Annotated in this window: 52 protein-coding genes and 1 riboswitch (1 of these 53 running past the window's edge); of the genes, 30 read left to right on the top strand and 22 right to left on the bottom strand. The window is 73.4% G+C overall.

All coding sequences use genetic code 11. The annotated features are described in order from the left end of the window. On the top strand, positions 1 to 260 hold the 3' portion of the coding sequence (locus ACIQFX_RS01510) for a threonine/serine exporter ThrE family protein (protein ID WP_402457617.1). It extends 997 nt beyond the left edge of the window; 260 of the gene's 1257 nt are visible here — the last part of the coding sequence; the start codon falls outside the window, past its left edge; it ends in the stop codon at positions 258 to 260. Positions 261 to 416: 156 nt separating this feature from the next. On the opposite strand, the gene ACIQFX_RS01515 is transcribed toward ACIQFX_RS01510, so the two are convergent. Beyond that, on the bottom strand, positions 417 to 1772 hold the full coding sequence (locus ACIQFX_RS01515) for a hypothetical protein (RefSeq protein WP_402457620.1): 1356 nt from the start codon (positions 1770 to 1772) through the stop codon (positions 417 to 419). Positions 1773 to 1881: 109 nt separating this feature from the next. Between ACIQFX_RS01515 and ACIQFX_RS01520 the strand changes: the two genes are divergently transcribed. After that, positions 1882 to 2841, top strand: a complete 960-nt coding sequence (locus ACIQFX_RS01520; RefSeq protein ID WP_402457623.1) for a D-2-hydroxyacid dehydrogenase family protein — start codon at positions 1882 to 1884, stop codon at positions 2839 to 2841. Between the two features lie 45 nt (positions 2842 to 2886). Here the strand turns inward: ACIQFX_RS01520 and ACIQFX_RS01525 are convergent, their stop codons facing one another. The 3 genes from ACIQFX_RS01525 to ACIQFX_RS01535 all read right to left on the bottom strand — a co-directional run bounded on the left by ACIQFX_RS01525 (position 2887) and on the right by ACIQFX_RS01535 (position 4751). Further along, a complete protein-coding gene (locus ACIQFX_RS01525; RefSeq protein WP_367823509.1) occupies positions 2887 to 3243 on the bottom strand; it encodes a GntR family transcriptional regulator in 357 nt (118 codons plus the stop codon). 2 nt (positions 3244 to 3245) lie between these two features. After that, positions 3246 to 4199: a DUF1648 domain-containing protein gene (locus tag ACIQFX_RS01530; RefSeq protein WP_402457627.1), complete on the bottom strand. Its 954-nt coding sequence runs from the start codon at positions 4197 to 4199 to the stop codon at positions 3246 to 3248. A 279-nt stretch (positions 4200 to 4478) separates the two neighbouring features. Further along, entirely contained in the window at positions 4479 to 4751 is a 273-nt protein-coding gene (locus ACIQFX_RS01535) for a hypothetical protein (protein ID WP_402457630.1), read from the bottom strand. 33 nt (positions 4752 to 4784) lie between these two features. On the opposite strand from ACIQFX_RS01535, the gene ACIQFX_RS01540 reads away from it, so the two are divergent. Together ACIQFX_RS01540 and abc-f are read left to right on the top strand one after the other, a co-directional pair. Next, positions 4785 to 5132, top strand: a complete 348-nt coding sequence (locus ACIQFX_RS01540) for a DoxX family protein (protein WP_402457633.1) — start codon at positions 4785 to 4787, stop codon at positions 5130 to 5132. Positions 5133 to 5240: 108 nt separating this feature from the next. Then, entirely contained in the window at positions 5241 to 6854 is a 1614-nt protein-coding gene (gene abc-f / locus ACIQFX_RS01545) for a ribosomal protection-like ABC-F family protein (protein WP_402457636.1), read from the top strand. An 84-nt stretch (positions 6855 to 6938) separates the two neighbouring features. Here the strand turns inward: abc-f and cobN are convergent, their stop codons facing one another. Next, a complete protein-coding gene (gene cobN / locus ACIQFX_RS01550; protein ID WP_402457638.1) occupies positions 6939 to 10562 on the bottom strand; it encodes a cobaltochelatase subunit CobN in 3624 nt (1207 codons plus the stop codon). A 38-nt stretch (positions 10563 to 10600) separates the two neighbouring features. Then, a riboswitch (cobalamin riboswitch) is annotated at positions 10601 to 10736 on the bottom strand. A 79-nt stretch (positions 10737 to 10815) separates the two neighbouring features. On the opposite strand from cobN, the gene ACIQFX_RS01555 reads away from it, so the two are divergent. From ACIQFX_RS01555 to cobJ, 3 genes are read left to right on the top strand one after another with little or no spacing between them, the layout of a single operon-like run. After that, positions 10816 to 12132: a cobalamin biosynthesis protein CobG gene (locus tag ACIQFX_RS01555; RefSeq protein WP_402457642.1), complete on the top strand. Its 1317-nt coding sequence runs from the start codon at positions 10816 to 10818 to the stop codon at positions 12130 to 12132. 14 nt (positions 12133 to 12146) lie between these two features. Then, positions 12147 to 12782: a precorrin-8X methylmutase gene (locus ACIQFX_RS01560; protein WP_402458538.1), complete on the top strand. Its 636-nt coding sequence runs from the start codon at positions 12147 to 12149 to the stop codon at positions 12780 to 12782. Beyond that, positions 12779 to 14278 (top strand): precorrin-3B C(17)-methyltransferase, encoded by a 1500-nt coding sequence (gene cobJ / locus ACIQFX_RS01565; RefSeq protein WP_402457645.1) that lies wholly within the window; start codon positions 12779 to 12781, stop codon positions 14276 to 14278. Before ACIQFX_RS01560 ends, cobJ begins: the two co-directional genes overlap by 4 nt. A gap of 11 nt (positions 14279 to 14289) precedes the next feature. Here cobJ and ACIQFX_RS01570 read toward each other — a convergent pair whose 3' ends face one another. Continuing rightward, positions 14290 to 15804, bottom strand: a complete 1515-nt coding sequence (locus ACIQFX_RS01570; protein ID WP_402458540.1) for a serine hydrolase — start codon at positions 15802 to 15804, stop codon at positions 14290 to 14292. 208 nt (positions 15805 to 16012) lie between these two features. On the opposite strand from ACIQFX_RS01570, the gene ACIQFX_RS01575 reads away from it, so the two are divergent. Then, positions 16013 to 17704: a fibronectin type III domain-containing protein gene (locus ACIQFX_RS01575; RefSeq protein ID WP_402458543.1), complete on the top strand. Its 1692-nt coding sequence runs from the start codon at positions 16013 to 16015 to the stop codon at positions 17702 to 17704. Here the strand turns inward: ACIQFX_RS01575 and ACIQFX_RS01580 are convergent. After that, complete coding sequence (locus ACIQFX_RS01580; RefSeq protein WP_402457648.1) at positions 17694 to 18425, bottom strand: cobalt-precorrin-6A reductase; 732 nt, start codon at positions 18423 to 18425, stop codon at positions 17694 to 17696. The two genes, ACIQFX_RS01575 and ACIQFX_RS01580, sit on opposite strands and share 11 nt — an antisense overlap. A gap of 12 nt (positions 18426 to 18437) precedes the next feature. Between ACIQFX_RS01580 and ACIQFX_RS01585 the strand changes: the two genes are divergently transcribed. Together ACIQFX_RS01585 and ACIQFX_RS01590 are read left to right on the top strand one after the other, a co-directional pair. Beyond that, on the top strand, positions 18438 to 19556 hold the full coding sequence (locus tag ACIQFX_RS01585) for a cobalt-precorrin-5B (C(1))-methyltransferase (protein ID WP_402457651.1): 1119 nt from the start codon (positions 18438 to 18440) through the stop codon (positions 19554 to 19556). Positions 19557 to 19597: 41 nt separating this feature from the next. Continuing rightward, the gene (locus ACIQFX_RS01590) at positions 19598 to 20152 is read left to right on the top strand and encodes a GNAT family N-acetyltransferase (RefSeq protein WP_402457655.1); all 555 of its coding nucleotides are present in this window, start codon (positions 19598 to 19600) and stop codon (positions 20150 to 20152) included. Between the two features lie 15 nt (positions 20153 to 20167). Here the strand turns inward: ACIQFX_RS01590 and ACIQFX_RS01595 are convergent, their stop codons facing one another. Next, positions 20168 to 20845, bottom strand: coding sequence for a hypothetical protein (locus ACIQFX_RS01595; protein WP_402457657.1), 678 nt, complete (start codon positions 20843 to 20845; stop codon positions 20168 to 20170). Between the two features lie 95 nt (positions 20846 to 20940). Here ACIQFX_RS01595 and ACIQFX_RS01600 point away from each other — a divergent pair, with 95 nt between their 5' ends. Next, positions 20941 to 21015, top strand: coding sequence for a 50S ribosomal protein bL37 (locus ACIQFX_RS01600; protein ID WP_099895366.1), 75 nt, complete (start codon positions 20941 to 20943; stop codon positions 21013 to 21015). A gap of 142 nt (positions 21016 to 21157) precedes the next feature. Here the strand turns inward: ACIQFX_RS01600 and cobM are convergent, their stop codons facing one another. Genes cobM through ACIQFX_RS01615 form a run of 3 tightly spaced genes read right to left on the bottom strand, consistent with a single transcriptional unit; the run spans position 21158 to position 23376 of the window. Further along, complete coding sequence (gene cobM, locus ACIQFX_RS01605; protein WP_402457660.1) at positions 21158 to 21907, bottom strand: precorrin-4 C(11)-methyltransferase; 750 nt, start codon at positions 21905 to 21907, stop codon at positions 21158 to 21160. Continuing rightward, a complete protein-coding gene (cbiE, locus tag ACIQFX_RS01610) occupies positions 21904 to 23181 on the bottom strand; it encodes a precorrin-6y C5,15-methyltransferase (decarboxylating) subunit CbiE (RefSeq protein WP_402457663.1) in 1278 nt (425 codons plus the stop codon). The genes cobM and cbiE overlap by 4 nt, the downstream gene beginning before the upstream one ends. 54 nt (positions 23182 to 23235) lie before the next feature. Then, complete coding sequence (locus tag ACIQFX_RS01615; RefSeq protein ID WP_367823530.1) at positions 23236 to 23376, bottom strand: DUF6126 family protein; 141 nt, start codon at positions 23374 to 23376, stop codon at positions 23236 to 23238. A 110-nt stretch (positions 23377 to 23486) separates the two neighbouring features. Here ACIQFX_RS01615 and ACIQFX_RS01620 point away from each other — a divergent pair, with 110 nt between their 5' ends. The 4 genes from ACIQFX_RS01620 (at position 23487) to ACIQFX_RS01635 (ending at position 26351) form a co-directional block, all read left to right on the top strand. Continuing rightward, positions 23487 to 24569 carry an LLM class flavin-dependent oxidoreductase gene (locus ACIQFX_RS01620; protein ID WP_402457667.1) on the top strand — a complete coding sequence of 361 codons (1083 nt, stop codon included), beginning with the start codon at positions 23487 to 23489 and terminating at the stop codon, positions 24567 to 24569. 4 nt (positions 24570 to 24573) lie between these two features. After that, positions 24574 to 25197, top strand: a complete 624-nt coding sequence (locus tag ACIQFX_RS01625; RefSeq protein ID WP_402457670.1) for an FMN reductase — start codon at positions 24574 to 24576, stop codon at positions 25195 to 25197. A 113-nt stretch (positions 25198 to 25310) separates the two neighbouring features. Continuing rightward, on the top strand, positions 25311 to 25865 hold the full coding sequence (locus ACIQFX_RS01630) for a hypothetical protein (protein ID WP_402457673.1): 555 nt from the start codon (positions 25311 to 25313) through the stop codon (positions 25863 to 25865). A gap of 114 nt (positions 25866 to 25979) precedes the next feature. Then, positions 25980 to 26351, top strand: a complete 372-nt coding sequence (locus tag ACIQFX_RS01635) for a VOC family protein (protein ID WP_402457675.1) — start codon at positions 25980 to 25982, stop codon at positions 26349 to 26351. Between the two features lie 43 nt (positions 26352 to 26394). On the opposite strand, the gene ACIQFX_RS01640 is transcribed toward ACIQFX_RS01635, so the two are convergent. From ACIQFX_RS01640 to ACIQFX_RS01660, 5 genes are all read right to left on the bottom strand, one after another. Continuing rightward, positions 26395 to 27261 carry an ABC transporter permease gene (locus tag ACIQFX_RS01640; RefSeq protein ID WP_402457680.1) on the bottom strand — a complete coding sequence of 289 codons (867 nt, stop codon included), beginning with the start codon at positions 27259 to 27261 and terminating at the stop codon, positions 26395 to 26397. Beyond that, positions 27258 to 28226: an ATP-binding cassette domain-containing protein gene (locus ACIQFX_RS01645; RefSeq protein ID WP_402457683.1), complete on the bottom strand. Its 969-nt coding sequence runs from the start codon at positions 28224 to 28226 to the stop codon at positions 27258 to 27260. Before ACIQFX_RS01645 ends, ACIQFX_RS01640 begins: the two co-directional genes overlap by 4 nt. 165 nt (positions 28227 to 28391) lie before the next feature. Further along, positions 28392 to 28796 carry a hypothetical protein gene (locus ACIQFX_RS01650; RefSeq protein WP_402457686.1) on the bottom strand — a complete coding sequence of 135 codons (405 nt, stop codon included), beginning with the start codon at positions 28794 to 28796 and terminating at the stop codon, positions 28392 to 28394. 80 nt (positions 28797 to 28876) lie between these two features. Continuing rightward, the gene (locus ACIQFX_RS01655; RefSeq protein ID WP_402457689.1) at positions 28877 to 29320 is read right to left on the bottom strand and encodes a RidA family protein; all 444 of its coding nucleotides are present in this window, start codon (positions 29318 to 29320) and stop codon (positions 28877 to 28879) included. A 101-nt stretch (positions 29321 to 29421) separates the two neighbouring features. Next, positions 29422 to 29895: an RrF2 family transcriptional regulator gene (locus ACIQFX_RS01660; RefSeq protein ID WP_402458545.1), complete on the bottom strand. Its 474-nt coding sequence runs from the start codon at positions 29893 to 29895 to the stop codon at positions 29422 to 29424. Positions 29896 to 30103: 208 nt separating this feature from the next. Between ACIQFX_RS01660 and ACIQFX_RS01665 the strand changes: the two genes are divergently transcribed. Continuing rightward, positions 30104 to 31240, top strand: coding sequence for a hypothetical protein (locus ACIQFX_RS01665; RefSeq protein WP_402457691.1), 1137 nt, complete (start codon positions 30104 to 30106; stop codon positions 31238 to 31240). A 63-nt stretch (positions 31241 to 31303) separates the two neighbouring features. Here ACIQFX_RS01665 and ACIQFX_RS01670 read toward each other — a convergent pair whose 3' ends face one another. Further along, the gene (locus ACIQFX_RS01670) at positions 31304 to 32635 is read right to left on the bottom strand and encodes a PLP-dependent aminotransferase family protein (protein WP_402457694.1); all 1332 of its coding nucleotides are present in this window, start codon (positions 32633 to 32635) and stop codon (positions 31304 to 31306) included. A 103-nt stretch (positions 32636 to 32738) separates the two neighbouring features. Between ACIQFX_RS01670 and ACIQFX_RS01675 the strand changes: the two genes are divergently transcribed. The 8 genes from ACIQFX_RS01675 (at position 32739) to ACIQFX_RS01710 (ending at position 40477) form a co-directional block, all read left to right on the top strand. Further along, positions 32739 to 33536 carry an alpha/beta fold hydrolase gene (locus ACIQFX_RS01675; protein ID WP_402457697.1) on the top strand — a complete coding sequence of 266 codons (798 nt, stop codon included), beginning with the start codon at positions 32739 to 32741 and terminating at the stop codon, positions 33534 to 33536. A gap of 37 nt (positions 33537 to 33573) precedes the next feature. Next, on the top strand, positions 33574 to 33999 hold the full coding sequence (locus tag ACIQFX_RS01680; protein ID WP_402457700.1) for a hypothetical protein: 426 nt from the start codon (positions 33574 to 33576) through the stop codon (positions 33997 to 33999). 11 nt (positions 34000 to 34010) lie between these two features. After that, complete coding sequence (locus ACIQFX_RS01685; protein WP_402457703.1) at positions 34011 to 34451, top strand: hypothetical protein; 441 nt, start codon at positions 34011 to 34013, stop codon at positions 34449 to 34451. A 65-nt stretch (positions 34452 to 34516) separates the two neighbouring features. Continuing rightward, positions 34517 to 35434 (top strand): endonuclease/exonuclease/phosphatase family protein, encoded by a 918-nt coding sequence (locus ACIQFX_RS01690; RefSeq protein ID WP_402457706.1) that lies wholly within the window; start codon positions 34517 to 34519, stop codon positions 35432 to 35434. An 18-nt stretch (positions 35435 to 35452) separates the two neighbouring features. Continuing rightward, positions 35453 to 35689 (top strand): DUF2630 family protein, encoded by a 237-nt coding sequence (locus ACIQFX_RS01695; RefSeq protein ID WP_402457709.1) that lies wholly within the window; start codon positions 35453 to 35455, stop codon positions 35687 to 35689. A 119-nt stretch (positions 35690 to 35808) separates the two neighbouring features. Then, the gene (locus tag ACIQFX_RS01700) at positions 35809 to 37770 is read left to right on the top strand and encodes an FUSC family protein (RefSeq protein ID WP_402457712.1); all 1962 of its coding nucleotides are present in this window, start codon (positions 35809 to 35811) and stop codon (positions 37768 to 37770) included. Positions 37771 to 37961: 191 nt separating this feature from the next. Next, the gene (locus ACIQFX_RS01705; protein WP_402457714.1) at positions 37962 to 39440 is read left to right on the top strand and encodes an APC family permease; all 1479 of its coding nucleotides are present in this window, start codon (positions 37962 to 37964) and stop codon (positions 39438 to 39440) included. A 47-nt stretch (positions 39441 to 39487) separates the two neighbouring features. Continuing rightward, positions 39488 to 40477 (top strand): hypothetical protein, encoded by a 990-nt coding sequence (locus ACIQFX_RS01710; RefSeq protein ID WP_402457717.1) that lies wholly within the window; start codon positions 39488 to 39490, stop codon positions 40475 to 40477. 101 nt (positions 40478 to 40578) lie between these two features. Here the strand turns inward: ACIQFX_RS01710 and ACIQFX_RS01715 are convergent, their stop codons facing one another. Beyond that, complete coding sequence (locus ACIQFX_RS01715; RefSeq protein ID WP_402457720.1) at positions 40579 to 42630, bottom strand: PhoX family protein; 2052 nt, start codon at positions 42628 to 42630, stop codon at positions 40579 to 40581. A gap of 258 nt (positions 42631 to 42888) precedes the next feature. On the opposite strand from ACIQFX_RS01715, the gene ACIQFX_RS01720 reads away from it, so the two are divergent. Then, positions 42889 to 44730: a VWA domain-containing protein gene (locus tag ACIQFX_RS01720; protein ID WP_402457724.1), complete on the top strand. Its 1842-nt coding sequence runs from the start codon at positions 42889 to 42891 to the stop codon at positions 44728 to 44730. A gap of 162 nt (positions 44731 to 44892) precedes the next feature. Then, positions 44893 to 46497 (top strand): methionine--tRNA ligase, encoded by a 1605-nt coding sequence (gene metG / locus ACIQFX_RS01725; RefSeq protein ID WP_402457726.1) that lies wholly within the window; start codon positions 44893 to 44895, stop codon positions 46495 to 46497. 64 nt (positions 46498 to 46561) lie between these two features. Here the strand turns inward: metG and ACIQFX_RS01730 are convergent, their stop codons facing one another. Continuing rightward, positions 46562 to 46915 carry a DoxX family protein gene (locus tag ACIQFX_RS01730; RefSeq protein WP_402457728.1) on the bottom strand — a complete coding sequence of 118 codons (354 nt, stop codon included), beginning with the start codon at positions 46913 to 46915 and terminating at the stop codon, positions 46562 to 46564. A 100-nt stretch (positions 46916 to 47015) separates the two neighbouring features. Continuing rightward, positions 47016 to 47582, bottom strand: coding sequence for a Uma2 family endonuclease (locus ACIQFX_RS01735; RefSeq protein WP_402457731.1), 567 nt, complete (start codon positions 47580 to 47582; stop codon positions 47016 to 47018). Positions 47583 to 47881: 299 nt separating this feature from the next. Between ACIQFX_RS01735 and ACIQFX_RS01740 the strand changes: the two genes are divergently transcribed. Then, on the top strand, positions 47882 to 49681 hold the full coding sequence (locus ACIQFX_RS01740; RefSeq protein ID WP_402457736.1) for an NlpC/P60 family protein: 1800 nt from the start codon (positions 47882 to 47884) through the stop codon (positions 49679 to 49681). Between the two features lie 64 nt (positions 49682 to 49745). Here ACIQFX_RS01740 and ACIQFX_RS01745 read toward each other — a convergent pair whose 3' ends face one another. Next, positions 49746 to 49955, bottom strand: a complete 210-nt coding sequence (locus ACIQFX_RS01745; protein WP_402457739.1) for a DUF397 domain-containing protein — start codon at positions 49953 to 49955, stop codon at positions 49746 to 49748. After that, entirely contained in the window at positions 49952 to 50827 is an 876-nt protein-coding gene (locus ACIQFX_RS01750) for a helix-turn-helix domain-containing protein (protein ID WP_402457742.1), read from the bottom strand. Before ACIQFX_RS01750 ends, ACIQFX_RS01745 begins: the two co-directional genes overlap by 4 nt. A 154-nt stretch (positions 50828 to 50981) precedes the next feature. On the opposite strand from ACIQFX_RS01750, the gene ACIQFX_RS01755 reads away from it, so the two are divergent. The 3 genes from ACIQFX_RS01755 to ACIQFX_RS01765 form a co-directional block, all read left to right on the top strand. After that, positions 50982 to 51416, top strand: a complete 435-nt coding sequence (locus tag ACIQFX_RS01755) for an ATP-binding protein (RefSeq protein WP_402457744.1) — start codon at positions 50982 to 50984, stop codon at positions 51414 to 51416. Positions 51417 to 51710: 294 nt separating this feature from the next. Next, the gene (locus tag ACIQFX_RS01760) at positions 51711 to 52586 is read left to right on the top strand and encodes a helix-turn-helix domain-containing protein (RefSeq protein WP_402457747.1); all 876 of its coding nucleotides are present in this window, start codon (positions 51711 to 51713) and stop codon (positions 52584 to 52586) included. A 448-nt stretch (positions 52587 to 53034) separates the two neighbouring features. Then, a partial coding sequence (locus ACIQFX_RS01765; RefSeq protein ID WP_402457750.1) for a hypothetical protein occupies positions 53035 to 53552 on the top strand: 518 nt, incomplete at its 3' end.

Below are 53552 nucleotides of genomic sequence, written 5' to 3' on the forward strand. Positions count from 1 at the left end.
TGGCCCTCGCGGTCGCCGCCGACCTGCTCGCCCGGCCGGCCGGCCGCCCGCCCCGGCTCGTCCTCCTCCTCGGCGGCTTCTTCACCCTCACCGTCGGCTCCCTCGGCCTGCGGGCGCTGACCTCCCTGGCGGGCGGGCACGTCCTCCACGGCTTCCACGACCTGATGGACTTCGTCACGATCGTCACGACCATCGCGGTCGGCCTCCTCGCGGGCGCGGCGCTCGTACCGTCCCGCGGCGAGAAGGAGTTCCCGGCCTGATCGACGGCCCCCGGAACGGCGGCCCGGTCCACGGGCCCCCGGACGTCGGCCCGGTCCACGGGCCCCCGGGCGTCGGCCTGATCGACGGGACACACCTGGAACGCCGAAGGGGGCGGCCGGCCCGCTGCGGGCCGGCCGCCCCCTCTCCCTCGCGCGCTAGACCTGCGGGGTGGGGGTGCTTCCCCCGGCGGGCGGCGGCTCCTTCGGGGGCCGGCCGCCGGGGGGCGTCGGTGCGGCGGGGGACCGCTCGGCGGGCTCCTCGGCGAGGAAGGCGACGACGGCCAGGGCGAAGAGCAGGGCGAGGGCGATGCCCACGACGACGGCACCGGTGGGGTAGGACCAGAAGACGAGGGCGGCGGCCGCGCCGGCGACGAGGATCCAGGTGATCCAGGTGCGGTGGCGGCGGACGAACGGGCCCACCGGGCCGAGCTTCATGCCCGCGTGGTCGGCGGTGGACCGGGTCGCGGTGATGCCGGAGTGCCAGAGGCCGCGGACGAGGACGGCGGGGCGGCTCGGTCCGGACAGCCAGGCGGCGAGGGCGATCAGGATGCCGAGGGTCGCGAACACCCGGACCGAGGTGCGCAGGAAGCGGACCAGCGTGTCGTAGACGGAGCCCGCGGCGGCCGGGGAGACGGTGGCCGGCAGGGCGTTCAGGTAGACCGTGCGGAAGACGGTGAGGGCGACGCCGAGGACGATCGCCGCGAAGGCGACGCCCAGGGCGGCGGCGACCAGCGTGCGGCGGCGCTTCACGGCGAGCAGCACACCGCCGGCGACGAGCAGGACGGCGATCACCGGCAGCCACACGCCCATGGCCTGGAGCAGCGAGAACGCCGTCTTCACCTTGCCGATGTCGTCGGACCTGACCACGGTGAAGTCGGTGTGGATCTCGGGGATCTTGGCCGCGACCTCCAGGCCGGACGCGACGAGCCGCTCCTTGACCCGCTCGATCACCGGCGCCAGGTCGATGGTGACCGTGTCCGTCTCGATCTTCACCGCGCCTTCGTCGCTGCCGGTCAGGGCCCGGTCGAGGGAGGTGTGGATGGCCCGGTTGGCGTCGGTCCAGATGGTCTCGAAGGCGGGCGAGGCGACGATGTCCTGCGCCCGGTCGTGGACGAAGCTGCTCAGCGCGCTCTCCAGGGAGCCGCCCAGCTTGCCGAGGGCCTTCTCCGCCAGGGGCCGGTCCGCGGGCGCGATGTCCTCCAGGAGCGCGGGGAGGTCGATGTGCTCCATGACGGCGTTCGTCACGCGGTTCGCGACGGCGGCCTGGACGTCGGGGTCGGAGGCGAGCGGCTTGACCGTCTGCACGTAGCGGTCGGTGTCGCCGACGATGCTGGCGGTCCAGGAGGCGACGATGCCCAGCGGGATCAGGATGCAGCCGAGGACGATCAGCACTGCGGAGAAGAAGGAGCGGACGCGGTGGTGGGGCGGACGGGCGGTGGCCTTCTCGGCTTCGAGCGCGGCCAGCCTGGCCCGGAGTTCGGCAAGTTCGTCGGCACTGTCGCCCGCAGCCATGGCACCCGCTCCTCACATCGTGACAATTCAGGGCAATTCTGCGAGCCGGGGCGAGGCCTGTCGCCCCGGGCGGGCCACAAGGGTGTACGCGATCACGGAGCATGGGGGCATGAAGCCGCGCTGCGCCGTACTCGACGACTACCAGGGCGTCGCCCTCGCCTCCGCCGACTGGAGCCCGCTCGCCGACCGCGTCGACGTCCGGGTGCTCCGCGAGCACCTCGCCGACCGGGACGCGGTCGTCGCCGCCGTCGAGGACTGCGAGATCGTCGTGATCATGCGGGAGCGGACACCGTTCGACGCGGAGCTCCTCGCCCGCCTCCCCCGGCTCCGGCTCCTCGTCACGTCCGGGCCGCGCAACGCCTCCATCGACCTCGCCGCCGCCCGCGCCCGCAGGGTCGTCGTCTGCGGCACCGCCAGCAGCCCCGCGCCGCCGACCGAACTGACCTGGGCGCTCCTGCTCGGCCTCGCGCGCCACGTGCGGACCGAGGCGCAGGCGCTGCGCGAGGGCGGCCCCTGGCAGTCCACCGTCGGCAGCGACCTGGCGGGCCGCACCCTGGGACTCGTCGGCCTCGGCAAGATCGGCGCCCGGGTCGCCGCGGTCGGCCGCGCCTTCGGCATGGACGTCGTCGCCTGGAGCCAGAACCTGACGGAGGAGCGGGCCGCCGCGCACGGCGCGCGGCTGGCCGAGAGCAGGCTGGACCTGTTCGCGAACAGCGACTTCGTCTCGCTCCACCTGGTCCTGTCCGACCGCACCCGGGGCCTGGTCGGGGAGGAGGAGCTGCGGGCGATGCGCCCCTCCGCGTACCTCGTCAACACCTCGCGGGCCGGCCTGGTCGACCGCGGGGCGCTCCTCCGGGCCCTGCGCGAGGGCTGGATCGCGGGCGCCGGCCTCGACGTGTACGACACCGAACCCCTGCCGGCCGGCGACCCGCTGCGCACCCTGCCGAACGTGCTGGCCCTCCCCCACCTCGGCTACGTGACGGAGGCCAACTACGCCCGGTACTTCGGCGAGGCCGTCGAGGACATCGAGGCCTTCCTGGCGGGCACGCCGGTACGCGAACTGCCCTGACGCGCACCGGCGCGGAGGGGCCCGGCGGGAATCGTCAGACAGGTCCTAGCCCAGGCTGGTGCGGGCGAGCTCCACGAACTCGTCGTCGCTCAGGCCGAGTTCGCGGGCCTCCGCCGCCGCCTCGCGCAGCCGGGAGACCAGCCGGGCGCGGTCGGGGGCGGTGGCGCCGGGGACGATGAGGGCGCCCCGGCCGCGGCGGAGCTCGATGAGGCCCTCCTCGCGCAGGCGCTGGTAGCCGCGGAGCACGGTGTGGACGTTGACGCCGAGGGAGTCGGCGAGCTCCCGGGCGGCCGGGAGGCGTTCGCCGGGAGCGGCCGAGCCGTCCGAGAGGGCGCCCCGGACGCAGGCGGCGATCTGGTCGCCGAGGGGGACGGGAGAGGCGGGGTCGACACGGAAGAGCACGGTCAGACCTTCCCATGCCGTTCGGCGAGCGTGTTGAGCAGCGCGGCCGCCGTCGCCGCGTCGGGCACGGTGACCGCGAACTCCCGGCCACCGTCCCGCCGTACGACGAGCGCCTCGCCGGAACGCAGCACCACGCCCGTACGGTGCGCCCGGACGCGGTAGCCCCAGCCGCCGAAGTCGGCGACGGCGCGGACGTCCCCGGCGGCCGCGCCCGCGACCTCGTCGAGCGGGATCCGGACGCGGGGCTTGGGGAAGACGCCGGAGCGGACGGTGAGGCCGTGCCGGTCGACGGTGACCCGGACCCGGGCGAGCGCGAGCCCGGGCACGCCGATGACGAGGCCGAGCAGGCCGAACAGCGCGTCCGGCCAGTCGAGGACGAGGAGGGCGACCGGGGCGGCGGCGAGGGCGAGGACCGCGAGGGCGGTCAGCGTCCGGGAGCCGGTGGAGCGGGTCCAGCCCGCGACCTCGCTCGCGCCGAGCGCGAGTCGCGGTCCTTCGGGCGCCCCCGGCCGGCCCGCCGGCTCGTCCGCCGGGACGAGCGAGGTGAGCGCCCAGCCGGCGAGGCCGGCGGCGACCGCCGCCGTCCCGGCCACGGCGAGGTCGACGGCGGGCACGGAGACCTGCACCTCGAACGCGTCGACGAGGTTGTTGCGGAGGGTCCGGACGAGCAGTCCGCCGACGAAGCCCGCGGTCGCCCAGGCGCCCCACAGGACCCGCCGCCGGACGGCTGCGGTCCAGGTGGCGGCGACGCCGGCGATCAGGGCCGTACTGATGAGGACGTAGCCGGCGCGGCTCGTCCAGCCGTCGGCCTCGCCACCGTCCCCGAGGGAGTAGTGGGTGGCGAGTTCGGCGGGCAGCGCGTCCCACCAGCGGGCGAGGAGCAGCAGGTGGACGGCGAGTGCGAGAACGAAGGGGAGCGCGGCGAGCGCGCGGAGACGAGGTGCGACACGGTTCATGAAAACCTCCCTTGTTTGCACTCTACTAGAACAATGCGGATCGAGGGAGCCCCCTCTCGACGTCTCCGAGCACATCGCCGACGCCGACAGAACGGCTGCCCCCTCGCGCACTTGGGCGACAGGGACGGGCAGGGGCCGCGCGCGGGCAGGGGCCGCGCGCGGGATCGAGATCGCGGACGCGGCGCGCCTCCCGCCATGAACCGACGAGGGGGTGAGGCGGCGAGGCGGTGAGGCGGCGAGGCGAGGTCGTGCGGGCGCCGGGTACCGGCTGTCGCTCCGCTACTCCGCGCCGCAGTCGTGGGCGGCGGGGTCGACGACGACGCGGTCCAACAGGCCGCACAGGAGCGCCTGTTCGACTTCGGTGAGGTCGCCGAAGAGTTCGCGTTCGGCGTCGCTCACGGCCTGGTCGATGCGCTCCAGGGCTTCGGTGCCCGCCGAGGCGATCTCGACGATGCGGCGGCGCCGGTCGGCGGGGTCGCGGCGGCGCTCGGCGAGCCCGGCCGTCTCCAACTCGTTGAGGATCGCGACCAGTTGGCTCGGGTCGAGTTCCATCGGTTTTCGTCCCCATACCGTTGGAGCACCTCCATGTTCATCGCCCATGCCGTCGTCGCGGCCCTGCTCGCCCTCGCGGCGACCGGCTCCGCCTTCATGACGTTCACCAAGAATCCGCAGGTCGTGGGCAGCATGACCAAGGCGGGCGTACCGGAGGGCATGCTTCCGCTACTGGCGACCGCGAAGGCGGCGGGCGCGCTCGGTCCGCTCGCGGGCCTCCTCGTCGCACCGCTCGGCGTGGCCGCGGCCGTCGGCCTGGTCCTCTACTTCGCCGGCGCCGCCGTCGCCCACCTGCGGGTGAAGGACTACGAGCCGGCGCCGGCGGCGGTGCTGACCCTGATCGCGGCGGCCGCGCTGGTCCTGCGCACGACCTCCGCCTGAGGTTTCTCAACGAAACGAGACGTCTCGTCTTGCAAATTCCCCTCCCCTGTCGTACCGTCGTCGAGGCGAGACGAACCGTCTCGCCTCCCCGGCGACAGGAGGTACCCCTTGTTCCGTGCCCGACTCGTGGACGTCAGCAAGCGCTACGACGACCGGTACGTGCAGCACAGGACCGTGCTCGACCGGGTCTCGCTCACCGTCCGCCCCGGTGAGCGGCTCGGGATCGTCGGGGACAACGGCTCCGGGAAGTCGACCCTGCTGCGACTCCTCGCGGGTCTGGAGCAGCCCGACAACGGCACCGTCTCCGTCGAGGCCCCCGGCGGCCTCGGCCACCTCGCCCAGACCCTGGACCTCCCCGCGGCGGCCACCGTCGGCGACGCCGTCGACCACGCGCTCGCGGACGTACGGGCGCTGGAGCGGGCCGTCCGGACCGCCGAGGCCGACCTCGCCGCCACCGGGGACCTCGCCGGATACGCCGAGCTCCTCGCCGGATACGAGGCCCGGGGCGGCGCCGACGCCGACCGGCGCGTGGAGACGACCCTGCGGCGGCTCGGCGAGCGCGGACCGCTCGACCGGGACCGGCCGCTCGGCACCCTCTCCGGCGGACAGCGCTCACGGCTCGCCCTCGCGGGCGTGCTCGCCGCCGAGCCCGAACTGCTGCTGCTCGACGAGCCGACGAACGACCTCGACGACGAGGCCGTGGAGTGGCTGGAGGAGCGGCTGCGCACCCACCGGGGCACGGTCGTCGCCGTCTCCCACGATCGGGTGTTCCTCGACCGGGTGACCACCGCCGTCCTCGAAGTGGACGAGGACCGGCACACCGTGCGCCGCTACGGCGACGGATACCCGGGCTACCTGGCCGGGCGGGCGGCCGAACGGGCCCGCAGGCAGCGGGAGTACGAGGAGTGGAAGGAGGACCTCGCCCGGTACACGGCCCTCGCCGACACGCACATCGACCGGTTCTCGGCGATCCCCCGCAAGGCCCCGGCCGCGTTCAGCGGCGCCGGCGCCTTCCGTGCCCGGTCGCGGGCACACGGGGCGATGAGCAGGATCCGGGCCGCCCGCGAGCGGCTCGCCCGGCTGTCCGCGCACCCGGTGCCGCCGCCGCCCGAGCCGCTGCGCTTCCGCGCGGACCTCACCGGCGCCGAGGGCTCCCCCGTCGACCTCGCGGACGTGCGGGTGGACGGCCGGCTCCGCCTGGACGCCCTGCACCTCGGCGCGGGCGAACGGCTCCTGGTCACCGGCCCGAACGGCGCCGGGAAGACGACGCTCCTGAAGGTCCTCGCGGGTGAACTCGTCCCGGACGCGGGCTCGGTGCGCGCACCGGCCCGCGTCGGGATGCTCCGCCAGGAGACGGCCCCGCCCACCGACCCCCGTACGGTGAGGGAGGCCTTCGGGGAAGGCCGCGAGGACGAGTTGCTCGCCCTCGGGCTCTTCGCCGCCCGGGATCTCGCGACCCCGGTGCGTCTCCTGTCGGCGGGCCAGCGCCGCAAGCTGGAGCTGGCCCGGCTCGTGACCTCACCCGCCGGTCTGCTGCTCCTCGACGAGCCGACCAACCACCTGGCTCCCGGCCTGGTGGAGGAGATCGACGCCGCGCTCGCGCTGTACCCGGGCACGCTGGTCGTGGTCAGCCACGACCGGCGGCTGAGAGAGGGTTTCCGGGGCCGTCGTCTCGCACTGGAGCCGGCCCCGGCAAGGGTGGGGAGTCGGGGGGCGTCCTGACCGGCACGGCACCCCCGGTCCCGGCCGGGTCCTGTCCGGAGAGCAGCGCCGTCCGTCCCGGGCGCCCCCGGCCCCGGACGGGGCTCAGTCCTCGTCCGACCCCTCCAGGTCGCCCTCCGTCTCCAGGAACACCTGGCGCAGGGCGGCCAGGGTCTCCGGGTCCGGCTTCTCCCACATGCCGCGGGACTCGGCTTCGAGGAGCCGCTCGGCGATGCCGTGCAGGGCCCACGGGTTGGCCTCCTTGAGGAAGGCCTGGTTCGCCGGGTCGAGGACGTACTCCTGCGTCAGCTTGTCGTACATCCAGTCGGCGACGACGCCGGTCGTGGCGTCGTAGCCGAAGAGGTAGTCGACGGTCGCCGCCAGCTCGAACGCGCCCTTGTAGCCGTGGCGGCGCATCGCCTCGATCCAGCGCGGGTTGACCACGCGGGCGCGGAAGACCCGGGAGGTCTCCTCGACGAGGGTGCGGGTGCGGACGGTCTCCGGGCGGGTGGAGTCGCCGATGTACGCCTCGGGCGCGGTGCCCTTGAGCGCGCGCACGGTCGCGACCATGCCGCCGTGGTACTGGAAGTAGTCGTCGGAGTCGGCGATGTCGTGCTCGCGGGTGTCCGTGTTCTTCGCGGCGACCGCGATCCGCTTGTACGCGGTCTCCATCTCGGCGCGCGCCGGGCGCCCTTCGAGCCCGCGTCCGTACGCGTACCCGCCCCACACCGTGTACACCTCGGCGAGGTCGGCGTCGGTGCGCCAGTCGCGCGAGTCGATCAGCTGGAGGATGCCCGCGCCGTACGTGCCGGGGCGGGAGCCGAAGATGCGGGTGGTGGCGCGCCGCTCGTCGCCGTGCTCGGCGAGGTCGGCCTGCGCGTGCGCCCGGACGTGGTTGTCCTCGGCGGACTCGCCCTCCAGACCGGCGACCAGCCGCACGGCGTCGTCGAGGAGGCCGATGACGTGCGGGAACGCGTCCCGGAAGAAGCCGGAGATGCGCAGGGTGACGTCGATGCGCGGGCGGCCGAGCTCGGCCGGCGGGATCGGCTCCAGGCCGTTCACGCGGCGGGAGGCCTCGTCCCACAGCGGGCGGACGCCGAGCAGGGCGAGCGCCTCGGCGACATCGTCGCCGGCGGTGCGCATCGCGCTCGTGCCCCACAGGGAGAGGCCCACCGAGGTCGGCCACTCGCCGTTGTCGGTGCGGTAGCGCTCCAGGAGGGAGTCGGCGAGGGCCTGGCCGGTCTCCCAGGCGAGCCGGGACGGCACGGCCTTCGGGTCGACGGAGTAGAAGTTCCGGCCGGTCGGCAGGACGTTGACCAGGCCGCGCAGCGGGGAGCCGGACGGGCCGGCGGGGACGAAGCCGCCGTTCAGGGCGTGCACGGCGTGCGCCAGCTCGTCGGTGGTGGCGGCGAGGCGCGGCACGACCTGCTCACAGGCGAACCGCAGCACGGCGTGCACCTCGGGGCCGTACGCGGCGGCGACCGTGTCGATCGCGGCGACGGACCAGCCGGCGGCCTCCATGCCCTCGACGAGCGCGCGGGCCTTCTCCTCCGCCTCGTCGGCGGTGGTGCGGGTGGCGGCCGACTCGTCGAGGCCGAGGGCCTCGCGCAGGCCGGGCAGCGCCTGCGTGCCGCCCCAGATCTGGCGGGCGCGCAGGATCGAGAGGACCAGGTTGACGCGGGCCTCGCCCTCCGGGGCTCCGCCGAGGACGTGCAGGCCGTCGCGGATCTGGGCGTCCTTGACCTCGCACAGCCAGCCGTCGACGTGCAGCAGGAAGTCGTCGAAGCCGTCGTCCTCGGGGCGCTCCTCCAGACCGAGGTCGTGGTCGAGCTTGGCGGCCTGGATCAGCGTCCAGATCTGGGCGCGGATCGCGGGCAGCTTCGCCGGGTCCATGGAGGAGATCTGCGCGTACTCGTCGAGGAGCTGCTCCAGGCGCGCGATGTCGCCGTACGAGTCGGCGCGGGCCATCGGCGGGACCAGGTGGTCGACGAGGGTGGCGTGGACGCGCCGCTTGGCCTGGGTGCCCTCGCCCGGGTCGTTGACGAGGAACGGGTAGACCAGCGGGATGTCGCCGAGCGCCGCGTCCGGGCCGCAGGCGGCGGACAGGCCGGCGTTCTTGCCGGGCAGCCACTCCAGGTTGCCGTGCTTGCCCAGGTGGACCATGGCGTCGGCGCCGAAGCCGCCGTCCTCGGCGCGGGCGGCGATCCAGCGGTAGGCGGCCAGGTAGTGGTGCGACGGCGGGAGGTCGGGGTCGTGGTAGATCGCGATCGGGTTCTCGCCGAAGCCGCGCGGCGGCTGGATGAGGATCAGCAGGTTCCCGCGCCGCAGGGCGGCGAGGACGATGTCGCCCTCCGGATTGCGAGACCGGTCGAGGAACATCTCGCCGGGCGCCGGGCCCCAGTGCTCCTCGACCTGCTCGCGGAGCTCGGCGGGCAGCGTCGCGTACCAGCGCTTGTAGTCGGCGGCCGGGATGCGGACGGGGTTGCGGGCGAGCTGCTCCTCGGTGAGCCAGTCCTGGTCGTGGCCGCCGGCCTCGATGAGGGCGTAGATCAGCTCGTCGCCGTCGCCGGAGACCAGGCCGGGGAGGTCCTCGGCCGGTCCGAAGTCGTAGCCCTCCGCGATGAGGCGGCGGAGCAGCGCGACGGCGGAGGCGGGGGTGTCGAGGCCGACCGCGTTGCCGATGCGGGAGTGCTTGGTCGGGTACGCGGAGAGGACGAGCGCCAGCTTCTTCTCGGCGTTCGGGATGTGGCGGAGCCGGGCGTGCCGGACGGCGATCCCGGCGACGCGGGCCGCGCGTTCGGCGTCGGCGACGTACGCGGGCAGGCCGTCCTCGTCGATCTCCTTGAAGGAGAAGGGGACGGTGATGAGCCGGCCGTCGAACTCGGGGACAGCGACCTGGCTGGCGGCGTCCAGCGGCGAGAGGCCCTCGTCGTTCTCCTCCCACGCGGACCGCGAGCCGGTCAGGCACAGCGCCTGGAGGATCGGCACGTCGAGCGCGGCGAGCGCGCCCGCGTCCCAGGCCTCCTCGTCGCCGCCGGCCTGCGCCTCGGCGGGCTTGGTGCCGCCGGCCGCGAGGACGGTGGTGACGATCGCGTCGGCTCCGCTCAGGACGGAGATCAGCTCCGCCTCGGGGGCGCGCAGGGAGGCCACGTACAGCGGCAGCGCCCGGGCTCCGGCGTCCTCGACGGCGTCGCAGAGGGCGCCGACGAAGGCGGTGTTCCCGCTCATGTGGTGGGCGCGGTAGTAGAGCACGGCGACGGTCGGACCGTCGACGGGCTTCGGGGTGCGCTCCAGCGGGCCCCAGGTGGGGGCGGCGGCCGGGGCCTCGAAGCCGTGGCCGGTGAGGAGGACGGTGTCGGAGAGGAAGCGGGCGAGCTGCTCCAGGTTCTCCGGGCCGCCGTGCGCCAGGTAGGCGTGGGCCTCGGTGGCGACGCCGACGGGGACGGTGGAGGCCTCCATCAGCTGCGCGTCGGGGGCCTGTTCGCCGCTGAGGACGACGACCGGCTTTCCGGTGGCGCGGATGGCATCGATGCCCTCCTGCCAGGAGCGGAGGCCACCGAGGAGGCGGACGACGACGAGCTCGGCGTCGTCGAGGAGGCCGGGGAGGTCGGCGAGGGGGAGCCGGGAGGGGTTGGCGAAGCGGTACTCCACCGGGCCGCCGGCTGAGCCGGCGTTCGCCGCACGGGCGCTGAGCAGGTCGGTGTCGGAGTGCGACAGCAGCAGAAGCATGGCGAGCTCAGGCCTTCCTCGGGGTTGTCCGCGCCCCGGGTGGTCGTGTGGACGGCGGGGAGTTCCTGACTCACCCGTACCGTCGCCGGTACGGGCTCACAGTGGCGGGACCGCGCCGGATTCTCACCGGGCTTCCTCCCCGGGGTCCTGGGACCCCATGCCGATCTGCATCCTAGATCGTGGCGTCGGCGGGGCGGGGCGGGCCGCGGAGTCGGCCGGATCACACTCGGTGGCGGCCCGGTTCCCCGTGGGTATGCTCGCCGCCATGCCGCCCACCCCACCCTCGACGCCCGCGCGGGACGAAGCTCGCATTCGGGACCGTGGCGACGCCTGCCCCGGGGCGCTGCGCCTGCACGCCGCCGACGACGGCGGACTGGCCCGACTGCGTCTGCCCGCAGGTCGTTTGACTCATCATCAGGTCGAGGCGCTGGCGGTCGCGGCGGAGACCCTCGGCGACGGACGGATCAGCCTCACCTCCCGGGGGAACGCGGAGCTGCGCGGCCTCGCGGAGGAGTGCGGGGCGGAGCTCGCCGCGCTGCTCGCGGAGGCGGGCCTGCTGCCCTCCCCCACCCACGAGCGCGTCCGCAACATCGTGGCCTCCCCGGCCGCCGGCCTCGACGGACTCGGCGGCCCCGAGGTCCAGTTGTGGGCCCGCGAGCTGGACTCCCTGCTCTGCGCCGAACCCTGGGCGGCGGCGCTTTCCGGCCGCTTCCTCTTCGTCCTCGACGACGGACGCGCCGACGTGGCGGGCCTGGGCGGCGATGTGACCTTGGTCGCAGTGCGGCCGACCGGGGTGCGGGAGGAGCCGGGCGCCGTATGGGAGCCGGACGCCGTACGAGAGCCGGGCGCCGTACAAGAGCCGGGCGCCGTGCGTCTGTACGTCGGCGGGCGGGCCTGGCTGGTCGCCGGAGCCGACGCGCCCCGCGCCGCGCTCGCCGCCGCCGGGGCCTTCCTCGACGCCGCCCGCGCGGCCGGAAACGGCGCCTGGCGGGTGCGGGAGCTGCCCGAGGGCCACGCCCCGGACGTGGCCGGCACGCTCGACCGCGCGGGCATCGCGGCGGAGCCCGTACCACCGGCGGACTCGCTGCCCGTGCACGCCCCGCCGCTCGCCCCCGGCCCCCTCGGCGCCGACTCCCTCCACGTCCTCGCGCCCCTCGGCCGCCTCACCGCCGCCCAGCTGCGCGCCCTGCTGCCCGCCGAGGAGGTACGGCTGACGCCGTGGCGCGGCGCGGTCGTCGTCGGAGCGGGCCCGTACGAGGAGCGGCTCGCCGCCCTCGACGCCCACGGGCTGATCACCCGCCCCGACTCCCCCTGGGCCGGCGTCAGCGCCTGCACCGGGCGGCCGGGCTGCGCCAAGTCCCTCGCGGACGTCCGCGCGGATGCCGCCCCGGGGTCCGCGCGGGGCCTCCCGGTCCACTACTCCGGGTGCGAGCGCCGCTGCGGTCACCCGCACGGCACCTGGGTCGACGTCGTCGCCACCGCCGACGGCGCCTACCTGGTGGACGGCGCCCCCACCCCCCGTACCGCCCTGACCGAAGCTGTCACCACGGCCCGCACGACGACGAGATGAGCGAGAGCACCAGGATGTTCGACTACGAGAAGGACGGGGCGGAGATCTACCGCCGGTCCTTTGCCACGATCCGCGCCGAGGCGGACCTCGCGGGCCTGCCCGCCGACGTCGCCCAGGTGGCGGTCCGGATGATCCACGCCTGCGGCATGACCGACCTCGTCCAGGACATCGCGTACTCCCCCCAGGTCGTCGCGAACGCCCGCGAGGCCCTGCGCGCCGGCGCCCCGATCCTCTGCGACGCGCAGATGGTCGCCAGCGGCGTCACCCGCAAGCGGCTGCCCGCCGACAACGAGGTGCTCTGCGCGCTCTCCGACCCGGCCGTCCCGGGCCTCGCCGCCGAGCTCGGCACCACCCGCTCCGCCGCCGCCCTCGAACTGTGGCGGGACCGCCTCGAAGGCTCCGTCGTCGCCATCGGCAACGCCCCCACGGCCCTCTTCCACCTCCTGGAGATGATCGCGAAGGGCGCCCCGAAGCCCGCCGCCGTCCTCGGCATACCGGTCGGCTTCATCGGCGCCGCCGAGTCCAAGGACGCGCTCGCCGAGAACGTCCTCGGCCTCGACCACCTGGTCGTACGGGGCCGGCGCGGCGGCAGCGCCATGACGGCCGCCGCGATCAACGCGATCGCCCACGAAGCGGAGATCCAGGCATGAGCACCGCGCACACGACCGGCAAGCTGTACGGCGTCGGCCTCGGCCCCGGCGACCCGAACCTCATGACGGTCGCGGCGGTCAGGGCCATCGCCGCCGCCGACGTCGTCGCCTACCACTCGGCCCGCCACGGCCGCTCGATCGCACGCTCCATCGCCGCCGAGCACATCCGCGAGGACCACGTCGAGGAGCGGCTGATGTACCCGCTCACCGTCGAGACCACCGACCACCCCGGCGGCTACCGGGGCGCCCTGGACGACTTCTACGAGGAGGCCGCGGCCCGCCTCGCCGCCCACCTCGACGCCGGCCGCACCGTCGCCGTCCTCGCCGAGGGCGACCCGCTGTTCTACGGCTCGTACCAGCACATGCACAAGCGGCTCGCCGACCGCTACGACACCACCGTCATCCCCGGCGTCACCTCCGTCAGCGCCGCCGCCGCCCGCCTCGGCGAGCCGCTGTGCGAGGCGGAGGAGGTCCTCACGATCATCCCCGGCACGCTGCCCGAGGACGAGCTGACGGCCCGCCTCGCGGGCACCGACTCGGCGGTCGTGATGAAGCTCGGCCGCACCTTCCCCACCGTGAAGCGGGCCCTGGAGCGGGCCGGGCGCCTCGACGACGCCCGGTACGTGGAGCGGGCGTTCATGGCCGGCGAGCGGACCGGCACCCTGTCCGAGATCGACCCCGAGTCGGTCCCCTACTTCTCCGTCGCCGTCCTGCCCTCCCGCATCGACCAGCAGCCCCCCGTGCGGGACCGCGGCGAGGTCGTCGTCGTCGGCACCGGCCCGGCCGGCGCGCCCTGGCTGACGCCCGAGTCGCGCGGCGCGCTCGTCAACGCCGACGTCCTCGTCGGCTACACCACCTACCTCGACCGGGTGCCGGTGCTCCGCCCCGGCCAGATCCGCCACGGCTCCGACAACAAGGTCGAGTCCGAGCGCGCCGAGTTCGCCCTCGACCTGGCCCGCCGCGGCCGCAAGGTCGCGGTCGTCTCCGGCGGCGACCCCGGCGTCTTCGCCATGGCCACCGCCGTCCTGGAGGTCGCCTGCGAACCGGAGTACGCCGACGTACCCGTACGGGTCCTCCCCGGGGTGACCGCCGCCAACGCGGCCGCCGCCGCCGCGGGCGCCCCCCTCGGCCACGACTACGCCACGATCTCCCTCTCCGACCGGCTCAAGCCCTGGGACGTCATCGAGGCCCGGCTGCGCGCCGCCGCCTCCGCCGACCTGGTCATCGCCCTCTACAACCCGGGCTCCCGGTCCCGCACCCACCAGGTGGCCGCCGCCCGCGACCTCCTCCTCGAACTGCGCTCCCCCGAGACGCCCGTCGTCGTCGCCCGCGACGTCGGCGGCCCCGAGCAGTCCGTCCGCGTCGTCACCCTCAAGACCCTGGAACCGTCCGAGGTCGACATGCGCACCCTGCTCCTCGTCGGCTCCTCGCAGACCCGCGCCGTCGAACGCACCGACGGCCGCACCATCGCCTGGACCCCGCGCCGGTACGGCTGAGCCGACCGCCGCTAGGAGGACGTGCGGGTGAAGGTGCCCAGCCCCTCCTGGTCCAGGTACTCGACGCGGACGGTCTTCCCGTCCGGGGAGAACGTCACGCCGGTGAGGCCGACGGCGTTCTCCCCCCGCGTCGGGAAGCTGAACGTGTCGCCGGAGTAGTGCGTCAGCCGGTACGTCTGGGGCTCCGGCCCCAGCCGCAGCACCAGTCCGCCGTCGACCTCGGCCACCGTCATCCGGCCGTAGTAGTCGTTGGTGTACGTGCCGGCGTACGCGTCGGCGGACTTCGCGGCGGAGGCATCGGCCGGCGGATGCGCGTAGTCCGTCGGCGACCGGCCGGCGTCCGCCTCCTGCTCGTAGAGCGCGTTGACGAGCGGCACCCAGTCCCGGCTGGGCTTCCCCTCCTGCGCGGTGTCGAAGAAGTCCAGGGCGACCGCGTCCGCGACGCCGACCGGCGCCCCGTTCGTGAGGACGACGATCCCCAACTCCTCGCCCGGCAGCATCGTCACGTTGGTGTGCGCGCCCTCCGCGAACGCGCCGGTGTGCGACAGCCGCAGCCGGCCCTCGTCGTCGTACGACACGTTCCAGCCGAGTCCGTAGAAGCCAGTCCTGCCCGCCGGCGCCCGCGCCGGCGAGGCAACGGACTCGGGGTGGTGGGTCAGTTCGAGCGCCTCGGCGTCGACGACCTCCCGCCCGTCGAGCGTCCCGTTCCCCAACTGCAGCCGCAACCACACCGCCATGTCCCGCGCCGAGGAACTCACCCCGCCCGCCGGCGACTGCGCGTCCGGATCCCGCACGAACCGCGCCTTCCACGTCCCGTCGGGCTCCTTCACGTGCCCCACGGCCCGGTCGGGGTTCTCCTCGAAGTCCTGGAAGCTCGAACTGGTGTCGTTCATCCCCGCCGGCCGGTACAGCGTGTCCTCGGCGAGCTTCTCCCACGCCACGCCCTTCTCCGCGGCGACGGCCTCCGCCGCCCCCGTCAGACCGAAGTTCGTGTACGCGTAACTCGCCCGGAACGGCGCCAGCGGCTCGTACCGCAGGTGCGCCAGGATGTAGTCCCGGTCGTAGCCCAGGTCCTCCAGCAGATCCCCCGCGTGGTCCGGCAGCCCGCTCCGGTGCGAGAACAGGTCCGCGACCGTCATGTGCGAGGTCACCCACGGGTCCTTCAGCCGGAACTCCGGCAACTCCGGCGCCACCGGCTTCTGCCAGCCCTCCACCCCGACCGCACCCGACACGATCGTCGACGCGATCGGCTTCGACACGGACGCCAGCTGGAACACGGTGTCCGCGTCGACCCGCGCCGACTTGCCCACCTCCCGCACCCCGTACCCCTCCAGGTGCACCACCTTGCCCTGGTACACCACGGCCACGGACACCCCCGGCACCCCGGTCCGCTTCATCATCGCCGCGACGTCCGCGTCGAGCCGGCCCACCGCCCGGTCCACGTCCGCCCGGTCGAGCAGCGGCGGCGGCTGCGCGGGGGGAGGCTCGGGCGCGGGTGTCGGCGAGGGACTCGGCGCGGCGCCCATCAGCGCCACGAGTCCCGCCGTGGCCAGCCACCGGACGGTACCCACCCCTCCATTGAACGCCGGGAGGAATCCCCTGTCGCGCGGAAGGAACCGGGAGGTAGAGTCCCCTCCCGGCGGTGGACCGGCTCCCACCCGCACCGCCCGGCTCTCTCTCCCCCCCCACACATCACCTGTGTCCCGTAGGTCCGGAAAGGACCCTCCCTCTGTGATGACTCGTCCCCGGCTGAGCGCGCTGGCCGCAACGGCCGCCCTCGCCGCATCCGGCGGCCTCCTCACCGCCACCCCGGCCTCCGCGGCCGTCAGTTGCGCCTCCCCCGTGTGGAAGGCGGAGTACTTCGCCAACACCACGCTCACCGGCACCCCGAAACTGACGGTCTGCGACAGCGCCGTCGCCGAGAACTACGGCTGGGGCGACCCGGCCGGCGTCACCCTCCCCAAGGACAACTTCTCCGTCCGCTGGTCCCTGACCCGCGACTTCGGCTCCGGCGGCCCCTTCACCTTCACCGCCGAGGCCCAGGACGGCATCCGCGTCCACCTCGACGGCGTCCGCCGGATCGACCTCTGGAAGAACACCACCACCACCCAGAAGAAGACCGTCGCCCTCACCGTCCCCGCCGGCCGCCACACCCTCCGCGTCGACTACGCGACCTGGACCGGCGCCGCGAACGTCAAGTTCACCTACACCCCGAACACTTCGGCCACGGTGGACAAGATCCGCCCGCTCGCGCCGACCGGGGCGTCCGTCGCGTACGACCCCGCGCTGAACAAGGCCACCGTGAAGTGGGCGGCCAACAAGGAGATGGACCTCGCCGGCTACCGCCTCTACCGGCGCCTGCCCACCACCGCCTGGGCCAGGATCAGCAGCTCCACCGCCCTCATCACCGGCACCTCCTACCTCAACTACCCGCCCCCGACCGGCCAGTCGTACCTCTACGAACTCCGTGCCGTCGACAAGGCCGGCAACGAGTCCTGGGGCGGCGCCGACCTGACCGTCTTCTCGGTCGACCGGACCCCGACCGCCGCCCCGGCCGGCGTCACCGCGACCGACGGCGCCGACGGCGTCGCCCTGGCCTGGCAGCCCGTCACCGGCGCCGTGAAGTACACCGTGCACCGCCAGCGCACCGGCACCACCGACCCCGCCACCCAGGTCGCGACCGGCGTCACCGGCACCGCCTGGAAGGACACCGCCGCCGCCGAGCGGACCGGCTACACGTACGGCGTCTCCGCCGTCGACGCCGCAGGGAACGTCTCCGCGCGGACCACCGTCGCCGGCGCCCACGGCGACTACGCGCCCGCGGCGCCGACCGGCCTGACCGTGGTGGACGCCTCGGACGCGGTACGCCAGCACATGCTGAGCTGGACCGCCCCGGCGGACACCGATGTCGTCTCCTACCGCCTCTACCGCAACGGCGGCCTCCTCGGCACGTCCCGGTACACCTCGTTCAAGGACATGCAGGCCGTCTGGCACGGCACCACCTACCGGTACACGGTCTCGGCGGTGGACGCCGCCGGCAACGAGTCGCCGCTCTCCGCCGAGGCCTCGATCACGACCGAGGGCGACCTGGACGCCCCGGCGGCCGTCACGGGCGTCAAGGCGACCCCGCGCGAGGACGGCGTGCTGGTCGAGTGGGACGCGAGCACGGAGCCCGACCTCAGGCGGTACGAGGTCTTCAAGGCCGAGCGGTACGACGACGGCGACGGCGGTTATGTCTGGCTCGCCCACCGCGTCGAGTACGTCGCCGAGAGCGCCACCTCGTTCCTCCACCCCAGCCCCGCCGACGGCGAGACCGTCATGTACACCGTGATCGCCGTGGACGACTGGGAGAACACGCTCCGCGTGGGGGACCCGACCCTGAACTGGGTCGAGGTCACCGAACTCGGCACGCCCGTCATCGAGTAGCGACCCACGCGGCGGCCTCCTCCGGGGTCGCCGCCGTCGGGACGCCGTCCGGGACCGGGGGGCGGCGGACGACGACGACCGGGAGGCCGGCCTCGCGGGCGGCCGTCAGTTTGGGGGCGGTGGCGGCGCCGCCGCTGTCCTTCGTGACGAGGACGTCGATGCGGTGGCGGGCGAGGATCTCCCGCTCGTCGTCGAGGGTGAAGGGGCCCCGGTCGAGGAGGAGCTCGGTGCGGGCGGGCACGGGGGTGTCCGGGGCGTCGACCGAGCGGACCAGGAACCACTGGGGGCAGGCCGCGAAGGAGGCGAGGCCCAGGCGGCCGGTGGTGAGGAAGACGCGGTCGCCGAGGCCGTCCAGGGCGCGGGCCGCCTCGTCGAGGGAGGCCACGGAACGCCAGTCGTCGCCCTCGCCGGGGACCCAGCCGGGGCGGCGGAGGGCGAGCAGGGGAACATGGGCGGTGGCGGCCGCCGCGGCCGCGTTGAAGCTGATGCGTTCGGCGAAGGGATGGGTGGCGTCGATGACCGCGTCCACGGCGTGCTCCCGTATCCAGTCGACGAGCCCGTCGACGCCGCCGAAGCCGCCGATGCGGACCTCGCCGACCGGCAGCCGGGGGCTCGCCACCCGTCCCGCGAGGGAGCTGGTGACGCGGAGGCCGGCGGAGCCGTGCAGCAGTCCGGCGAGCGCGCGGGCCTCGGTGGTGCCCCCGAGAATGAGTACGTGCACAGGAGCCCCTTCGTGACTTCAGGCGGCGGGCGTGAGGCCCAACTCAAGCACACCGGTCTCCGCCCGGGCTGGACGACCGGCGCCTGTGCGACGGCGGCGACGACCGCCGCGTACACGGCCCTGCTGACCGGGGACTTCCCCGACCCGGTGACGATCACGCTGCCGAAGGGGCAGACGCCGGCGTTCGCGCTGGCCGCCGAGTCCCTGACGGCCGGTTCCGCCATGGCCGCCGTCGTGAAGGACGCCGGCGACGACCCGGACGTCACCCACGGGGCCGTGATCCGCTCGACGGTACGGCTGCTGCCGCCGGGCTCCGGAGTCGTCTTCCGGGCCGGCGAGGGCGTCGGCACCGTCACCCTGCCGGGCCTGCCCCTGGAGGTCGGGGAGCCCGCGATCAACCCCGTGCCCCGGCAGCTGATGCGCGAGCACGTCGCCGAGGTCGCGGCCCGGCACGGCGGCGCCGGAGACGTGGAGATCACCGTGTCCGTCGACAACGGCGCCGAGATCGCCCGCTCCACCTGGAACCCCCGGATCGGCATCCTCGGCGGCCTGTCGATCCTCGGCACGACCGGCGTCGTCGTCCCGTACTCCTGCTCGGCCTGGATCGACTCCATCCGCCGGGGCGTGGACGTGGCCCGCGCGGGCGGCCTGACGCACGTCGCCGGCTGCACCGGCTCCACCTCCGAGCGCACCGTGACGACGCTCTACGACCTGCCGGAGATCGCCCTCCTCGACATGGGCGACTTCGCGGGCGCCGTCCTCAAGTACATCCGCCGCCACCCCGTCGACCGGCTCACCCTGTGCGGCGGCTTCGCGAAGCTGTCCAAGCTGGCCGCCGGGCACCTCGACCTGCACTCGGCCCGCTCCCAGGTCGACAGGGCCTTCCTCGCCGACCTCGCCCGCACCGGTGGCGCGTCCGAGGCGCTCGCCGCCGAGATCGCCGCCGCCAACACCGGTCTCGCGGCCCTCCGCCTCTGCGAGGCCGCCGCCGTCCCCCTCGGCGACCTCGTCGCCGCCCGCGCCCGCGACGAGGCCCTCGCGGTCCTGCGGGGCGCCGCGGTCGCCGTCGACGTGATCTGCATCGACCGCGCGGGCACGGTCGTCGGACGCTCGTCGGTGGCGGGGCCGTAATCCGGACGACAGCGGGCGCGGCGACCGCCGAGAATCCGGGGATGACCGACTTCTCGTACAAGCCCACGCTGACCGGCGACCTCGTCGTCCTCCGTCCTCTCACCGAGGAGGACGTGCCCGCGCTGCTGCCGCTGTTCGAGGACGCGGAGGTGAGCCGGCTGACCGGCGGGCACGCGCGGTTCGACGAGGCGGCGCTGCGGAAGTGGTACGGCTCGCGGGCGGATCAGGAGGACCGGCTCGACCTGGCCGTCGTGGAGCGGGCGACGGGCCGGGTCGTCGGGGAGGCGGTGCTCAACGAGTGGGACCCGGACAACGAGAGCTGTTCGTTCCGGATCGTGCTCGTGCCGGGGGCGACGGGGCGGGGCCTCGGGACGGAGGCGACCCGGCTGATCGTCGGCCACGGCTTCGAGTCCCTCGGCCTCTACCGGATCTCCCTGGAGGTGTACGCGTTCAACCCGCGCGCCCGCCGGGTGTACGAGAAGGCCGGGTTCACGGCGGAGGGCGTCCTGCGCGGGGCGCTGCTGTGGGAGGGCGAGCGGGTGGACGCGACGGTGATGTCGGTGCTGGCGCCGGAGTGGGGGACCACTCCGGCGTGAGCGCGCCCGGGCGGCCTACGCGACCGGGTAGTCGATCTCCGCGATGTCGTCCGCGAGGGCGGCGAGGTCGACGTCCGGGTTGAGGGCCGCCACGACCTCGGCCGTCAGCGGACGCAGCGCCAGGACGTGGCGGACGGCCTCCGGGTCGACCCGGGTCTCGTAGTAGTCGGACGCCCAGGTGGCGTAGGCCTCGGCCGAGCGGTCCACGAGCAGGTGGAGGAGGCCCTCGGAGCCGTCCGGGTCCTGGTGGCCGTCCAGGTCGGGGAACTCGACCGGGCCGGTGCGCCAGGCGGTGTCCCCGGTCTCGCGCCACAGGCAGGCGGTGGTCACGTGGATCCCGTCCTCGTCGGTGAACGCGGGCTCCGTCAGGTACTCGCGGAAGGCCTCCGGGACCCCGTCGACCACGCCGGGCCAGGTCAGTCCGTCGGCGAGCTCCCCGAACGGGCTCAGCGGCGACTCGTGGGCGAAGACGCGGGCGAACGCCCCGGCGGGGGAGAGGACGATCGTGTACTCGTCGCCCTGGCCGTCCTTCATGGACGCCAGCTGCTCGGTCTCCGACCAGTGCGCGTCGAAGGAGTAGTAGCGGCTCTCCCACTCCGGGCAGAGCACGGCCTCCAGCATCGCGAGTCCTCGGCTGTGGTCGCGCAGTTCCTCGATGCCCGGCAGCGCCCGGGCGACGTCGTAGACGGTCACGGGTCCATTCAAGACCCTCGCACCGACATGCGGGCACCGGGTCCCGAACCTAGGCTCGGCAGCACGGAAACCCCCACGGAAAGGGAGGAGTCACCATGGCGAAGCGCGGCAACAAGAAGCGGGCCCGCAAGAAGAAGAAGGCGAACCACGGCAAGCGGCCCAACGCCTGAGTCGTGGCGATGACGGAGGCCGGACCCGTGTGGGGGTCCGGCCGTCGTCGTGTGCGGGGCCGTCGTGCCTGCCGTCGTCGTGTGCGGGGCCGTCGTGCCTGCCGTCGTCGTGTGCGGGGCCGTGGCGGTGCCGCCGGGCCCGTCAGCAGGTGTGGCGGTCGCGGGCCGGGTCGTACAGGTGGCTGTCGCGGAACTCGGAGGCGGCGAGGGTGCGGCCGACGAGGATGACGGCCGTCTTGGTGATGCCCGAGGCCTTCACCTGGTCCGCGATGTCCTCCAGGGTGCCGCGCAGGACGAGCTCGTCGGGGCGGCTGGCCATCGCGACGACGGCGGCGGGGCAGTCGGCGCCGTAGTGCGGGACGAGCTCGGAGACGATCCGGTCGACGTAGCGGGCACCCAGGTGGAGGACGAGCAGGGCGCCGCTGCGGCCGAGGGTGGCGAGGTCCTCACCCTCGGGCATCGGGGTGGCCTGCTGGGCGATGCGGGTGAGGATGACGGTCTGACCGACGGTCGGCACGGTCAGTTCCCGCTTGAGCGCGGCGGCGGCCGCCGCGAACGCCGGGACGCCGGGCACGACCTCGTACGGGATGTCGAGCGCGTCCAGGCGGCGCATCTGCTCGGCGACCGCGCTGAAGACGGACGGGTCGCCGGAGTGCAGCCGGGCCACGTCGTGTCCGGCCTCGTGGGCGCGGGCGATCTCGGCGACGATCCGGTCCAGGTCGAGCCGGGCGGTGTCGATCAGGGTGGCGTCCGGCGGGCACTCGGCGAGCAGCTCGGTGGGGACGAGCGAGCCGGCGTAGAGGCAGGTGCCGCACTTCGCCAGGGTCCGCGCACCGCGCACGGTGATGAGGTCGGCCGCGCCGGGGCCCGCTCCGATGAAGTAGACGGTCATGCTTCCTCTTCCTTGGTTACGGAGCCTTCGGTCACGGGGCCCTCGGCCGGGGAGCCCTTGGTCACGGACCACTGGGTGACGGGCATCGCCTGGCGCCAGCCGGTGAAGCCGCCGACGGGGACGGCGGCGGAGACCGCGAGCCGGACCAGTTCGCCGCCGTGCCGGCGGTGGCGGTCGGCGAGCAGCGCCTCGGACTCCAGGGTCACGGTGTTGGCGACGAGCCGCCCGCCGGCGGGGAGCGCGTCCCAGCAGGCGTCGAGGAGCCCGGGCGCGGTGAGGCCGCCGCCGATGAAGACGGCGTCGGGGGTGGGGAGCCCGGCGAGGGCGGCGGGAGCGGGTCCGGTGACGACCCGCAGGGCGGGGACGCCGAGCGCGTCGGCGTTGCGGGTGATGCGCGCGGCGCGTTCCGGGGACTTCTCGACGGCGAGCGCCCGGCAGGAGCGGTGGGTCCGCATCCATTCGATGCCGATGGAGCCGGAGCCACCGCCGATGTCCCAGAGGAGTTCGCCGGGGGCGGGCGCGAGGGCGGCGAGCGTGGCGGCCCGCACGTACCGCTTGGTGAGCTGTCCGTCGTGTTCGTACGCCTCGTCGGGGAGGCCGGGCGTCGCGCCGAGCCGCAGCGTGCCCGGGTCGCGCACGCAGTCCAGCGCGAGCACGTGCAGGGCGTCGGTCCGTGCGTGCGGCCAGTCGGCGGCGGTGCCGTCGAGGATCCGCTCGCGGGGGCCGCCGAGCTGTTCGAGGACCCGGATCCGGGTGCCGCCCCAGCCGGTCGCGCTGAGGTGCGCGGCGACGTCGGCGGGGGTGCCGGGGCCTTCGCCGAGGACAAGGAGCCGGCGGCCGGGGTGGAGGGCGGCGGCGAGCGCGGCGAGGGGCCTGGCCACCAGCGACACGGTCTCGACGGCTTCCAGGGCCCAGCCGAGCCGGGCGCAGGCGTACGACACGGAGGAGGGGTGCGGGTGGACGCGCAGGCGGTCGGCCCCGGCGGTCTCCGCGAGGGTGCGGGCGATGCCGTAGAAGGACGGGTCGCCGCTGGCGAGGACGGCGATCGCGCGGCCCTCGTGGGCGGCGAGCAGTCCGGGGACGGCGGGGCGGAGCGGGGTGGGCCAGGCGATCCGCTCGCCGCCGCATTCGGCGGGGTCGAGGAGGTCGAGCTGGCGGGGGCCGCCGATGAGGACCTCGGCGTCGCGCAGGACCCGGCGGGAGTTCCCGGGGAGCCCGTCCCAGCCGTCCGCGCCGATCCCGACGACCGACACCACCGATATCGCAGCGTTCACGTCGGGGACTCTACGTGAGCCCGTGCGGGGCCTTGCCGGACCCTTGCCGGACGGTCACTTCTGGGCGTTCTGTCCCACGTAGAAGAGGAGCCAGACGAAGCCGGCGAAGGCGTGGGTCGCGAAGACGTAGACGAAGACGCGGAGCATGACGCCCCGCTCCTTCCAGCGCTCGTTGTCGTAGGTCTTCTCGGTCATGGCGTCCAGGGTACGACCCGGGAACAGGTCGGGGGGTCGCGCCGTTGGACATAACAGTTTAAGATTCAACCAACAAGCCGCGAGGCACCATCCCGCGAGAGGTGAGCACGATGCAGTTCGGGATCTTCACCGTCGGCGACGTGACGACCGACCCCACCACCGGCCGTACCCCCACGGAGCACGAGCGCATCAAGGACACCGTCGCCATCGCGCTCAAGGCCGAGGAGGTCGGGCTCGACGTCTTCGCGACCGGCGAGCACCACAACCCGCCGTTCGTGCCGTCCTCCCCCACCACCCTCCTCGGGCACATCGCGGCCCGCACCGAGAACCTGATCCTGTCCACGTCCACGACGCTGATCACCACCAACGACCCGGTGAAGATCGCCGAGGACTACGCGACCCTCCAGCACCTCGCCGACGGCCGCGTCGACCTGATGATGGGCCGCGGCAACACCGGCCCGGTCTACCCGTGGTTCGGCCAGGACATCCGCCAGGGCATCCCGCTCGCCATCGAGAACTACGCGCTGCTCCACAAGCTGTGGAGGGAGGACGTGGTCGACTGGGAGGGCAAGTTCCGCACCGCCCTCCAGGGCTTCACGTCCACCCCGCGCCCGCTCGACGGCGTCCCGCCGTTCGTCTGGCACGGCTCCATCCGCTCCCCCGAGATAGCCGAGCAGGCCGCGTACTACGGCGACGGGTTCTTCGCGAACCACATCTTCTGGCCCAAGCAGCACACCGAGAAGATGGTCCGCCTCTACCGGCAGCGGTACGCGCACTACGGCCACGGCACCCCCGAGCAGGCGATCGTCGGCCTCGGCGGCCAGGTCTTCCTGCGCAAGAACTCGCAGGACGCGGTACGGGAGTTCCGCCCGTACTTCGACAACGCGCCGGTCTACGGCCACGGCCCGTCCCTGGAGGAGTTCTCCCGGGAGACCCCGCTGACCGTCGGCTCGCCGCAGGAGGTCATCGAGCGCACCCTCTCCTTCCGCGACTACGTGGGCGACTACCAGCGCCAGCTGTTCCTGGTCGACCACGCCGGGCTGCCCCTCAAGACCGTCCTGGAGCAGCTCGACCTCCTCGGCGAGGAGGTCGTCCCGGTGCTGCGCAAGGAGTTCGCGAACCTGCGCCCGGCCGGAGTGCCGGAGACCGCCCCGCTCCACCCCGCCGTCACCCGCACCACCGAGGAGGTCTGACACCGTGCAGACGTTGAAGCTGGTCGCCGTGTCCGCCGGACTCAGCGCGCCCTCCTCCACCCGACTGCTCGCCGACCGGCTGCTCCAGGCCGCCCGCCACCGGCTCGCCGAGCAGGAGTACGCCGTCGACGTCCAGGTCGTCGAACTGCGCGACCTGGCCGTCGACATCGCGAAGAACTTCGTCACCGGCTTCCCCTCGGAGAATCTCCAGGAGGCGATCGACACCGTGACCGGCGCGGACGGCGTCATCGCGGTGACCCCCGTCTTCACGGCCTCGTACAGCGGTCTGTTCAAGTCGTTCTTCGACCTGATCGACCCGACGGCGCTGACCGGCACCCCGGTGCTCGTCGGGGCGACCGGCGGCACCGCCCGCCACTCGCTGGTCCTGGACCACGCGCTGCGGCCGCTCTTCGCCTACCTGCGCGCCCTGACCGTCCCGACCGCCGTGTACGCGGCGTCGGAGGACTGGGGCTCGGGCGGTGACGAGTACACGGACGGGCTGCCGTCCCGGATCACCCGGGCGGGCCGCGAACTGGCCGAGGCGGTCGCGGCGCGGCCGTCCCGGACGGTCGACGAGGACGAGGTCGTCCCCTTCGAACGCCAGCTGGCGGATCTGCGCCTGGACTGATCCGGCCCGGCGGCCGGACAGCCGCCGGAAGGACCCCGCCTCCCCCGCGCGGCGGAGGAGGAACGGCCCCGCGGCCGACGCCCGAGCCGCGGGGGCGGCGGGACGCTGGACGCATGACGAAGCAGAAGGCACTTCCCGACGTCCCCCGCTGGGCCGTACTCGCCGCGCACGCCGTCCCCCTGATCGTCCTGCCGTCCGGGCTGTGGCGCCTGGCGCTGGTCGCCGGGCTGCCCGTGACACAGGACGCGGAGCTCGGCACGATGGGCCTGGGCGAGTCCGTGTACGTGGTCTCGCTCAGCGTCGTGTCCGAACTCCTCGCCTTCCTCACCCTGGGGCTCGTCCGCTCCTGGGGCGAGGTCTTCCCCCGGTGGATGCCGTTCCTCGGAGGACGCCGGGTGAACGCGACCGCCGCGACGACGGCGGCCTTCGCCGGCGTCGCGGGGCTGTGCGCGCTCGCCGGCTGGGGCGCATACGCCTCCTACGCGGACCTCGGCCCGGGCATCCCGGCCACACCGGCCCAGGACGCCCTGCTGATCACCTGCTACACGCCGCTCCTGGCCTGGCCCGTGCTGCTGGCCGCCGTGGCCGTCGCGTACCACCGCAGGCGCCGGGGCGCCGGACGCCGCCAGTACGGCGCGGGGCGGCCCTGTGCGCCCTCGTGCGTGTAGGGCATGCAGAGGCGGACGAGTGCGCCTGACCGGCGGGCCGGGCACCCCCTGGACGCCCCGTCCGGCCGCTCCGCACGCCGTGCGCCGGGCCGCCGCCCGACGCATGATGCCCTCATGGACATCAAGCTGGAACTGATCGGCGTGCCCGTCACCGACATCGACCGGGCCAAGGCGTTCTACGAGCGGGTCGGGTTCCACACCGACCACGACATCCCGGTGGGCGAGGACGTCCGCTTCGTGCAGATGACCCCGCCGGGCTCGGCCTGCTCGATCGCCTTCGGCAAGGGCATCACGGAGATGGCCCCGGGCTCCCTCGACAACATGCAGGTCGTCGTCGCGGACATCGAGGAGGCCCACGCGGACCTCACCGCCCGCGGCGTCGAGGTCGGCGCCATCGACGACCAGCCGTGGGGCTCGTTCGTCTACTTCGCCGACCCGGACGGCAACCGCTGGGCGGTCCAGCAGACCACCCCGCGGGCCAAGTGACCCCGCCCCGCCTGCGGTTGCAGAGCCGCATCGCGGCCCCGCCCTACCTGCGGTTGTAGAGCCGCATCGTCACCGCGCCGAAGACGACCACGAACAGCGCCGACCAGCCCAGCGTCCAGGCGATGTCGGCGCCCGGCCACTCGCCCGCCATCAGCTCCCGCACCGACGTGGCCAGATGGGTCACCGGGCTGTTGTTCACGAAGGCCTGGAGCCAGCCCGGCATCGTGCGCGGATCGACGAAGACGTTGGACAGGAACGTCAGCGGGAAGATCACCATCATCGAGACGCCCATGACGGACTTCTCGCTGCGCAGCAGCAGCCCGAACATGGTCCAGATCCACGAGAACGCGAACGAGAACACCAGCAGCAGCACGACCCCGAGCGCCACGCCGACGAACCCGCCGTCCGGCCGGTAGCCGATGAGCATGCCGACCGTCAGCATCACGGCCGAGGCGATCAGATAGCGCACCACGTCGCCGAGGAGGTAGCCGACCATCGGCGCGGGCCGCCAGATCGGCAGCGTGCGGAAGCGGTCGAAGACGCCCTTCTCGATGTCGGTGTTGACGGAGATCCCGGTGTACATCGTGATCATCACGACGCTCATCACGAGGATGCCGGGCAGCAGGAACTGGATGTACGAGGAGACCGAGCCGGCCAGCGCGCCCCCGAAGAGGTACGTGTACATCAGCACCATCATGATCGGGAACGCCGTCACGTCGAACAGCTGCTCCGGCACGTGCTTGATCTTGAGCATGGCCCGCCAGCCGAAGGTCATCGAGGCGGCGAGGGCGCTCGGGCGCGGCGGGCGGGAGCGCCCCACGAGCAGGGCGGCGAGCTCGTCGGCCCGGGGGGCGACGAAGTCCGCGGTGTCGGCGGCCCGTTTGTCCTTGCCGGTGGTGACGGTGGTCATGCCGTCGTTCCCTTCCTGTCCGTCAGCGCCAGGAACACCTCGTCGAGGCTGGGTTGTCCGAGCGCGAAGTCGTCGACGGTGATCCCGGCCCGCGCCAGCTCCGCGAGCGCCCGCGCGGCCTGCTCGGCGGCGCCGAGGTCGGTGCCGTGGCCGTCGACGGTGGCGGTGAGCGCGACCGGGTCGGGGTCGAGCTGGACGCCGGCCCCCAGGGCCTCCGCGAGGACCCGCTCGGCCGCCGGCCGCTGCCCGGGGTCCCGGAGCCGCACGTGCACCGACCCGGAACCGACGGACGCCTTCAGCTCGCCCTTGGTGCCCTCCGCGATCACCTTCCCGTGGTCGATGACGGCGATGCGGGAGGCCAGCCGGTCCGCCTCGTCCAGGTACTGGGTGGTGAGCATGACGGTGGTGCCCTGGGCGACCACCGCGCGGACGATGTCCCAGACCTGGTTGCGGCTGCGCGGATCGAGTCCGGTCGTCGGCTCGTCGAGGAAGAGCAGGTCGGGGGTGTTGAGGATGGACGCGGCGATGTCGATGCGCCGCCGCATGCCGCCCGAGTAGTGCTTGACCTGCCGGTCGGCGGCCTCCTCCAGGCCGAAGGCGGTGAGCAGCTGTGCGGAGCGCTCGCGGGCGGCGGGGCGGGTGTGGCCGAGGAGCCGGCCGAGGAGGACGAGGTTCTCGGTGCCGGTCAGGTCCTCGTCGACGGAGGCGTACTGCCCGGTGAGGCTGACCCGGCCGCGCACGGCGTCGGCGTCCTCGACGACGTCCTTGCCGAAGACCCTGGCCCGGCCCCCGTCGGGGCGGAGCAGGGTCGCGAGCATCTTCACCGCGGTGGTCTTGCCGGCGCCGTTGGGTCCGAGGACCCCGTAGACGGTTCCGGCGGGGACCCGCAGGTCGACGCCGTCGACGGCGCGGTTCGTGCCGAAGACCTTGACCAGGCCCTCGGTCTCGATGGCGAGGTCGGTCATCCCGTCTCCTCCCTCAGGCCGCTCTTCCCAGTCTCCGTCGGCCCGCGCGGTCCCGCCAGGCGGGCCGGGCCGCGGCGGGGCGGGCGCGACGGGGGCGGAAACGACGGGGGCGGGCGCGGCGGGGCGCCGGGCCCGCGGGTCCGGCGCCCCGGGGCGGGAGCGGGGTCAGTACGGCGCGGGGCGGCCCTGGGCGTCCTCGTGCGTGTAGTAGATGTAGTAGGCACCGAGCGCGTTGACCGCGCCGAAGGCGAGGCCGAGGCCGCTGGAGGACAGGATGCTGGCGTCGGACAGGCTGAAGAGGAACCCGACCGCGATGCCGGACAGGCTGCCCCAGGCGGCCGCGTGCAGTTCGCGGGGGAGGCGGCGGCCGTGCCGGTGGAGCGTGCGGATCCCCACCGCGAGGACGATCGCGGAGATCAGGCCGAGCCACAGCTGTCCGAGCGTGGTCGGGCCTCCCTGACGGGCGATGGTGGCCGCGTAGAGGCCGTAGAGGATGCCGACGGCGACCGGGCCCGCCCAGCCGTGGGTGGTGATCCGGCGCCCGGCGGGCGCCGCTGCGTGTGCGGCCATGGCAGGAGCTCCTTCGTCTCTCGCCCCCCTGGTTCCCGCACCCTCCAGGGCACACCCCCGCCCGGCGCCCCGCAAGTGGATCAGCCGGCGGGCCGCACGGCGACCGCGTCGACCTCGAAGAGCATGCCCGGCAGGGCCAGTGCCGCGACCCCGCTGAGGGTCTGCGCGGGCAGCCGGTCGCCGAAGCGCGCGTGCAGTTCCTTGCCGAGGACCTCCAGCTTGGCGAGGTCGTGGTCGACGACGTACGAGCCGAGGCGGACGACGTCCGCGAACCCGAGGCCGACGCCTTCCAGGGCCTGCCGCAGCCGCTCGAACGACAGCTCCACCTGGGCGGCGAAGTCGCCGGGGACGGGCGCGCCGGTCGCGTCGGAGGCGTACTGGCCGCCGATGAAGACGAGTTCGCCCGGCGCGGAGACGGCGTGGCTGTAGCCGAAGGGGGTGGGGTCGTGGAGGGTCGCGGGGTTGGTGACGACCCGGTGATCGGTCGGGGCGGTGGTCGCGGCAGCGGTCGTCCGGTCGGTCATGGGTGATCGTTCCTTCCGAGGAGGGCGGCCGCCTCACGGGCGGCCGGAGGGGTGTCCGCGAACTGGATGCGCGGGGTCCGGAATGGGGTGCGCCGGTCGGGTCAGGCGTCCGCGAACCACTGCCGGATCCGTTCGGGTGCCGCCGGCGCCTGGAGTTCGGCCCGTTCCCGCACGTCGTCCAGGGTCTGGGAGACGAGCTCGCGTCGCCAGGCCAGTTCGGCCCGACCCATGGCGCCCGCGATGGCGCACTCGGCGGCGTACGAGCCGGACGGTCCCGCACCGGGGCCCTGCTGCCGGATCTCGGTGCAGCGGAAGGCCTCGTCGGGGCCCTCGACGGCGGTGACGACGTCCATGAGCGTGATCCGGTCCAGGCCGCGCGCCAGCCGGAAGCCGCCCTTGGGGCCGGAGACGGAGGTGACGATGCCGGCCCGGGCGAGCGCCTGGAGCTGCTTGTTGAGATAGGCGGCGGGCAGTTCGTGGTACGCCGCGAGGCGTGCGGCCGGGACCGCGCGTTCGGGCCCGATCCAGGCCAGGTTCAGGCAGCTGTGCAGGGCCCATTCCACGCCCTCACTCATCTTCATAATCTGGACTTTACATATCCAGAATAGGAAGGGCAAGGAGGGGATGAGACGCCTGTCACACGCTCGTGACACGACGACGAAGGCTCCGTCGCACAAGATCCGTAACTTTGTTCACGCAGCCCGCCGAACCTCCAACGGCCCCACCCGAACGAGCAGACGGCATGCGGCTCTCCTCTTCCACACCTGTCGTCCAGGAGTCGTCATGCGCACCGCCCTCCGCACCGCCATCACCACCGCCGCCCTCGCCGGTGCCGTCCTCGCCCCGGCCGCAGGCGCCTTCGCCGCGACGCCCGCCCCGACCGGGACCCCGACCACCGGCCCGGCGGTCACCTCGACCCTGACGCCGGTGGCGCCCACCGCCACCACGGCCCCCGCCACCGGAACCCCGAAGGCCGACGGCCCGGGCACGGGCACGGGCACGGGCACGGGCACGGACAAGGGCACCCGCCCGGCCACCGGGACGGGGACCGGTGCCAGCACCGGCTCGACGGAAGGCTCCACCGGCGGTACGCAGGACGGGCAGCTCGGCGAGCAGGGCCCGGAGGGGACGGCGGGCACCAGCCTCGGCCGCCGCCCGCTCGCCGACGGCGGCTACGCCGAGCTCTACCGCAAGAGCGGCGGCGCCTACCTCGCCGACCTCCACTCCCCCCAGGGCAAGCTCACCGGCCGCCTGAAGGCGGACGGCAGCGGCGCGGGCGACCAGTTCGGCTCCGTCTTCGTCGTCCTGGAGGCCGACGGCACCGTCAAGTCCTGGAACAACCCGCTGGCGGGCGGCGACTTCCACGACGTCCGCAAGGGCTGCACGGTGACCCGGTACGCCGCCTCGCCCTTCCAGGAGGTCGAGCTGGCCCTGTCGAACAGCCCCGAGGGCCCGGTCGCCGAGCTCATCCAGGACGGCAAGGTCATCGCGGTCCTCGACCGCGGCCACGACACGGCCCTCTACGGCGGCGCCCGCATCAAGGGTCTGCTCGACCCGGCCCCGGCGGTGCCGATGCTCCAGATGCGCGTGCACGGCGGCCCGATCCCGTGGGACGGCGTGGCCTTCCCGGCGGTCCCGAAGGACTGCGCCACCCCCTCGGACACGACCCCGAGCACCGGCACCGGCACCCACCAGGGCGCCACCGCCGCGCCCGCCGCGCAGCACGCGACCCAGACCGGCACCGGAGCCGCCGTCGTCGCGCAGACCTCCGTCGTCCCCAAGGGCGCGGTCGCCGCCGGCCCGGAGCCGGTCGCCGCCGACCGCTCCCTGGCCTTCGCGGGCGGCGCGGCCCTGGCGGGAGCAGGCGCGGCCGGTGTCGCCCTGGCCCTGTTCCGCCGTCGCGGAGCCGCCGCCGCCTGACCCTCGCACGGCCCACCCCTCACCAGGGGCCCGGTGCCCCGCCCCGGGCGGGGCACCGGTCGTTCAGCCGCGCTCCGCCGCGAGCTCCGCCAGTCGCGCCAGCGCCCCGTCGAGGACCGCTCGGGGCGGCGAGGCGAGGCCGACGCGGACGGCGTCCGGTGCCGTGCCGGGGCCGACCGCGAAGGCGCTGCCCGGGGTGACGGCCACGCCCGCGCGGTCCGCCGCGGCGGCCGTGAAGGTCTCGGCCCGCCAGGACGAGGGCAGTTCCCACCAGCAGTAGTACGCGTGCGGGGAGGTGCGGAGGGCGAACCCGTCGAGCCGGCGCAGGACCAGGGCGTGCCGGGCCCCCGTCTCGGCCCGCTTCGCCGCGACGGCCTCGGCGACCGTGCCGTCCCCGGCCCAGCGGGTGGCGGCCGCGAGGGCCAGACCGCCCGCCGTCCAGGCGCCGGAGCGCAGGGCGTCGGCGACGGCGGCCCGCAGCCGCCCGGGCACCACGAGGTAGCCGACGGTCAGGCCCGGGGCGAGCCGCTTGGAGAGGCTGTCCACCAGCAGCACCCGCTCGGGCGCGTGGGCCGCGAGCGGCGCGGGCGCGTCGGGCACGAGGAAGGCCCAGGTGGTGTCCTCGACGGCCGTCAGGTCCAGGCTCCGCAGCAGTTCGGCGAGTTCGGCCCGCCGCCCCTCGCCGGCGGTCGCGGACAGCGGGTTCTGCAGGGTCGGCTGGAGGTAGACGGCGGCGAGCGGCGCCGCCCGGTGGGCCGCCGCGAGCGCCCCGGGCCGCACGCCCTCCTCGTCCAGGGCGAGCGGCACGAGCCGGATGCCGAGCCGCTCGGCGACCGCCTTGACCAGGGGGTACGTGAGCGCCTCCACGCCCAGCCGGCCGCCGGGCGGGACGAGCGCGGAGAGCGCGGCGGCGATGGCCTGCCGGCCGTTCCCGGCGAAGAGGACCCGCTCGGGGTCCGGCGCCCAGCCGGGCCGGGCCAGTACGGCGGCCGCCGCCTCCCTGGCCTCCGGGGTGCCGGTCGCGGCGGCCGGACCCGAGACGGCCTGCGCGAGCACGTCGGGCCGGGCCAGCGCGGCGAGCGCGCGGGCCATCAGCTCCGACTGGCCTTCCGCGACGGGGTAGTTGAGCTGGAGGTCGACGGGCGCCGCGCCGGTCGCCTCGGCGAGCGCGGGACCGGGCAGCGGCGGCGCGGAGCGGACGAAGGTGCCGCGCCCGACCTCTCCGACGACCAGGCCCCGGCGCGCGAGCTCCCCGTACACGCGGATCGCCGTCGAGTTCGCGATGCCGTGGCGGCGGGCGAACACCCGCTGCGGCGGCAGTCGGTCGCCGGGCCGCAGCCGGCCCTCCCGTACGGCCGCCTCGACCCGGTCCGCGATCCGCCGGTACTCCTCCACCCGGAACCCCCTCACCGGACGCCGGGGTCCCGCGCCCCGACCCATTGCACCGAGAGCAAAGATCTTATTGCACCGAGTCCGTGGGGCTGCCTAGCCTGCGGACATGCCCGTCGCCGAAACCCTCGCCACCCGCGTCTTCTACGAGGACCGGGGCACCGGCCCCGCCCTCCTCCTCGTCCACGGCCACCCCTTCGACCACACCATGTGGCAGCCCCAGATCGACCGCTTCTCCCGCACCCACCGCGTGATCGCCCCCGACCTGCGCGGCTACGGCGACACCCCGCTCGGCGCCATGACCGAATCCACCGACCTCGGCGAGTTCGCCGAGGACCTCGTCGAACTCCTCGACGAACTGGGCGTCGAGCAGTGCGTCCTCGCCGGCCTGTCCATGGGCGGCCAGATCGCCATGGAGCTCTACCGCCGCCACCCCCGACGCGTCCGCGGCCTCGTCCTCGCCGACACCTTCCCCGCCGCCGAGACCGAGGAGGGCAAGCGGATCAGGAACGCCATGGCCGACCGCCTCCTGCGGGACGGCATGCGCGGCTACGCCGACGAGGTCCTCGACCGGATGGTCGCCCCGTACAACACGCACGCCGCACCCCACGTCCACCGCATGATGTGCGCCACCGACCCGGTCGCCGCGGCCGCCGCGCTCCGCGGCCGGGCCGAACGCCCCGACTACCGGGAGACCCTCGCCGCCGCGACCGTCCCCGCGCTCGTCGTCGTCGGCCGGGACGACACGTACACCCCCGTCGCGGACGCCGAGGACCTGCACGCCCTGCTGCCCGACTCCACCCTCGTCGTCGTCGAACGGGCCGCCCACCTGCCCAACCTCGAACGGCCCGAGGAGTTCGACGCGGCGCTCGACGCCTTCCTCCGCTCACTCCTTCGGCCCAGCTGAAAGTTCGCGATCGTACGAACGCTCGCACGATGGGGCCATGAGCCAGAACACCGCACCCCGCAAACAGAGCACCTCCGGCGCCTGGGCGTCCGGAGGCACCCTCTTCGCCGGCGTCCTCATGCTGGTCACCGGCTTCATGGACGTCTTCCAGGGCATCGCAGGCATCGCCGAGGACGACGTCTACACCCGCGTCGGCGACTACGTCTTCAAGTTCGACCTCACCACCTGGGGATGGATCCACCTCATCCTCGGCATCATCATCGCCATCACCGGCCTCGGGATCCTGAAGGGCGCCGAGTGGGGCCGGATCGCCGGCATCTCCCTCGCCTCGCTCAACATCCTCTTCCAGTTCCTCTTCCTCCCCTACCAGCCCTGGTGGGCGCTCTTCTCCATGGCCGTCTCGATCTTCGTGATCTGGGCCCTGGCCACGGACGACGCGTACGGCACCGAAGAGACGTTCTGAGGCCGCGCCCGATGACCACCACCCGACGCAGCACGGGACTCGCCCTCGCCCTCGCCGCCACCACGGCCCTCGCCCTCACCGGCTGCGACGCCGCCAAGGACGCGGCCGACGACGTCATCTCCTCCGCCACCGCCGCCGTCGCCTCGGCGGCCCAGGAGAAGATGAACGAGGTCAAGGACGGCGTCAACGCCGGAGGCGACGTCAAGGCCGGCGCCACCAGCACCGACGGGGACCGCACCGTCGCCGAGATCACCGCGACCAACCCCAAGGACGCGAACGCCGACTACACGATCATGGTCAACTTCAAGGACGGCGACGGGAACGTCCTCGACGCCGTCGTCCTGAACATCGACGGCGTCGCACCCGGCGCGTCCAAGACCGGCACGGCCCGCAGCAACCGCACCCTCACCGGCGCCACCACGGCCGAGATCGCACAGGCCATCCGCCACTGAACGACGCCCCGCCGGCAGACGCCGCGTCGCACCGGCCCAGGCGCCGCACCGCCGCCTGGGCCGCGGTGCTGCTCCTCGCCGTACCCGCCGCGGTCACCGCCTGCCGGCTGCTCGACACGGACGCCGTCACCCCCGTCCCCCAACTCCTCTCCGCCTTCCCCTGGCTCACCGTCCCCGCCGGACTCGCCGCACTCCTCGCCGCCGCGACCGGCCGCCGCGGCCTCGGCCTCCTCGCCGCCGTGACCCTCGCCGCCACCGCCTGGGCCTCCCTGCCCTACCCCGCGCGGACCACCGACCCCCCGGGCCGGACCCTCGCCCGGATCAAGGTCATCGCCTCCAACGTCGAAATCGGCGGGGGCACCCCGGCGCTGGCCGAGCTCATCCGCCGGGAACACCCCCAACTCGTGTTCGTGTCGGAATGCGACCGCGCCTGCGGGCGGGCCCTGACCACCGCCTTCGCCACCGAGCTCCCCCACCGCGCCGCCGTGGACGCCGCCGGCTCCGCCGGCTCCCTCCTGCTCAGCGCCGCTCCCCTGCGCGACCGGCGTAACGTCCCCGCCACCATGGGCATGCCCGGCGCCACCGCCGACATCGCCGGCGTCCCCGTGCGCCTCCAGCTCGCCCACCCCGTGCCGCCGCTCGCCCACCAGGTCCCCCTGTGGACGCGCGAACTCGACCGGGTCGCCGCCACCGCGGCCCGGTGGACGGGCCAGGCCCTCGTCGCCGGCGACTTCAACGCCTCCCAGGACCACGCCGCCTTCCGCGCCGTCCTCGACCGGGGCCGCCTCCACGACGCGGCCCGGACGGCGGGAGTCGGCCGCACCCCCACCTGGCCCCTGGAGAGCTTCCTCCCCCCGTTCGTCCAGATCGACCACGTGCTGGTCAGCGACGCCTTCCACGTCCGGTCCGTCCGCTTCGCCGACATCGCGGGCTCCGACCACCGCGCCGTCGTCGCCACGCTCGACCTGCGCGCCCCGCCCTGATCCGCCACGCTGGAAGGCATGGACAACGAGGAGATCCTTGACGACATCGGCGCCCTCGTGGAGGAGGAACGCACCCTCCGCCGACGCGCCGGCGGCCTCCTCCCCGAGGAACGCGCCCGCCTCGCCGACCTCGAGGTGCGCCTCGACCAGTGCTGGGACCTGCTCCGGCAGCGCCGCGCCAAATCCGAGTTCGGCGAGGACCCCGACACCGCGGCCCTCCGCCCCGCCTCCGAGGTCGAGTCCTACCGCAACTGACCTCCCCGGGGGCGCCTCGCGGGACGTGACCGGGGGCGGGGCCGAGGACGTGAGGGGAGACGTGGAGCGGGGACGTGGAGGGGGAGGGGGCCGTGGAGGGGGACAAGTACGTTAGGGGCATGGCACGACCCGAACGGGCCGGAAGGCTCGCCCCGCCCGCCTGGCTGACCGCGGGGTGGAAGCTGGCGCCCGCCCCGGTCCCGTGGGCGGCGGTGGTGCGCGCGTCCGTGGCCCTGTCCGCGCCGCTGGCCGCGGGGCTCGCCACCGGGCAGCCGGCGTACGGGGCGCTGGTCTCCATGGGGGCTCTGTCCGGGGTCATCGGGGACACCGCGGACGCGTACCGGATGCGGGTGTACAACATCGCGGTGCCTCAGCTGTTCGGCGCGCTCGGCGTCACCCTCGGCACCCTCGTCTTCGGGCACGGCTGGGTCGCCGTCGGCGCGCTCACGGTCGTCGCCATGGTCTCCGGGATGATCTCGTCGATCGGGGCGGTCGCCTCCGTGTCGGGGCTGCTGCTCCTGCTCAACTGCGTGGTGGGCGCGGGACTCCCCATGCCGGGCCCCTGGTGGAAGGCGCCCCTCCTCCTCACCCTCGGCGGGCTGTTCGTCCTCGCCCTCACGCTCCTCGGTTGGCCGCTGCGCCGCGCCGCCCCCGAGCGCGGCGCCGTGGCCGCGACCTACCGCTCCCTGGCCGCGCTGTACGAGGCGACGGGCACGGACGCGTACGACGAGCGGCGGCAGGACGTCACCGCCTCCCTCAACCAGTCCTACGACCTGGTCCTCGCCCGCAGGACCCGCCAGCACGGCCGGGCGCCGAACCTGGTCAGGCTGCTCTCCCAGCTGAACGTCCTCGTCCCGCTCCTGGAGGCCGCGCCCGCCGCCCATCTGCGGGCCCGGCTGATCGGGCCGCTGCCGGCGGCGATCCCCGCGGCCGTACGCGACCTGGCGGACGCCGTCGAGGAAGGGCGCACGGGGACACCGGACCTGGCCGGCCTGCCCGTGCCGGAGCGGCCCGCGGAACGGGCGGTGGACCACGCGCTGCGGCACGCCGCGGCCGTCGTGCACAAGACGGACCCCGACCCGTACAACGTGGACGACCGGCTCGGACGCCCGGCCGCGCTCCGGGTGCGGGCCCGCCGCACGGCGCGGGCCGTGCTGTTCTCCGAGGCGTCCTGGCGGTACGGGCTGCGGCTGGCCCTGTGCATCGGGCTCGCCCAGGCTCTGGTGTCGCTGATCGCCGTACCCCGCTCGTACTGGGTCGCGCTCACCGTCACGTTCGTCATGAAGCCGGACTTCGGGTCCGTGTTCTCGCGCGCGGTGCTGCGGGCGGCCGGCACGGCGATCGGCCTCGTGCTCGCCGCGTTCGTGCTGTCCGAGGTGCCGCGCGGATGGTGGGACGTGCCCGTGATGGTCGTGCTCGCCGCGCTCATCCCGGCGTTCTCGGCGAAGGGGTACGCCTTCCAGACGGCGGCCATCACCCCGGTCATCCTGCTGCTCTCCGACACCCTCAACCACCAGGGCTTCGACCTGGTCATGCCGCGGCTCTACGACTCGCTGATCGGCTGCGCCATCGCGCTCGTCGCCGGCTACCTCCTGTGGCCCGAGTCCTGGCACACCCGGATCGGGGACCGGCTCGCGGACGCGGTCGCCGACACCGCCGCCTACGTGGCCCGGGCCTTCGGCGGCGCCGAGGGAGCCTCCCGCGCCGACCGGCACCGGGCCCGGCGCAAGCTCTACCGGGACCTGTCGACCGTACGCTCCGAGTTCCAGCGCGCGTTGACCGAGCCGCCGCCCACCGGCACCCGGGCCGCGGCCTGGTGGCCGCTCGTGGTGGCCGTCGAGCGGATCGTGGACGCGACGACGGCGGCCCGGATCCGCGTGGACCACGGCGCCCCCGCCCCCGACCCGGCCGAGGTCGCCGCCGTGGAGCGCGAGTTGCGCGAGCTCGCGGACGGGCTGCGGGCCTCCGACACCCTCGTCGAGGTCCGCTCGGAACTCCCCGGGGACGAGAGCGGAGTCCTCGAACCGCTCCGCCAGGAGGTCCGCGCGGCCCGCGCCATCGCCAGTCCCGACCTGCGGTAAACCTCCCCAAGGGGGCGTACCGGCGGACTTACCGGCGGTCACGGAACGGAACCTTCCCCACCGCCGTTACCGGAAGCCACCCGGGCGACTACGATGCGCTCGAATTCACCGTGATCCGCGCCCACCGCCGTCGGCAACCGGCCCGGCGAACGGGCTGCTTCGCCCTGCCCCCCGCGCCCCGAGGACCCGCCATGCGCACCACCACGAACAGAGGGCTCCAGCCCAACGTCCTCGGCACCTTCGACACGATCGTCATGGCCGTCGCCGGCAGCGCCCCCGCGTACTCGCTCGCCGCGACGACCGCCGTCCTCTTCGGCGCGGTCGGCTACGCCGGCCCCGCGGCCCTGCTGTACTGCGCGATACCGATGCTCGGCATCGTCCTCGCCTACGCCCGCCTCGGCCGCATCGACGTCAACGCCGGCGCCGGCTACTCCTGGGTGGGCCGCACCCTCCACCCCTTCCTCGGCTTCCTCTCCGGCTGGGCGCTGGTCTTCGCCGCCACCGTGTTCATGGTGGCCGGCTCGCTGCCCGCCGGCTCCCTCACGCTCTCCCTGATCGACCCCGAACTCGCCGCGAACACCCCGCTCGCGGCCGCCGTCGGCGCCGGCTGGTTCCTGATGATGCTGCTCGTCGTCCTCGGCGGCGCCCGGCTCACCGTGCGCGCCCAACTGATCATGTCCGGCGTCGAGATGCTGATCCTGCTCGGCTTCGTGCTCGCCGCCGTCGCCCACCGGGGGCGGGCCACCGCCTTCGACTGGTCCTGGTTCGCGCTCGACCGGTTCGACGGCCCCGAGGGCTTCGCCGCCGGCGCGCTGATCGCCGCGTTCTACTACTGGGGCTGGGACGTCACCAGCAACCTCAGCGAGGAGACCCGCAACAGCCGGCGCACCGCCGGACTCGCCGCGCTCGTCGGCGTCGGGTTCGTCTTCGTCCTCTTCGAGGCCTTCACCGTCGCCGTGAACGTGCTCCTCAGCGCCGAGGAGATCCGCACCGCCGGACCCAACGTCCTCGCCGTCCTCGGCCAGGAGATCTGGCCCGGCGTCGGCGGCAAGCTCCTCGTCGTGGCCGTCCTCCTGTCGACCGTCGCCACCCTGGAGACCACCCTCCTCCAGGTCACCCGCTCGCTCTTCGCCATGGGCCGCGACCGGACCCTGCCCGCCGCGCTCGGCACCGTGCACCGCCGCTGGAACACCCCGTGGGTCGCCATCGCCACCGTCGGCGGCGCCGCCCTCCTCATGTTCGCCGCCGCCGCGGCCGCCGGCTCCGTGCAGCGCATCCTCAGCGACGCCGTCGCCGCGATCGGCCTCCAGATCGCCTTCTACTACGGCCTCGCCGGCATCGCCGCCGTCGTCGCCTACAAGTCGCTGCTGCTGCGCTCCGCACGCAACCTGATCCTCGGCGGCCTGTGGCCGCTGCTCGGCTCCGGGTTCATGCTGTGGGCCTTCGTCGAATCGCTCGGCATGCTCTCCTCCACCGCCCTCGCCATCGGCCTCGGCGGACTCCTCCTCGGCGTCGTCCCGCTCGTCGTCCACTGGCGCAAGGGCAGCGACTACTACCGCCCCGCCCGCCTGGACGCCGTCCGCGCCCTCGCCGCCACCCAGGACTCCGGCCCGGCGACCCCCCGCGCCCGCACCGGCGACAACGAGAAGAGCTACGCCACCGACTTCTGACCCCACCCCGCCCCCTGGGCCACGACGACTCCGAAGGAGGCCCCCCGATGGCCCTACGCCGCCGCTCCGCGCGCTCGGCGCGACCGGAGCGCTTCGCGCCCGACTTCGACCCGGACTTCGGGGACCGGGCGCTGACCGAGGCCCGCCACGACATCGTCATCGGCCGCTGGCAGGGCGTACGCGACCTGCTCGCCGCCACCGGGACGGACTGGGCCCGCCGCACCCACCGCCTGCGGCTCCTCTCGCACGCCGCCGCCGGCAGCTCCACCGTCGAGACCTGGCGCGCCGCCGAACCCGGCAACCCCGACGCCGCCGTCCTGCGCGCCGCGACCGAGGTCGTCCGGGTCTTCGACGCGGCCATCGCCGCCGGCCGCGGCGCCGCCCTCGAACGGGGCCGCATCGACGCCGCCGTCGACGCCTGCCGGGGCGCCGCCGAGGCCTCCCCCGCCGACCCCATGCCGTGGGTGTCCCTGCTCTCGGTCGCCCGGCTCTACGAGGGCGGCGTACCGCGCCGCGAACTCCGCCACTGGTTCGACGAGTTGCGCCGCCGCGACCCGTACAACACCGAGGGCCACATCCAGGTGCTGCGCTACTGGTCCGCCCGCTGGCACGGCACCCACGGCAGCATGTACGACTTCGCCCGCGACGCCGCCGGCGTCGCCCCGCCCGGCTCCCCGCTCCCGGTCCTCGTGCAGGTCGCCCGCGTCGAGGAGTACCGGTACATCGCCGACGGGGCACTCGGCCGGGGTCCCGTCCGCGGCTTCGACCAGCACTGGAAGCACGAGCTCGCGGTCACCGAGATCCGCCGCACCCACGCCCGCTGGATCGGCGGCCGCGACCCCGCGCGGCCCGTGGCACCCGAGGAGGTCGCCGACCTCAACTTCCTCGCCCACGCCGCCTGCTACGCCGGACAGGTCGAGATCGCCCGGGACGTCCTCGCCCTGCTCGGCACCCGGGCGGCCTGGGTCCCCTGGGCCTACACGGGCGACCCCGGGGAGCAGTTCGTACGGTTCAGGGAGGGCCTGGGGGTGGTGTGAGACACCGCCGCCAGACCCTCCCGGGCCCCCTCAGGGGGACCTGCCGACATCACACGTCGACGTCACACACCGACGTCACACACCGACGTCACACACCGGCGTCACACACCGATGTCGCGGCCGTCCTTGCGCCAGACGGAGACGACCGCCGGACGGACGATCCTCCCGGGCCCGTCGGGCCACTCCGAGGCCGGCTTCTCGACCGACGCGCCGTCGATCTCACCCGGGTGCTGGACGGCGACCAGGACCCGGCGGTCCTGGATGATCGGACCGCAGGTCTCGGCGCCGCGCGGCACCGTCAGGAACTGCTTCAGCTCACCGCGGCGCTCACCGCGCGTCGCGACGCCGAAGAGGCCGTCGTGCGAGCCGAGCTGGTTGCCGTCGGTGGAGATCCACAGGTTGCCGTGCGGGTCGAAGGCCACGTTGTCCGGGCAGGAGATCGGCGAGACCTTCTCCTTGGGGAAGCCCGCGAAGTAGGTCGCCGGGTCGTTCGGGTCGCCCGCCACCAGGAACAGCCGCCACGCGAACCCGTCGGACGCCGGGTCGTCCCAGTGCTCGGCGAGCTCCAGGATCTGCCCGTGCTTGTTGGAGTTGCGCGGGTTGGCCTCGTCGGCCGGCGCGTAACCCGCCTTGCCGCGGTTCGAGTTGTTCGTGAGCGCCACGTACACCCGGCCGCTGCGCGGCGACGGCTCGACGTCCTCGGGACGGTCCATCTTCGTGGCCCCGACCTTGTCGCCCGCGACGCGCGTGAAGACGTACACCTCCTCGGCCGTCATCCCCGGCACGTGCGACACGTCGCCGGTCGCCAGCGGGATCCACACGCCGGAACCGTCGAACTCGCCGTCGTTCGGGAGCTTGCCGGTGCCGTCGATCTCCGCGGCCGGCGAGTCGCCGGTCAGCTTGGCGACGTACAGCGTGCCCTCGTCGAGCAGGGTGAGGTTGTGCTCACGGGCCGCCCGCGAGCCGCCCTTCTTCATCCGCTTGCTCGACACGAACTTGTAGAAGTAGTCGAACCGCTCGTCGTCACCCATGTACACGACCGGACGGCCGTCCTCGGTGAGCCGGGGCTGCGCCGCCTCGTGCTTGAAGCGGCCGAGCGCGGTGCGCTTCCGGGGCGTCGACTCCGGGTCGTACGGGTCGAGTTCGACGACCCACCCGAAGCGGTGCACCTCGTTCGGCTCCTGCTTCAGGTCGAAGCGCTTGTCGAACCGCTCCCACTTCCGCTCGGTCGCCCCGGTGCCCACGCCGTACCGCTTGTCCGTGGCGGAGCTGCCGTTCGCGAAGTACTGGTTGAAGTTCTCCTCGCCGTGCAGCGTCGTGCCCCACGGCGTCGTGCCGCCCGCGCAGTTGTTCAGGGTGCCGAGCACCGTGCGGCCGGTCGGGTCCGCGGAGGTCTTCAGCAGGTCGCTGCCCGCGGCGGGACCGGTGACCTCGAACTCGCTCGTCGTGTGCAGGCGCCGGTTCAGGTGGTGCCGCGTGACCGGCGTCAGCTTCCCGCTCCGGTGCTCCTCCTGCACCACCACGACCGACAGGCCGTGCGCCGCCCAGGCGATCTCCACCTGCTCGCGCGTCGGGTTCGCGGCGTCGTAGCCGCGGAACATCAGCACCTCGTCGGTGTACTCGTGGTTGGCCACGAGCACCTGCCGGCCGTGCTCGCCCCGCAGCGGCAGCAGCGACAGGAAGTCGTTGTTGTAGCCGAACTGCCCGGCCTGCGCCTTCGCCGTCTGCTTCTCCGCGTCGAACGCCGGCGCGCCCCGCAGGATCGGCTCGCCCCAGCGGATGACCACGTTCTGCGCGTACCCCTCCGGGACCGTCACCCGGTCGTCCGTGTTCGGCGCGACCGGCGCGAACCGCAGCCCGCGCGCCCCGTCGACCGCCCCGGGCTTCCCGTGCCCCGTGGGCGCCGCTTCCGCCGCCGGCGCGTTCCCCAGCACCACGGCCCCGCCCGCCGCCGACGCCACCGTCACGACCGCCGCCGCCCGCAGCGCCGAACGCCGCGAAAGCGCCCCGGCTATGACATCGCCGACGTACTCGTTGGCGCTCGTGTTCGGCACCTCGTGGAAGCAGGCGTCGCCGCACCGGTAACGACACGTGAGAGCGGAACGCCCGCCTCCGTGGTTGTTCATGCTCAGCAGCGGCAGCAGTTTGCGCACGTCGTCCTCCTCCGGCGCACACCGCGCCGACAAGCTGTCGGGAATCCTTCGGCCGCGACGCTATGTGTGGACCTCTGCACACGGACGGCCACCGGATGAACGCCGAATGAATGCGCGGCAACCGCAGGCGACCGGGTCACCGAGGAGGCGGGGACTGGCCGCTAACCTTACGTGTCCGCCCTGGCCAGGGATGATCGTCCCGAAACGCCCAGTACGGACATTCACACCGCACCCCATCTCATGCGAAAGGGTTCGCCCATGGGTATTCGGAGCATGCTGCGCAAGGTGTTCGGCCGGGACCGCGAGGAATCCCCGGCAACCTCCGTCCCGTCCCAGACGCGTGAGACCCCCTCCCCGTCCCCCGACACCCCCGAAGCCGCCGCCCAGCGCAAAGCCGACGAACTCGTCGCCGAAGCCTTCGACAACCCCCAGATCCCGAAGGCCCGCACCGCGGACAGCACCGCGGACAGCACCGCGCCGGCTGCGACGGACGACACGGTGAGCGCGGCTGCCGCGGACGCGGACGCGGGCGACACCGCGGCTGCCGCGGACGCGGACGACGCGGCAAACGCGGCTGACGCCGATGTCGACGTCGACGGCGCTGTGGATGCGGCTTCCGACAACGCGGGCGACACGGCGGACGCGGCTGTCGCCGACGCGAGCGAGCCGGAGGCGGCCGAGGCCGAGGCCGTGGCCGTGGCCGTCGACGCTGAGGCGGTCCACGTCGAGGCCGTGGACACCGAGGTGGCTACGGATGCTGCCGCTCCTGCGGCGGACGCCGCCGACTCGGCGGAGCCGGAAGCGGTCGACGCCGACGCGACCGCCGAGGACGTGGCGGAGCCGGAGACGCCGGCCGGAGACGTGTCGACCACGGCTGACGCCGACGTCGACGCCGACACCGACACCGACGCGAGCGAGGCGGCCGAGGCGGAGGTGGCCACTGACGCCACGAGCCCGGCCGAGGCGACGGACGAGCCCGCGGCTGCGACCGACGCGCCTGTGGAGGCGGAGGCCGAGGCCGAGGGTGCGGCCGACACGGCGGAGGCCGAAGGCGCCGCCGACGCGGTGACCACGGCTGACGCCGACGCGGACGACGCAGTGGTCACGGCTGCTGCCGACGACACGGTGACCACGGCTGCTGCCGACGACACGGTGACCACGGCTGACGCCGACGCGGACGACGCGGTGGAGGCGACCGCCGACGCGGTGGAGGCGACCGCCGACGCGGTGGAGCCGGAGGCGAAGACGGCTGCCGCCGACGAGGCCCCGGAGACGGCTGCCGCCGAGGCGGAGCCGGCGGAGGCGAACGCGGACGACACCGCGCCGGAGGCCGCGCCGGAGGCCGAGGTCGCACCGGAGACCGAGGTCGCACCGGAGGCCGAGGTCGCGGAGGACGCCGAAGCCGCGCCGGAGGCGGAGGGTGTCGAGGGCCCGCAGGAGCCCGCGGTGGCGCTCGCGAAGGTGAAGGCCGTGGCCCCGCACCTGGCGGAGGCGTACAAGGCGGCGGGCGCGGCCCTGAAGAAGGAGGGGCTGGCCGGGGCGCGGGCGGCGGTGTACCTGGTGGTGGACCGGTCCGGGTCGATGCGCGGCTACTTCAAGGACGGCTCGGTGCAGCGTCTGGCGGAGCAGGCGGTCGCGCTGGCGGCGCACCTCGACGAGGCGGCGACCGTGACGACGGTGTTCTTCTCGACGGACGTCGACGGGACCGTCGACCTGGCTCCGGCCGACCTGACGCCGACCCGCGTCGAGGAGGTCAACGGCACGCTGGGCCGTCTGGGCCGGACGAACTACCACCGTGCCGTGGAGGAGGTCCTGGCCCACCACGAGAAGGCCGATCCGACGCGTCCGGCGCTGGTGGTGTTCCAGACGGACGGCGCGCCGGAGTCGAAGACGGCGGCCGCGCAGGCGCTGGCGGAGGCGGCGGACCGTCCGCTGCAGTGGCGGTTCGTGGTGTGGGGCGAGGAGGACAACAAGGCCTTCGACTTCCTGCGGAAGCTCGACGGCACGGCCCGTAGCGGCGTGTACTTCGCGGGCGTGACGCCGGTGGAGACGGCGCACGCCGCGTTCTACCGGGGTGTGCTCGGAGGCCTGGAGTTCTGAGGCCCGTGCCGCGGGCGGGCGGCGGGGGTGGTGGTGACCGGCAGGGTCGCCACCACCCCCGAGCCCGCCCACCGGCCGCCCCCGGCCCTCACCGGCCCTCATCGGCCGCCCCGGGGTTTATCAATGTGAGGGGAGCTTCGTCGGCCCGTTAGGATTTCGGCCATGGCGGCCACTGGAACCGAGAAGCAGGGGTCGAAGGCGTACTACGTCACGACCCCCATCTACTACGTCAACGACGCTCCTCACCTGGGCCACGCCTACACGACCGTCGCAGGCGACGTGCTCACGCGCTGGCACCGTCAGCGCGGCGAGAAGGTGTGGTTCCTCACCGGCACGGACGAGCACGGTCAGAAGATCATGCGCACGGCCGAGGCGAACGACGTCACGCCCCAGGCCTGGTGCGACAAGCTCGTCGAGGAGGCGTGGAAGCCCCTCTGGGAGCACCTGAACATCGCGAACGACGACTTCATCCGCACCACGCAGAAGCGTCACACGGACCGCGTCCAGGAGTTCGTGCAGGACCTGTTCGACAAGGACGAGATCTACAAGGGCGGGTACGAAGGCCCGTACTGCGTGGGCTGTGAGGAGTACAAGCTCCCCGGGGACCTCATCGAGGCGGAGGACGGCACCAAGCTGTGCCCGATCCACAAGAAGCCGGTGGAGATCCTCAAGGAGGAGAACTACTTCTTCAAGCTGAGCGAGTACGGCCCGAAGCTGCTGGAGTTCTACGAGGCGAACCCGGGCTTCATCCAGCCGGAGTCGGCCCGCAACGAGGTCGTGAACTTCGTCAAGCAGGGTCTGCAGGACCTCTCCATCTCGCGCTCGACGTTCGACTGGGGCATCCCGATCCCGTGGGACGACAAGCACGTCATCTACGTGTGGGTCGACGCGCTCCTGAACTACGCCACGGCCGTCGGCTACAACGAGAACCCGGCGAAGTTCGAGGAGACGTTCCCGGCGAACGTGCACCTGGTCGGCAAGGACATCCTGCGCTTCCACGCGGTGATCTGGCCGGCGATGCTGATGGCGCAGGGCCTGCCGGTCCCCGGCCGGGTCGCGGCCAACGGCTGGCTGATGGTCGGCGGCGAGAAGATGTCGAAGTCGAACCTGACCGGCATCAAGCCGCAGGACCTGACCTCGCACTTCGGCGTGGACGCGTACCGCTGGTACTTCCTGCGCGCCATCGCCTTCGGCAGCGACGGCTCGTTCTCGTGGGAGGACTTCTCCGCCCGCTACACGTCCGAGCTGGCCAACGACTACGGCAACCTCGCCTCGCGCGTGGCGGCGATGGTCGGCAAGTACTTCGGCGGCGAGCTGCCGGCCTCGACGGCCGACGGCGACGCGGAGAAGGCGGTCCACGAGGGCCTGGCGAAGGCCGTCGCGACCGCCGACGCCAAGATCGGCGAGGAGCTGGACTTCCAGGGCGGCATCCTGGCGATCTTCGACTTCGTGAAGCAGGTCAACGGCTACATCACGGAGCAGGAGCCGTGGAAGGTCGCGAAGGACGAGTCGGAGGAGGGCCGGGCCCGCCTGGCGACCATCCTCTACACGGCCGCCGAGTCCCTCCGCGCCGTCGCCGTCCTCCTCAACCCGATCATGCCCGAGACCTCCCAGGCCCTCTGGGACTCCCTCGGCGCCGAGGCCTCCCTGGGCGCCCTGGCCGCCCAGCCGGTCCAGTCCTCCGGGACCTGGGGTCAGCTGGCGCCCGGCGCGACGGTGACGAAGGGCGCGGTGCTCTTCCCGCGCCTGGAGGAGAAGAAGGACTGACCACGCACGAAGGCCGCCGCTCCCGTTTCCGGGGACGGCGGCCTTCGTCGTACGCGCTCCCCCGTCACCAGGTCAGGGCCAGGGCGGCGACGGCCGGGGCCATGTAGACCAGCGGGAAGGGCGCGTGACCGTAGGCGCGGGCCCTCAGCACCGTGATGACGGCGCCGGTGAAGTACAGGATGAGCCCGATCGCGGCGAGCGTCCCGATCACAGGGACCCAGATCCCGACGACGAGCCCGACGGCGCCGGCGGCCTTGGCGGCGCCGAGGAGGTTCCACCACGACCGCGGCACGCCGTACTCGGCGAGCGGCTCGACGACGAACCTGGCCTTGAAGAAGATCGACGCCCCCGAGAACCCGGCCATGAACGCGGCGACGGCGGTGACGACGACAGCGGTGGTGGACATCTCGGTGAACATCGCGACGGCTCCTTCAGCCTCTCCGGTGTCCGCCTCGACCGAGCCGGACACAGCGCTGACGGAGCCCGGACGTCATGTGTGACGGTCCGAGCGAGGAACTTCAGTGGACCCAGTTGTTCAAGGGTTCCGTGTCCAGCTCCATCCCGACCGGCTCCGGCAGGGCGACCGTCTTGCCGAAGGGCACGGTCACGACCATCTCGTACCGCTCGCCGTCCGGCTGGGAGTGGACCTTCACCTCGCCCGCGGTCCTGTCGATCAACAGGTAGACGGGAATCCCCGTCTCGGCATAGGCATGCGGCTTCTCCACCCGGTCACGCCGCCCGGTGTCCGAGTCGCCGGACGTGACCTCGACGGTCATGAGGACCCCGTCGGAACTGGCCCATTCACCCTGGCCGACGAAGGTGCCGCTCGGGGCGAGGCAACCGTCGGGACGGGCGTTGCCCTTGCGGTACTTCTCGATCCTCAGCCCTTGATCGGGGTAGAGCCACCAGCCGACATCGACCTGAATGCACAGGCGCGTGAGCCACTCGATGATCCGCCCGTGGTCGCCGTCCGGCAACGCCTTCTCCTCGATCTTCCCGTGGATGAATTCAAGGCGCAGGGATTCGTCCACACGTTCGCCGAGACGGGCGAGTTCCTCGAACCCCTCCTGCGTCAGGACGCTCACGGCAGACTCCTCCTGGATCGGTGGCGCCTTCCACGGTACGGGCTCCCCGGCCCGCGTGGCCGGGTTCGTCGCTGTCGCCATGACGGGCACGTTGGCATATGCCGGCACCCCGGGATCCGGGAATCCTCGGCCTTCACCCCTGTGGGTGACGCCGTGCGTCGGGTTCATCGACCCGCCCCGCGGTGCGCCCCCGATTACGCACCTCGCACCCGCACCGAGGGTTCCGGTCTCCGCGCGGGTAAGGTCCCCATTCGTTCGATCATCTGATCGATTCCTTCACCCCGGGGGGTCTACCAGCCATGTCCACATCGAAGCCCGCGCCGAGTCGCAGATCGGCTCTCGCCGTCCTCGCCGGAGTGGCGGCGGGCGGTTCGCTGCCCTTCGCCGTCGCCCCCTCGGCCAACGCCGCCGCCCCGACCGGCACCATCGCCACCGCCGCCACACCGTCCGGCACCGCCGCCACGTCGGCCGGCACGACGGTCCCCATGGCGCCCGGCGGAAAGCTGCCGATGGTGGCCGATCCCGGCGACCCGTGGCACTTCACCGCCCATCCGTCCGGGGCACTGACCACCCGCGTCCTCTCCGGCACCCCCGCGTGCCTGGAGGTGTCCGACGACGCCGGGGTGCTCGCCACCCTGACCACCGGCGCCAAGACGGTGACGGTGCGCGGCCCGAAGCGCTGGTTCACCGAACAGAAGAAGCCCTTCGCCGACCGCTTCGCCCGTACGCCCACCACCGGCTGGGGCACCTCCCCCGGCGGCGGCACCTGGACCCGTCACAACGGCGTGGCCGGGGACTACTTCCTGGAGTCGGGCCGGGCCGTCGTCAACCTCACCGCGAGCAACGCCAGCCGGCACGTCTTCCTCTCCGACCAGCGGGTCGGGGACTTCGACGCCGCCGCCCGCTTCTCCTTCGACAAGGTCCCCACCGGCGCACCCGTCTCACTGGCGCTCTCGTTCGGGGTCCAGGACGTCGACAACCACTACCGGGCCCGCCTTGAGGTGACCCCGGCCAAGGACGTCCGACTGGTCCTGGAGAAGGAACTCGCCGACGTCTCCGGCACCTTGAGCGCGGCCGTCACGGTCGGCACCGGATTCGCGGCCTTCGACCACTGGTGGGTCCAGGTGGAGAAGAGCGGTCCCGTGATCCGGGCCCGCGCCTGGCGCGACGGCACGCCCACGCCGGACACCTGGCACCACAGCGTGCGCGACCCCGAGCAGCAGCCGGACAAGGTCTTCGACTCGGGCTCCCTCGGAGTCCGCGCCCTCGCCTCCCAGGGGGCCACGGTGCCGCTGGAGGCCCGGGTCTACGACTTCGTGGTCACCTCCGCCGACTGGGCGGACCCGCCGGTGGTCTGCCACGACACCTGGGTACGGGTCCTTCCCGAGCCCTTCGACGGCACCTGGACCCCGGCGCTGGAGCAGCGCGTCCGCGCCTGGGCCGCGGACACCTCGCCCGACGCGCTCGCGTACGCCTCCATGTTCCGTCCCCACGCGCCCGCCGTCACCGACCCCGCGCTCCAGGGCGCCCAGGTGCTGGGCGCGTCCGGGTACAGCGAGACGGACGACGCCGGGCTGCGCTATGTCGGCGCCGACTTCCACGAGTACATGGGACTCGCCTGGACCTTCCCGGCCAGTGGCGAGAGCACCGGGACCCCGGAGGCGCAGTGGAAGGGCAATCTCGACTGCTCGGGCTTCGTCCGCATGGTCTACGGCCACCACATGGGCATCCCGATGGTCCTCTACAAGGACTACGACGGCCGCAACCTGCCCCGTACCTCGAAGAGACAGGCCACGAACGGCCCCGGCACGGTCGTGGCCTCGGGCACCGACGCGCCGCCCTCACTCACCGCGCTGCGCATCGGTGACGTGGTGTTCTTCGACGCCACCACCGACCCCGACGACCCGGAGGCCACCGCCGGTGTGGTCGACCACACCGGCATCTACGTCGGGCAGGACCAGCACGGCGGTCTGCGTTTCGTGTCCAGTCGCAGGACCCCGAACGGGCCGACCATGGCCGACCTCGGCGCCAAGTCGATCCTGAACGGCGCGGCGACCGACCTGTACACCAAGACCCTGCGCGTGATCCGGCGGTTCTGAGCCGGGCCGCCCGCGCCCCGTCTCCGGTGAGGACCGGGGCGCGGGGCGCGGTCGGTCCATGCGATCAGTGGCCCGACGCGTACGAGACGAAACCCGCCCAGGCGGCCGGCGACAGCGCGAGCTGGGGACCGGAGAGGTTCTTGGAGTCGCGGACGTGGACGGTGGCGGGGGTGGGGGCGATCTCGATGCAGGACTCGCCGTCGGTGCCACCGCTGTAGCTGCTCTTGAACCACGCCAGTTCGGAGGCGTCCCCGGCGGAGGCCTTGTGGATCATGTCTCTCCCAGCAGTTGCTCGATGAAGGCCAGCGACTCCCTCGGCGAGAAAGCCTGCGCCCGGATGGTGCCATATCGCAGCTCAAGGATTCGCAGCTGCTTGGGATCGGTGATCGGCCGCCCGCTGAACGCACCGTCGGAGCGCCCCACCGCCGTCCCGTCAGGGAACTTCAGCAGCTCGATCCTGCCGTCCAGACCGGGGTGGGCCTCGGTGTTCGTCGGCATGACCTGAAGCGTGACGTTGCGCAACCGCCCCACCTCCAGCAGATGTTCAAGCTGCCGTCGCCACACCATTGTGCCCCCAACCTGTCGGCGCAGCGGAGCCTCTTCCAGCACGAAGTGGATCGACGGAGCCGGGTCCCGTTCGAAGACCGACTGCCGGGCCAGACGAGCGGCCGCCATACGTTCCACATCGTCCGGCGAGTACGGGGGCTGCGCTGCCTCGATGAGGGCCCGTACGTGCTCCGGTGTCTGCAACAGCCCAGCGATGATGTTGCACTCGTACACGCCGATCTCGACTGCCTTGGCCTCCAACTTCCCGAGCGCCCGGACCTTCTTCGGGTACCGGACCTTCGCCACGTCCTCCTTCATGGCGGAGAGCAGCCCACCCGCTCCCAGCACCTCGTCCGCCTTGTCCAGGAACTCGGGTCGCGGGATCCGCTTCCCGCTCTCGATCTTGTAGATGAGGTCCTCGCCGTAACCGGTGGCCGCTCCGAGCTCAGTGGCCCGCATCCCCACCGCCTCCCTCCGCAGCCTCAACTGCCGCCCCACGGTGGCGACGACGGCCACACCCCAGTCGTCGTCCGGGTCGACCTCCCACCCCGGCTCGTCCGCCTCGGTCTTGAGTCGCTGCGCCCCACCGTCCACCGACATACCGCACCTTTCCCTCGCCCCTTCGTGGCGCGATGCCCCTACCCCTGCGGCGGGTCCGGACAGCCCGGACAGCAGTGGACAAGCTCCGGACAGTGACTCTACGCATCGGCGCCGTCACTGTTCACGGTAGCCGGGGGCGACCACGCTCGGACCCATGAGCCAGCAGATCACCTCCCAAGTCCCAGCCCTCACAACCCACTTCAGCGTGCTCCTGTCCCCCACGCCACGCGGGGCCCGACTGGCCCGGCTGCTGGCCGTCGAGTGGATGCGGGATCACGAGGTGCCGTACGGGGTGACGGAAGCCAGCGCCCAGGTCGTCGCCGAACTCGCCACGAACGCCGCGACGCACGGCCGGGTCACCGGCCGGAGCTTCCGGCTGGCACTCATCGCCCGCGAGGAAGTCCTGCGGATCGAGGTCACGGACACGCGGAGGGAGAGCATGCCCCGCATCCAACAGACCTGCCCCGAAGGCGACTCCGGACGCGGACTGCTCCTCGTCGAGGCGCTGGCCGACCGATGGGGCACCGAGCTCGGTCCGGTACCCCGCAAGACGGTATGGGCGGAGCTCTCCCTGCCACCACGCTCCTGACCTGCGAAGAAGACGTGGTCACCGAACCCTGGGAACGCGGAGTCCGGTGGGGCGGACGATCTCCTCAAGGACGACCACAGCGAGAAAGAACCCGTACCAAACCCCACCCCTCCGCCCCGCTGGGGCCGGACTCACTCGCTTGAGTGAAAAACCCCAAATCGGCTGGCTATAGGGCAGGTTGCTTGATCTACGCTCAGCGCGACACACCACACAACTGCTGACATGCGTCGGCCCCCGCCGGGACGGCAATCCCAATGCGAGGGCCTGACCACCGAGGAAGAGAACGACTTCCCGATGGATACCCAAAACACTAGCGCGCGCTCGTACGCCGAGTCCCGTAACGACGGGAAAAACCACCCCTCCCGGGGTACGGCCGCACGCCCCGGCGGCGTCGTCCACGACAACACCCGCCACACCACCCGCTTCACGGTGGTCGGCAACCACCTGGCCCAGCACGTCGAGCTGTCACTGATGGCGATCGGCCTGGCGGTCCACATCCAGTCGCTCCCCAGCGGCGCACGGGTCGACATCGACACCCTCGCGGCCCGCTTCCCGGAGGGAAAGACCAGGATCGCCAACGCCCTGCGCGAGCTGGAGGTCCACGGCTACCTGCGACGGACGCGGTTACGGACGGAGCAGGGCCGCATGGTCACCCGTACGGTCTCCTGCAACCGGCCGGGCCGGACCGGTGGCGAGGACGGACCGAGTCCCCCGCCCCGGCCCCGGCGGGCCGCAGAGAAACCACCGCGCCGCCGCGTCCTGCCCTCCGTTCCGGAGCCCGTGTACCCGACGCCGGACCTCCTCCAGACCGCCCTCGGCGTGCTCTCCGGCCTCCGCCGCGCAGACCCGCGACTCCTGATCTCCGCAACGGACGCCGAACACCTCGTCCCGGGCGTCGCGGCCTGGCTCGAACGCGACCTCACACCCGAGGCGGTCCACCGCGCCCTGACCCACGACCTGCCGCCGGACCCCCTCCACCGCCCGGCCGCCCTCCTGGCCCACCGCCTCACGGCCCAGCTCCCACCCCTGCCACCGTTCCGCACCCCGCACGAGGACCCGGCCGTCCGGCACCCCCTCCAGAACTGCGACACCTGCGACCGCGCCTACCGCGCCCCAGGCCCAGGCACCTGCGGCGCCTGTACACCCGCAGGCACCACCCTCCCGACCTGACGGGGTCGCACCTTCGTCCACCGGAGCCGCCGGAACCGCCTGAACCGGTCGACGAGACGGCAGTGGCACGACGGAGGTTTGGGCGTCTGCTCGGGGAGTTCCGGCGTACAGCGGTCCTGGTCGAGCGACTTTGACACGTGGCTCGAAGTATCAATTCGCGTTTCGACAAAGTCGCATCCTGCCGAGTCGCAGCAATCCCGGCTTCGTGCCACGATTGTCATGAGCCGAGCATGGGATGGCGCCCCGCCAGGTGGCGTAGGGGATCAAGGCGCCGAAATCCGCATGCCAGGTACGACGCCAGGACTCTGTCGAGCCTTCACTCCGTCGGCCTTCAACCGGCCTCACCGGAACACCTCACGGGCTGCCGCCTCCACGGAGATCGCTCTGGGCCTCCTGCTGGAACGTGCAGCGAGCCCCCACCCATTCCAGTCCCCGAAAGGGGAAATCAATGTTCTTCTACAACGTCAGTACGCGGGCCGGCGGGTCGGGAAAGCTTGAAGCATCCGGCGACTACGCCCACCTGAAGAGCTTCCCGGCCGGACAATTCGGAACCTGGGGAGAGATCGTATCCCCCGGCAGTGGCCGACTGTTCTTCTACAACAGCAACGGGGGAAGTGCGCTCGCCGGGTCAGGCCGGCTCGACGCCACAGGAAACTACGTGAACCTCAAGGACTTCCCCGCCGGCCAATTCGGACAGTGGACCGACATCGTGCCCCTTGATGACGGCCGGCTCTTCTTCTACAACTCGAACACGCGGGCCGCCGGATCGGGGCAACTCGACGCATCCGGCGACTACGCCCACCTGAAGAGCTTCCCGGCCGGACAATTCGGAACCTGGGAGACGATCGTATCCCCCGGCAGCGGTCGGCTGTTCTTCTACAACAGCAACGGGGGAAGTGCGCTCGCCGGGTCAGGCCGGCTCGACGCCACAGGAAACTACGTGAACCTCAAGGACTTCCCCGCCGG

It is taken from the genome of Streptomyces sp. NPDC093089 (assembly GCF_044754405.1).
Classification (GTDB): domain Bacteria; phylum Actinomycetota; class Actinomycetes; order Streptomycetales; family Streptomycetaceae; genus Streptomyces.

Excerpts from the sequence above, each read along its gene's own strand:
- ACIQFX_RS01590 (WP_402457655.1), top strand. The coding sequence starts at position 19,598 with ATGACCGACTTCTCGTACAAGCCCACGCTGACCGGCGACCTCGTCGTC.
- cobJ (WP_402457645.1), top strand. The coding sequence starts at position 12,779 with ATGAGCACCGCGCACACGACCGGCAAGCTGTACGGCGTCGGCCTCGGC.
- ACIQFX_RS01665 (WP_402457691.1), top strand. The coding sequence starts at position 30,104 with ATGCGCACCGCCCTCCGCACCGCCATCACCACCGCCGCCCTCGCCGGT.
- ACIQFX_RS01560 (WP_402458538.1), top strand. The coding sequence starts at position 12,147 with ATGTTCGACTACGAGAAGGACGGGGCGGAGATCTACCGCCGGTCCTTT.
- ACIQFX_RS01655 (WP_402457689.1), bottom strand. The coding sequence starts at position 29,320 with ATGACCGACCGGACGACCGCTGCCGCGACCACCGCCCCGACCGATCAC.
- ACIQFX_RS01740 (WP_402457736.1), top strand. The coding sequence starts at position 47,882 with ATGTCCACATCGAAGCCCGCGCCGAGTCGCAGATCGGCTCTCGCCGTC.
- ACIQFX_RS01515 (WP_402457620.1), bottom strand. The coding sequence starts at position 1,772 with ATGGCTGCGGGCGACAGTGCCGACGAACTTGCCGAACTCCGGGCCAGG.
- ACIQFX_RS01630 (WP_402457673.1), top strand. The coding sequence starts at position 25,311 with ATGACGAAGCAGAAGGCACTTCCCGACGTCCCCCGCTGGGCCGTACTC.
- ACIQFX_RS01675 (WP_402457697.1), top strand. The coding sequence starts at position 32,739 with ATGCCCGTCGCCGAAACCCTCGCCACCCGCGTCTTCTACGAGGACCGG.
- metG (WP_402457726.1), top strand. The coding sequence starts at position 44,893 with ATGGCGGCCACTGGAACCGAGAAGCAGGGGTCGAAGGCGTACTACGTC.
- ACIQFX_RS01555 (WP_402457642.1), top strand. The coding sequence starts at position 10,816 with ATGCTCGCCGCCATGCCGCCCACCCCACCCTCGACGCCCGCGCGGGAC.
- ACIQFX_RS01720 (WP_402457724.1), top strand. The coding sequence starts at position 42,889 with ATGGGTATTCGGAGCATGCTGCGCAAGGTGTTCGGCCGGGACCGCGAG.
- ACIQFX_RS01520 (WP_402457623.1), top strand. The coding sequence starts at position 1,882 with ATGAAGCCGCGCTGCGCCGTACTCGACGACTACCAGGGCGTCGCCCTC.
- ACIQFX_RS01705 (WP_402457714.1), top strand. The coding sequence starts at position 37,962 with ATGCGCACCACCACGAACAGAGGGCTCCAGCCCAACGTCCTCGGCACC.
- ACIQFX_RS01750 (WP_402457742.1), bottom strand. The coding sequence starts at position 50,827 with ATGTCGGTGGACGGTGGGGCGCAGCGACTCAAGACCGAGGCGGACGAG.
- ACIQFX_RS01730 (WP_402457728.1), bottom strand. The coding sequence starts at position 46,915 with ATGTTCACCGAGATGTCCACCACCGCTGTCGTCGTCACCGCCGTCGCC.
- ACIQFX_RS01645 (WP_402457683.1), bottom strand. The coding sequence starts at position 28,226 with ATGACCGACCTCGCCATCGAGACCGAGGGCCTGGTCAAGGTCTTCGGC.
- cobM (WP_402457660.1), bottom strand. The coding sequence starts at position 21,907 with ATGACCGTCTACTTCATCGGAGCGGGCCCCGGCGCGGCCGACCTCATC.
- ACIQFX_RS01530 (WP_402457627.1), bottom strand. The coding sequence starts at position 4,199 with ATGAACCGTGTCGCACCTCGTCTCCGCGCGCTCGCCGCGCTCCCCTTC.
- ACIQFX_RS01575 (WP_402458543.1), top strand. The coding sequence starts at position 16,013 with ATGACTCGTCCCCGGCTGAGCGCGCTGGCCGCAACGGCCGCCCTCGCC.
- ACIQFX_RS01535 (WP_402457630.1), bottom strand. The coding sequence starts at position 4,751 with ATGGAACTCGACCCGAGCCAACTGGTCGCGATCCTCAACGAGTTGGAG.
- ACIQFX_RS01700 (WP_402457712.1), top strand. The coding sequence starts at position 35,809 with ATGGCACGACCCGAACGGGCCGGAAGGCTCGCCCCGCCCGCCTGGCTG.
- ACIQFX_RS01710 (WP_402457717.1), top strand. The coding sequence starts at position 39,488 with ATGGCCCTACGCCGCCGCTCCGCGCGCTCGGCGCGACCGGAGCGCTTC.
- ACIQFX_RS01685 (WP_402457703.1), top strand. The coding sequence starts at position 34,011 with ATGACCACCACCCGACGCAGCACGGGACTCGCCCTCGCCCTCGCCGCC.
- ACIQFX_RS01660 (WP_402458545.1), bottom strand. The coding sequence starts at position 29,895 with ATGAGTGAGGGCGTGGAATGGGCCCTGCACAGCTGCCTGAACCTGGCC.
- ACIQFX_RS01540 (WP_402457633.1), top strand. The coding sequence starts at position 4,785 with ATGTTCATCGCCCATGCCGTCGTCGCGGCCCTGCTCGCCCTCGCGGCG.
- ACIQFX_RS01635 (WP_402457675.1), top strand. The coding sequence starts at position 25,980 with ATGGACATCAAGCTGGAACTGATCGGCGTGCCCGTCACCGACATCGAC.
- ACIQFX_RS01680 (WP_402457700.1), top strand. The coding sequence starts at position 33,574 with ATGAGCCAGAACACCGCACCCCGCAAACAGAGCACCTCCGGCGCCTGG.
- ACIQFX_RS01755 (WP_402457744.1), top strand. The coding sequence starts at position 50,982 with ATGAGCCAGCAGATCACCTCCCAAGTCCCAGCCCTCACAACCCACTTC.
- cobN (WP_402457638.1), bottom strand. The coding sequence starts at position 10,562 with ATGCTTCTGCTGCTGTCGCACTCCGACACCGACCTGCTCAGCGCCCGT.
- ACIQFX_RS01570 (WP_402458540.1), bottom strand. The coding sequence starts at position 15,804 with ATGGGCGCCGCGCCGAGTCCCTCGCCGACACCCGCGCCCGAGCCTCCC.
- ACIQFX_RS01745 (WP_402457739.1), bottom strand. The coding sequence starts at position 49,955 with ATGATCCACAAGGCCTCCGCCGGGGACGCCTCCGAACTGGCGTGGTTC.
- ACIQFX_RS01695 (WP_402457709.1), top strand. The coding sequence starts at position 35,453 with ATGGACAACGAGGAGATCCTTGACGACATCGGCGCCCTCGTGGAGGAG.
- ACIQFX_RS01650 (WP_402457686.1), bottom strand. The coding sequence starts at position 28,796 with ATGGCCGCACACGCAGCGGCGCCCGCCGGGCGCCGGATCACCACCCAC.
- ACIQFX_RS01640 (WP_402457680.1), bottom strand. The coding sequence starts at position 27,261 with ATGACCACCGTCACCACCGGCAAGGACAAACGGGCCGCCGACACCGCG.
- ACIQFX_RS01760 (WP_402457747.1), top strand. The coding sequence starts at position 51,711 with ATGGATACCCAAAACACTAGCGCGCGCTCGTACGCCGAGTCCCGTAAC.
- ACIQFX_RS01615 (WP_367823530.1), bottom strand. The coding sequence starts at position 23,376 with ATGACCGAGAAGACCTACGACAACGAGCGCTGGAAGGAGCGGGGCGTC.
- ACIQFX_RS01620 (WP_402457667.1), top strand. The coding sequence starts at position 23,487 with ATGCAGTTCGGGATCTTCACCGTCGGCGACGTGACGACCGACCCCACC.